At 47.0% G+C, this 57,671-nt stretch carries 34 protein-coding genes (1 of these 34 running past the window's edge); 21 read left to right on the plus strand and 13 right to left on the minus strand.

The genetic code is table 11. From position 1 onward, the window contains the following. Positions 1 to 134: 134 nt before the first annotated feature. Together RHEIN_RS09105 and RHEIN_RS09110 are read right to left on the minus strand one after the other, a co-directional pair. Complete coding sequence (locus RHEIN_RS09105; RefSeq protein WP_008898688.1) at positions 135 to 11,756, minus strand: non-ribosomal peptide synthetase; 11,622 nt, start codon at positions 11,754 to 11,756, stop codon at positions 135 to 137. A gap of 2 nt (positions 11,757 to 11,758) precedes the next feature. Then, positions 11,759 to 29,560: a non-ribosomal peptide synthetase gene (locus tag RHEIN_RS09110; protein ID WP_008898689.1), complete on the minus strand. Its 17,802-nt coding sequence runs from the start codon at positions 29,558 to 29,560 to the stop codon at positions 11,759 to 11,761. Positions 29,561 to 29,985: 425 nt separating this feature from the next. On the opposite strand from RHEIN_RS09110, the gene RHEIN_RS09115 reads away from it, so the two are divergent. From RHEIN_RS09115 to atcC, 10 genes are all read left to right on the plus strand, one after another. Next, entirely contained in the window at positions 29,986 to 30,543 is a 558-nt protein-coding gene (locus RHEIN_RS09115; protein ID WP_008898690.1) for a YcjF family protein, read from the plus strand. Between the two features lie 180 nt (positions 30,544 to 30,723). Next, on the plus strand, positions 30,724 to 31,806 hold the full coding sequence (locus RHEIN_RS09120) for a DUF481 domain-containing protein (RefSeq protein WP_008898691.1): 1,083 nt from the start codon (positions 30,724 to 30,726) through the stop codon (positions 31,804 to 31,806). A gap of 48 nt (positions 31,807 to 31,854) precedes the next feature. Further along, entirely contained in the window at positions 31,855 to 33,489 is a 1,635-nt protein-coding gene (locus RHEIN_RS09125; RefSeq protein WP_008898692.1) for a cyclic peptide export ABC transporter, read from the plus strand. Then, the gene (locus tag RHEIN_RS09130; protein ID WP_008898693.1) at positions 33,486 to 34,442 is read left to right on the plus strand and encodes a prohibitin family protein; all 957 of its coding nucleotides are present in this window, start codon (positions 33,486 to 33,488) and stop codon (positions 34,440 to 34,442) included. Before RHEIN_RS09125 ends, RHEIN_RS09130 begins: the two co-directional genes overlap by 4 nt. A gap of 112 nt (positions 34,443 to 34,554) precedes the next feature. Further along, positions 34,555 to 36,339, plus strand: coding sequence for an ABC transporter substrate-binding protein (locus RHEIN_RS09135; protein ID WP_158005477.1), 1,785 nt, complete (start codon positions 34,555 to 34,557; stop codon positions 36,337 to 36,339). A 16-nt stretch (positions 36,340 to 36,355) separates the two neighbouring features. Then, positions 36,356 to 36,520: a hypothetical protein gene (locus RHEIN_RS21105; protein ID WP_008898695.1), complete on the plus strand. Its 165-nt coding sequence runs from the start codon at positions 36,356 to 36,358 to the stop codon at positions 36,518 to 36,520. A 284-nt stretch (positions 36,521 to 36,804) separates the two neighbouring features. Then, entirely contained in the window at positions 36,805 to 37,101 is a 297-nt protein-coding gene (gene atcJ, locus RHEIN_RS09140) for a cold adaptation protein ActJcold adaptation protein ActJ (RefSeq protein ID WP_008898696.1), read from the plus strand. A 5-nt stretch (positions 37,102 to 37,106) separates the two neighbouring features. Beyond that, positions 37,107 to 37,661 (plus strand): cold adaptation protein AtcA, encoded by a 555-nt coding sequence (atcA, locus tag RHEIN_RS09145; RefSeq protein WP_008898697.1) that lies wholly within the window; start codon positions 37,107 to 37,109, stop codon positions 37,659 to 37,661. Further along, positions 37,661 to 38,422, plus strand: a complete 762-nt coding sequence (gene atcB, locus RHEIN_RS09150; protein ID WP_008898698.1) for a cold adaptation protein AtcB — start codon at positions 37,661 to 37,663, stop codon at positions 38,420 to 38,422. The genes atcA and atcB overlap by 1 nt, the downstream gene beginning before the upstream one ends. 26 nt (positions 38,423 to 38,448) lie before the next feature. Continuing rightward, the gene (gene atcC / locus RHEIN_RS09155; RefSeq protein WP_008898699.1) at positions 38,449 to 39,345 is read left to right on the plus strand and encodes a cold adaptation protein AtcC; all 897 of its coding nucleotides are present in this window, start codon (positions 38,449 to 38,451) and stop codon (positions 39,343 to 39,345) included. 394 nt (positions 39,346 to 39,739) lie between these two features. Here atcC and RHEIN_RS09160 read toward each other — a convergent pair whose 3' ends face one another. Further along, entirely contained in the window at positions 39,740 to 40,771 is a 1,032-nt protein-coding gene (locus RHEIN_RS09160; RefSeq protein WP_008898700.1) for a DUF3080 family protein, read from the minus strand. Beyond that, entirely contained in the window at positions 40,728 to 42,116 is a 1,389-nt protein-coding gene (locus tag RHEIN_RS09165) for an MATE family efflux transporter (RefSeq protein WP_008898701.1), read from the minus strand. The genes RHEIN_RS09160 and RHEIN_RS09165 overlap by 44 nt, the downstream gene beginning before the upstream one ends. Positions 42,117 to 42,173: 57 nt before the next feature. Here RHEIN_RS09165 and RHEIN_RS09170 point away from each other — a divergent pair, with 57 nt between their 5' ends. Continuing rightward, positions 42,174 to 42,809: a riboflavin synthase gene (locus RHEIN_RS09170; protein WP_008898702.1), complete on the plus strand. Its 636-nt coding sequence runs from the start codon at positions 42,174 to 42,176 to the stop codon at positions 42,807 to 42,809. 40 nt (positions 42,810 to 42,849) lie between these two features. On the opposite strand, the gene RHEIN_RS09175 is transcribed toward RHEIN_RS09170, so the two are convergent. Continuing rightward, on the minus strand, positions 42,850 to 43,050 hold the full coding sequence (locus tag RHEIN_RS09175) for a CPXCG motif-containing cysteine-rich protein (protein WP_008898703.1): 201 nt from the start codon (positions 43,048 to 43,050) through the stop codon (positions 42,850 to 42,852). Between the two features lie 336 nt (positions 43,051 to 43,386). Here RHEIN_RS09175 and thrS point away from each other — a divergent pair, with 336 nt between their 5' ends. The 5 genes from thrS (at position 43,387) to RHEIN_RS09200 (ending at position 47,173) form a co-directional block, all read left to right on the plus strand. Then, on the plus strand, positions 43,387 to 45,297 hold the full coding sequence (gene thrS, locus RHEIN_RS09180) for a threonine--tRNA ligase (RefSeq protein ID WP_008898704.1): 1,911 nt from the start codon (positions 43,387 to 43,389) through the stop codon (positions 45,295 to 45,297). A 12-nt stretch (positions 45,298 to 45,309) separates the two neighbouring features. Further along, positions 45,310 to 45,867 carry a translation initiation factor IF-3 gene (infC, locus tag RHEIN_RS09185; RefSeq protein ID WP_086003567.1) on the plus strand — a complete coding sequence of 186 codons (558 nt, stop codon included), beginning with the start codon at positions 45,310 to 45,312 and terminating at the stop codon, positions 45,865 to 45,867. A gap of 97 nt (positions 45,868 to 45,964) precedes the next feature. Beyond that, positions 45,965 to 46,162, plus strand: coding sequence for a 50S ribosomal protein L35 (rpmI, locus tag RHEIN_RS09190; RefSeq protein WP_040554869.1), 198 nt, complete (start codon positions 45,965 to 45,967; stop codon positions 46,160 to 46,162). A 16-nt stretch (positions 46,163 to 46,178) separates the two neighbouring features. Next, complete coding sequence (gene rplT / locus RHEIN_RS09195; protein WP_008898705.1) at positions 46,179 to 46,538, plus strand: 50S ribosomal protein L20; 360 nt, start codon at positions 46,179 to 46,181, stop codon at positions 46,536 to 46,538. Between the two features lie 227 nt (positions 46,539 to 46,765). Next, positions 46,766 to 47,173 carry a hypothetical protein gene (locus tag RHEIN_RS09200; RefSeq protein ID WP_008898706.1) on the plus strand — a complete coding sequence of 136 codons (408 nt, stop codon included), beginning with the start codon at positions 46,766 to 46,768 and terminating at the stop codon, positions 47,171 to 47,173. A gap of 42 nt (positions 47,174 to 47,215) precedes the next feature. Here the strand turns inward: RHEIN_RS09200 and RHEIN_RS09205 are convergent, their stop codons facing one another. Next, positions 47,216 to 47,947, minus strand: coding sequence for a transglycosylase SLT domain-containing protein (locus RHEIN_RS09205; protein ID WP_139056441.1), 732 nt, complete (start codon positions 47,945 to 47,947; stop codon positions 47,216 to 47,218). Positions 47,948 to 48,108: 161 nt separating this feature from the next. Between RHEIN_RS09205 and RHEIN_RS09210 the strand changes: the two genes are divergently transcribed. Beyond that, positions 48,109 to 49,113: a cation diffusion facilitator family transporter gene (locus RHEIN_RS09210; RefSeq protein WP_008898708.1), complete on the plus strand. Its 1,005-nt coding sequence runs from the start codon at positions 48,109 to 48,111 to the stop codon at positions 49,111 to 49,113. A gap of 75 nt (positions 49,114 to 49,188) precedes the next feature. On the opposite strand, the gene yfbR is transcribed toward RHEIN_RS09210, so the two are convergent. Together yfbR and RHEIN_RS09220 are read right to left on the minus strand one after the other, a co-directional pair. Further along, complete coding sequence (gene yfbR / locus RHEIN_RS09215) at positions 49,189 to 49,803, minus strand: 5'-deoxynucleotidase (RefSeq protein ID WP_008898709.1); 615 nt, start codon at positions 49,801 to 49,803, stop codon at positions 49,189 to 49,191. Positions 49,804 to 49,815: 12 nt separating this feature from the next. Next, complete coding sequence (locus tag RHEIN_RS09220) at positions 49,816 to 51,030, minus strand: pyridoxal phosphate-dependent aminotransferase (RefSeq protein WP_008898710.1); 1,215 nt, start codon at positions 51,028 to 51,030, stop codon at positions 49,816 to 49,818. Between the two features lie 118 nt (positions 51,031 to 51,148). Here RHEIN_RS09220 and RHEIN_RS09225 point away from each other — a divergent pair, with 118 nt between their 5' ends. Next, the gene (locus RHEIN_RS09225; protein WP_008898711.1) at positions 51,149 to 51,559 is read left to right on the plus strand and encodes a hypothetical protein; all 411 of its coding nucleotides are present in this window, start codon (positions 51,149 to 51,151) and stop codon (positions 51,557 to 51,559) included. 18 nt (positions 51,560 to 51,577) lie between these two features. On the opposite strand, the gene RHEIN_RS09230 is transcribed toward RHEIN_RS09225, so the two are convergent. Beyond that, positions 51,578 to 52,210, minus strand: coding sequence for a hypothetical protein (locus RHEIN_RS09230; protein WP_008898712.1), 633 nt, complete (start codon positions 52,208 to 52,210; stop codon positions 51,578 to 51,580). Positions 52,211 to 52,428: 218 nt separating this feature from the next. Here RHEIN_RS09230 and RHEIN_RS09235 point away from each other — a divergent pair, with 218 nt between their 5' ends. The 3 genes from RHEIN_RS09235 to RHEIN_RS09245 are packed head-to-tail and all read left to right on the plus strand — an operon-like array spanning position 52,429 to position 54,514. Further along, a complete protein-coding gene (locus tag RHEIN_RS09235; protein WP_008898713.1) occupies positions 52,429 to 53,289 on the plus strand; it encodes a glucosaminidase domain-containing protein in 861 nt (286 codons plus the stop codon). A gap of 2 nt (positions 53,290 to 53,291) precedes the next feature. Further along, positions 53,292 to 53,939 carry a DUF2987 domain-containing protein gene (locus tag RHEIN_RS09240; protein WP_008898714.1) on the plus strand — a complete coding sequence of 216 codons (648 nt, stop codon included), beginning with the start codon at positions 53,292 to 53,294 and terminating at the stop codon, positions 53,937 to 53,939. A 5-nt stretch (positions 53,940 to 53,944) separates the two neighbouring features. Next, complete coding sequence (locus RHEIN_RS09245; protein WP_040554870.1) at positions 53,945 to 54,514, plus strand: DTW domain-containing protein; 570 nt, start codon at positions 53,945 to 53,947, stop codon at positions 54,512 to 54,514. Positions 54,515 to 54,565: 51 nt separating this feature from the next. Here RHEIN_RS09245 and ttcA read toward each other — a convergent pair whose 3' ends face one another. The 4 genes from ttcA to RHEIN_RS09265 all read right to left on the minus strand — a co-directional run. Next, a complete protein-coding gene (gene ttcA, locus RHEIN_RS09250; protein WP_008898716.1) occupies positions 54,566 to 55,486 on the minus strand; it encodes a tRNA 2-thiocytidine(32) synthetase TtcA in 921 nt (306 codons plus the stop codon). A gap of 84 nt (positions 55,487 to 55,570) precedes the next feature. After that, positions 55,571 to 56,503, minus strand: coding sequence for a universal stress protein UspE (uspE, locus tag RHEIN_RS09255; protein ID WP_008898717.1), 933 nt, complete (start codon positions 56,501 to 56,503; stop codon positions 55,571 to 55,573). A gap of 97 nt (positions 56,504 to 56,600) precedes the next feature. After that, entirely contained in the window at positions 56,601 to 57,317 is a 717-nt protein-coding gene (gene fnr, locus RHEIN_RS09260; RefSeq protein WP_008898718.1) for a fumarate/nitrate reduction transcriptional regulator Fnr, read from the minus strand. A 29-nt stretch (positions 57,318 to 57,346) separates the two neighbouring features. Continuing rightward, positions 57,347 to 57,671 carry the end of a sulfite exporter TauE/SafE family protein gene (locus RHEIN_RS09265; RefSeq protein ID WP_008898719.1) on the minus strand. 362 nt of this gene lie beyond the right edge of the window, so the window shows 325 of its 687 coding nt (coding positions 363–687); the start codon falls outside the window, past its right edge; it ends in the stop codon at positions 57,347 to 57,349.

Raw genomic sequence — 57,671 nt, forward strand, 5'->3', positions numbered from 1 at the left:
GCTGCAACATCAATGACTTAGGGTATTAGTCGTTAGGGCGACCCTAAAGGTCGCCCCTACAATAAATTCATCTGTATCCTGCAAAAAAACGTAGGGGCGGGGTTAATCCCCGCCCTTTTATTGATACCGCGGTGCTATAGACGGGCAGGGGCAAGCCCGGCCCCTACATACGCCACCAAAGCCTCTGCCAATTCAACTGACAGCGGATCAAAATGTCCGGCCTGGTAAGGTACTACTTCCACTCTGGCCGCAAAGTCTTCAATAAAATTAGCCGGGGTCCTCAGATAGGCCTGTTCTAACAGCTGCAAATTCTCCGCCAATGTACCGCCTGAAGCGCAGGATGCTTTATACAACCTGACTTTGCTCTGCACTGGAGTGCAGGGCAGATGTCGGGCGTTGATATTCTGACTGCTGTCGTAACTGGCCAGCAGTCTATCCAGCTCTGGCGAAAGTAACCGGGCTTTATTCAGACTGAAATAGCTGTCGATCAGTTGCACAGAGCCTGGTGTCTGCTGTTGTTGTTCCAGCAAACGACAGACTTCAAGCGCCAGTACACCACCAAAACTCCAGCCGACAAAATGCCATGGGCCTTGTGGTTGCAGATGTTTAATCAGCGGAATAAGCTGCTGAGCAAGTTCAGTGAAACTTGTGGAAGCAGCTTGTCCGGCATGCTGATCTGCTAAATAACGGTAGAAGTTATTGAACAAAACCACACGAGTGTTGGGCAGCTTCTCAAGCAAAGGCTGATAAAAATCAACACTATCACCTTCACCCGGCGGAAATACAAACACTGTGTTGGCTTGTTCTCCCTGGTGCAACTGGTACGGAGCAAACTGCGGGTAATCACAAAGCGATGGGAGTACAGGGCCTTTGTGCTGCAAGCAATGATCAATCAGCTGCAACAGACGTTGTTCCAGACAGTGGGCGAGCTGGTCGCTAAACTGCTGGCCATACAAGGCTGTGCAGGAAAATCTGAGCTGCTGATCCTGAAACACCGCCAAAATACTCACAGGGTCCAGAGCATCCTGCTGTGATGGATAATTAGCGCCACTGGATTCAGCCAGGATCTGCCAGTCATCGGCAGCGTTACCCGCATTAATTTGTCCCAGATAGTTGAAGCTCACCGCCAGTTGTTTTGCTTTAGGTTGGCGGTAACAACCTGAGCTGATATAACTCTGGCCATAGCCCGAAGCGCGTCGCAGCGTTTCTTTGTTGTAATGAATGTTGTGTGCCAGGTCGTCCGTTGCCGCCAACAACACAGGGTAAAAACTGGTAAACCAGCCTAAAGTCCGGTTCAGGTTCAGGCTGCTGTTAGTCGTTTGGCGACCATGACTTTCCAGCAGCACAGCCTGATCGGTATTGCCCCAGATGTCCCGTAATGCCAGGGCTAAAGCCGACAACAATAACTCGTTGATTTCGGTCTGATAAGCCAGATGAGCCTGCTGCATCAGCACCTTCGATTGCGCTTTTGTCAGTTGCAGCTGCGCCTGGGTACTAGTTGTGATCGCAGGTTTTTTTATTTCAGGCAGAGCCGCACAAAAGGCCTGCCAATAAAATGCCGGATACAACTGTGGTGCTGCCTGTTGTTCTGCAACCCATTGCCGGTAACTGCTGGTTTTCTCTGGCAATTGCTGGTGTTGATAAAGAGCTTTTAAATCTTCCACCAGCAGACGCCAGCTGACTGCATCAATCAGTAAATGATGGCAGGCAAAAAACACCCGTGCACTTTGATCCGGGTAGTTGTACAGATAAGCCAGTTTAAACAGCGGGCCTTGTTCAATATCAAACTGGCTTTGCCATTCAGACAATTGCTGCTCCAGCCCTTCTTCTGTGACGGTAGATCGGTCCAGTTGTTCGATATGAAGCTGCGGCACATCGGCCAGATAAGACTGCTGGTAGCCATCAGCCGTACGGCTGAACCGGACTCTTAACATATCGTGATGCGTGACCAGTTGTCTGGCCGCTTGCAGCAACAGCTCTGGTTTTAACGGCTGAACCTGGAGTAAAAACGACTGATTCCAGTAGTTCTGATCCACCACCTGACCCGATTGCACCAAATCAAAAAACCATTGCTGAATGGGCAGTAACTCAAAGCTACCGCTGAGTTGCCCTTGCTCTGCAATCATGTCCTGTTGCTCTTGTTGTTGATCCAGCAGCAGCGCCATGGCTTTTAAACTACGGTGTTGCATCAGGTTTTTCACAGTGCAGTGCCAGCCGGATTTTTTCAATAAAGCCACAAGCTGCATCACCAGTATTGAGTCGCCTCCTGACTGGAAAAAATCATCATTGCGTCCGACTCTGACATCACCCAGCAATTGCTGCCAAAGTATCGCCAGTTGCTTTTCTGTGGCCGTCGCAGGACAGATGTAATAGTGCTGTAGTTGTGGCAAAGGCAATGCGGCTTCATCTAACTTGCCGTTGCTGGTCAAGGGCAATTGCGGCAGCCTTAACCAGTGATCGGGTTGCATAAAATCTGCCAGTCGTGGTTTGAGCTCTGCAACTATGGGCTCTATATCGGGCTTTGAGCTCACCAGATAAGCCAGCAACTGATCACGGCCATTGACCTGATGCAGCTTCAACGCCACCTGTTGCACATCGTTATGGCTGAGCAACTGCTGCTCTATTTCTGCAAGTTCAATACGATAACCACGTAATTTGAGTTGTTTATCTTTCCGGCCCTGAAAGACCAGTTGGCAGTTGTTTGTATCGTCCTGATGCCAGCGCACCAGATCACCGGTTTTATACAAGCGATCACCGGCAATAAAGGGGCTTGGAATAAAAGAGGCCTGGTTAAGCTCTGGCTGATTCAGATAACCTCTGGCAACAGCGACACCGCCAATATAAAGCTCGCCTGTCACTTCAACAGGCACAGGCTCCAGTTCAGAGTCCAGCACATAAAGGCTGGTGTGGTTCAGCGGTAAACCAATGCTGGCAGGCTGAGTCAGGTTAACTTTTGTCAGACTGGAGGTAATAGCAGCTTCAGTGACACCATATTCGGCATAAATTTCAACATGGCTAAAACGCTGTAAGGCGGCAGAGCTTGCAGCAGCACCGCCATAAATCAGGTACTTCAGCTTGGGAAAACACTCCGGCTGCAGTAGATCCAGCACAGCACCAGATAAAATCAGATGGCTGACGTTGTGCATGCTGGACTGGTTAAAGTCTATTTCTTTACTCAGCAATAACTTAGCACCAGAGAGCAGTGCATTCATAATCACAGCGACTGCAGCGTCAAAAGCATAAGACAAGCCAAGATAAAGCACTGAGCCAGGACCTGTCTGGTACCTTTGACGCTGTTGCAGCACCGTATTAAGCACAGACTGATGCTCAATAAGCACACCTTTAGGCACACCCGTAGTGCCTGAAGTGTAAATGACATAAGCTAAATCCCGCTCTGACAACAGAATGCCAGGCGCAGTGCTGGCCTGCTGCGACAGATCAAGCTGGTCCAGATAAAGCATCTGGCATTGCTCTGGTAAATCCTGCTGGCCATGCTGATAAGCATCAGAAAGGCTCAAGACCAGCTTAGCCTGGGTGTCTTTAAGTATATGCTGCAGACGTTGTGAAGGAGTTGCAGGCTCAACTGGCACCCAGGCAGAACCTGTTTTCAGTACGGCCAGAATAGCCACTATCATCCAGATAGATCGTGGCAGCAACAGAGCGATCATCTGCTGTTCTTCACCACCCAGTTGCACTAACTGATGCGCCAATTGGCTGGATAAAGCATCCAGCTCTGCATAGGTCAGCTGTTGATCGTCCAGTTGCACTGCGATCTGCTGTGGATAAGCGGCCACCTGAAGTGCAAATATCGCATTGAGTGTGGTGTTGTACTCTTTCGCTGAATTTTTATCTGAATCGGTCTGTTGCCTGTCGCCCAGTGCCAGCATAGCCAGTTTTTGCTCTCTGGTAAGCAAAGACAACTGGCTGTTTTGGCTTTGAGGTGAGGCGACCACTTGCTGCAGCAGATTAACAAAACCTTGTTGTATCAGCTGAATACGTTTTTCGCTGAATAAAGAACTGGCATAGTTCAGTACACCGCTGATCTGTTGATCGCGCAGTTCCAGCTGCAAGGACAGATCGTATTTGGCAGTGCATCCGCCAGCAGGCAAAGGGGCAGGGCTTAACCAGTCCAGTGTTGAGGCTTTCTCCGCAAAAGTCTGGACTGAAAACATCACCTGAAACAGCGGGTGGCGGCTGGCATCCCGCTCTATGGACAGTTGCTCTAACAGCTGTTCAAAAGGCAAATGCTGATAACGCTGTGCTTCGGTATTTTGTTGACTCACTTGTGCTAACAGAGCCGGAAAGTCTGCTTTTGGATTGATACTGTGGTGTAGTACCTGAGTATTGACAAAAAAACCTATCAAGGCATCAGAGCCTGGCAACTGGCGATTGGCCATAGGAGTGCCCAGCAGTATGTCCTGTTGCCCTGTCAGTTTATGCAGGGTTAAGCTCCAGACGCTCAGCAGCAAAGTATAAACAGAGACCTGCTGCTGCCTTGCTAACGCCTGCACTTGGGCGGATAAAGGCTGGCCCAGACTGAAGTGATAGTCAGCACCCTGGTAATCAAAGGTTTTTGGTCTGGGGTAACAGGGACGTAAATCCAGCGGTGGCACCTGATTTAAATTCTGCCAATAGGGGTTCTGCTCAAGCGCCACGGGCTGTTGTTGCTGCCAGCGTGCAAAGTCACGGTACTGGTAATCCAAAGGCGGCAGTTGGGCATTGTGCTGATACAACTGGTCCAATTCAGAAAACAGCAGATCCATACTCCAGCCATCAAAAGCTATATGGTGCAGCAGGATCAGTAAATAATAAGTACCGTCGTCAAGCTCAAATACAGTGGCACGAATGGGCAGTTGCGCCTCAAGCACAAAAGGCATCTGCACTGCAGCCTGGATCTGTTCCGGCAATTGATCGGCCTTCAGTTGTTGATAATCCAGATGAAAACGATCAGCAGACACCAACTGCTGCCAGGCTTTGCCATCATGCTCTTCAATCACTGAGCAAAGCACCTGCTGGTGACAAATTAAGCCAGTGAATGCCTGTTGCAAGCGAGCGAAATCCAGTGTTTTTAACTGCAGCAACATAGGAATATGATAAGCCGTGCTTTGTGGCTCAAGCTGATATAAAAACCACAGCCGGTTTTGTGAGAAAGACAACGGAGCTCTGTGGTTCTCAGGCTCTGATACAGGCAGGTTTTGCTGCTGTTTATCGCCTATGCTGTTGCCTCTGCAGTGTTTGATAAGCGCAGCAATAGTTCTGTAGTGAAACAAATCGGCCACAGCCAGCGGCCAGCCGGCCTCTTTGGCTAACTTATGACACAGCAGCAAGGCTTTCATGGAATTGCCGCCTAAACGGAAAAAGTCATCCGTCAGACCTACCACATTCAGTTCCAGCACCTGTTGCCATATCTGGTAGATCTGCTGCTCTAAGGCCGTTTTTGGCTCCTGGTACTCTGCGGCTGCCGTTTGATCCCGTCTTGGCTTTGGCAAAGCGGCTCTGTCCAGTTTGCCATTGGCCGTCAGATAAAATTGTTCAACCCGGATATAGACTTCAGGCCACATATAATCAGGTAAATACCGGGCGACGACCTCTGTCAGTTGCTCTGCACTAAGCTCACAATCGGCCTGATAATAGGCCAGCAGATAAGCGTCGCTTTGTTGCTCTTGGACGGCCAGCACCAGAACCTGCTGTATGCGGCTGTCTTTTTGCAATGTGCTTTCAATTTCTGCCAATTCAATACGGTGGCCACGAATTTTGACCTGAAAATCAGTACGGCCTTTGTATTCCAACTGACCGTCCAGTCTTTGTTTCACCAGATCACCGGTTTTATACAGTCGCTGCTGGTTCTGTGGGTGAATAATAAAACGCTCTGCCGTCAGCTCCGGCCTGTTCAGATAACCCCGGGCTAATCCCGCACCGCCGATAAACAATTCGCCGATCACACCAGAAGGCAGGAACTGTAGCTCTGAACCCAACACATAAATCTGCTCATGCGCTAAGGCATTGCCAATCAGCAGTGGATTGTTGTCTGTCTTGTTGTCTGAATAGTCGCCTGCGCCGTTGTTTTTGTCATAAAGATGGCTGGTACTCCAAATCACAGTTTCAGTAGGGCCATACACATTCACCACCTGGGCAAACTGCTGCTGCAACTGCTGTAATAGGTCTTGATCCAGCGCCTCACCACCAACCAGACAAGTGATAGCACTGAAATCAGCTCCCTGCATCGCCAGCAGGGTACGCAACACCGAAGGGGTTTGCTGAATAAGGTTGATCTGTGGATGGCGTTGTAAATCCGGCACAGCGTTTTGCAGATCGGATAAATACAAAGTGCCACCACGGAGCAGGGGGATACCATACTCCAGGCCAAAAATATCAAAAGTGACAGAGGTTAAAGAGAGCAACTGAACCTGCTGATCATCCGGTATATAAAGCGGGAAGTTCAGCAAAAAGTCAGTAAAGCTGTGCTGTTCAATCATCACGCCTTTGGGCTGGCCTGTGGTGCCTGAGGTATAAATCACATAGGCCAGATCGGTGCTGCTGGCGTAAAGCGCTAAGGCGGTTTTGGGCTGGTTGTGATGTCTGCTGCTCGCCGGGTTATACAGCTCAACTTCAGTTGCTAACTCTGTTCTGTCGGTTAACAGCAGGCGGCAATCCGTGTCCTGCAGCATAAACCGGATGCGCTCTAATGGCTGATCCGGACTCAAAGGTACATAAGCGGCGCCAGCTTTCAGGATAGCCAATATCGACAGAATAAGCTCTGGCCCCCGTGGTAGTAACAAAGCAATTAAATCGCCCCTGTCGCAGCCTTGCTGGCGTAACTGATGGGCGAGCTGATTGGACTGGTGATCCAGTTGCTGATAAGTCCAGCTTTGGTTTTGCCATACCAGGGCTTTTTTTGTCGGTGTCAGTGCTGCTTGTTGGTAAAATAATCCGGCAAAAGTGGCGCCGTTGTGTTCAGGAGCTGCTGCTTTTGTTGCGGATAACGCCAGTTGATCTGCAGTGCTAAACCACTGCAGTTGTTTGACAGGTGTTTGAGGTTGCTCTGCTATATGCTGCATTAACACCAGATAACGTTCGGTCAGGCGCTGCATGGTGTTTTTATTAAAAAGTGCAGTGGAAAAGTTCAGCGCTCCAAGTAACTCTTCGCCTTCATCTTTGATATACAAAGACAAATCGTATTTGGCGACCTGGTAATTTTCGCCTAAATCAAAGGCAGAAAAATAGTCCGACCGGGTTGTATCGACAAACTGGTCCATCGAAAACAGCAGCTGGAACACCGGATGACGGGATTGATCCGGCTGTAGCTTCAGTAGATCAACCAGATACTCAAAAGGCAGGTCCTGATTCTGTTGAGCTTCTGTGACCCTGGTCACCACATGCTCAAGCCATTGCTCAGCGCTTTGATCGGGCTCTATCTGCAGGCGAAGCGGCAGGGTGTTGACAAAAAAGCCAATCAGCTGCTCTGTGTGCTGATGATGCCGGTTCGCAAAAGGTGTGCCGACAAGGATATCCTGCTGGCCGCAGTACTTATGCAGCAGTACAGCAAAACCTGACAACATCAGGCTATACAAGGTGCAACCACGGGCAGCTGCCAGCGCTTTTAACTTTGTGGTTAAAGCACCAGGAAACTGAAACAGCAGGTTATCACCGGCATAACTGAGTTTGGCAGGGCGTGGCTTATCCAATGGCATCTGCAGCGGGCTTAACTGGTGCAACTGCTGCTGCCAGTAGTTTAACTGGGAGTCAAACTGACCTTCGGCAAAAGCCTGACGTTGCCAGTGGCCGTAGTCCTTGTACTGCAGTGGCAACTGAGCTAACTGCAGGGGCTGGCCTTTACAGAAATGATGCATGGCCTGTTCCAGCTCTGCCATAAAAAGGCCATGGCTCCAGCCGTCAAAGGCGCTGTGGTGAATGTTGATCAACAGCACTGTGTTTTGGCCTGGCGTCAGTTCAAAACACCAGGCTTTGATGGGGATGTTCTGCTCTAAGTTAAAGCAGTAGTTGACGTAGCGCTTAAAAGTTTCGGCAAATTCATTATCAGCAAGCTCTACTCTTTCAAGCCTGAAGCTGTCTGGGGCTTGAAGTAGTAAACGGGCTTGCTCATCTTTTTGCCTGATCAAAGAGCGTAATACCTGATGTCGTTCTACCAGCAGCGCCAGACTTTGCTGCAACTGTAGGGTCGAACCTGTTTGCACTTTTAACGCAATAGGAATGTTGTAGGCTGTATTGCATGCATCGTAGTGATGTAAAAACCACAGCCGTTGCTGAGCAAAAGACAAACTGGGTTCGGCCAGAAAACAGGGCTGTATAGTACGCTGCTGTTGGCTTTCTTGTTTTAAACTGAGGTTTGAATTCTGTTTTATATTCAGTAACGCGTTACGAATGTTTTTATCGGCAAACAGTCGTGCTACAGGGTAGTGGGCGTGCAAGAGTTCGGCCATCGCATGAGAGACACTGATCGCCAGTATGGAGTTACCACCGAGTCGGAAAAAGTCGTCTTCAACTCCCACTTTGTCTAATTTCAGCACCTGTTGCCATAAAGCACAGAGCTGTTTTTCCTGCTCCGTGGCTGGTGCCAGATACTGCTCTGTTTTCAGTTCTGGCTCTGGCAGGGCCTTGCGGTCCAGCTTGCCATTGACATTCACCGGAAAACGGCTCAGGCCAATAAAATGGTCAGGCACCATATAATCGGGTAATTTTTTTAATAACAAAGCACGCAGCTGATCAGCTTCTGGCATGGCTTCAGTTTGGCAATAGGCCACAAGCTGGTCTTGCCCTGAGGCTTGTTTGACCATCACTAAGGCCTGGCTTATCTGTGGCAAAGCACAAAGTGCCGCTTCAATTTCACCCAGTTCAATACGAAAGCCACGTAACTTCACCTGAAAGTCATTGCGGCCCAGATACTCTATATTGCCGTCAGCACGCATTCTTACTCTGTCACCGGTTTTATACATACGCCGGCCAGCCTGAGCATTGTCTGTGGCATGGTAAAAAGGGTTAGCTAAAAAGCGTTCAGCGGTCAGCTCCGGCAAATTCAGATAACCACGGGCTACGCCATGGCCTGCAATATAAAGCTCGCCCGCCACGCCTTTGGGTACCAGATGTTGGTTGTTATCGAGTATATACAACTGGGTATTCTGGATGGGTTTGCCAATAGGCACTGAACTCAGCTTGCCCTGACAATAAAAATAACTGGAGTCTATGGCTGTTTCTGTAGGGCCATATAAATTATGCAGTTGGGTGTTTTGGTGCTGATTCAACTGGTGAAATTGCTTTACTGTGGCGACAGGCAGTGCTTCGCCTGAACAAAAAATATAACGCAAACAAGCTGGAACCAGACGGCCCCGGCGTTGCAAATCATCCAAAAAGGCCTGAAACATGGTAGGCACAAAATGCAGCACTGTGATCTGTTGCTGTTTGATCAACTGGTACAAATAATCCGGATCTTTATGGCCTTCCGGCTCTGCCAGTACAATTTCTGCCCCATAAGCGTTGGCCCATACCAGCTCCCACACCGACACGTCAAAAATATATGGTGTTTTTTGCAGCACTTTATCCGAAGCATCCAGCGGATAAGTGTTTTGCATCCAGTCAATACGATTCAGCAGGTGTCGATGTTCCAGCATCACGCCTTTTGGATTTCCTGTGGTGCCAGAGGTATAAATAATATAAGCCAGCTGATCGCCATCAATTTTGTCTGGCAAGCTGTGCTGTTGTGCCCTGTTCTCTGGCGCCCAGTCCTCTGGCGCCTGGTGGTGCCATAGTCCTGTATCGGCCCAAAGCACCGGAGTGGAACCTGATAGCGCTGTGACTTTGTGGCGCAGCGCCTGATGGCTTATTAAAGCTGCGGCTTGAGTGTCCTTTAAAATATAATCCTGGCGCTCAAGCGGGAATTCAGCTGCTACAGGCACATAAGCGCCACCGGCCTTATGAATAGCCAGAATAGCCACAATCAGCTCCAGCGAACGTAACATCAGCAACGCCACCAGTTTGGATGGCGAAGCCTCCAGCAGGGGGAGCAGCATCAAGGCCAGTTCAGTGCTGCGTTGATCCAACTCTTGATAGCTTAAGCTGTCTGAGGCAAAACTCAGGGCTCTGTGTTGAGGTGTTAAGCGCACCTGACGGCTAAATAATGCGGTGACACTGGACACATCAGGTAAGGCCTTGGCCGTATCGTTGAGTTCCAGCAGCAGATGCTGTTGTTGCGGTTTGCTTAACAGCTGCAGCTGGTTTAATGGCAAAGTGGGCTTCGCTAACAACAGCTGTAACACCGTCTGATAATGCGCCAGCATCTGTGCCACAGTGCTTTGATCAAATAAAGCTGTGGCATAGTTCAGTTCCAGCGTTAAGCCATCTTTGGCTTCAGTGATAAAAAGCGATAAATCATATTTGGCAACCTGATACAAACCTTCGGGGGTTAGCAGGCTGAACTCTTGCTGCCGGGCCTGTTCATCGGCCTGTTGCACTGCAAAAAACACCTGAAACAAAGGATGGCAGCTTGGATCTCTGGGTAACTGCAGTTTTTCTACCAGCAAATCAAAAGGCATATCCTGATACTGCTGGGCAGAAATCAGGCTTTGATGCACAGAGTGCACCAGTTCAGCCAGACTGATGTCTGCTCTGGTTTGGCAGCGAATGGCCAGGCTGTTGACAAAAAAGCCAATCATATCGCTGGTGCCGGGGTAATGACGGTTAGCTGCGGCAGTGCCAATCAGCAGATCGTCTTGCTGGCTGTATTTGTGCAATAACACAAAATAAGCCGATAAGGTTAAAGCGTAAAAACTACAGCCTAAAGAGCGGGCAAGTTGATGCAGGCCTTCTGAAGTGCTGCTGTCGAGTTGCAACTTTACCGTGTCACCTTTTGCATCAAAAGTGGCGGGCCTGGGGCGATCCAGAGGTAATTCAAGTAGCTGCACGTCGCTGAGTTGGTGTTGCCAGAATTGCCATTGCTGTTGTTGCAGTTCACCTTGCAATAGTCGCTGCTGCCACCAGGCGAAATCCTGATACTGCAAAGTCAAAGGGGCTAACTGAACTGGAGTATCCTGACTAAAGTGCAGGTAAAACTGCTGAAACTCGTTCAATAAACAAGGCAGGCTCCAGCCGTCTACTGCTATATGGTGCAAAGTGATTAATAAAATCGCTTTGTGGCCTGGTCGCTGGTAATAACAAGCCCGCACCGGCAATTGCTGGTCCAGCACAAAAGGCCTGGACAGCTCTTGCCGCAGCAGATGGTGCACTGCATGCTGATCAAGCTCTGTGTCCAGTACCTGGTGGTTAAACTCCAGCTCTGTCGCAGGTTTTAATACACCTACAGGTTCAGCGCTTTGCCGTATCAGCACAGTACGCAATACCTGATGCCGCTCCAGCACGGCGACTAAAGCCTGCTCTGCAGCAACAGCGTTTTGTGGCGAGTTGCCGTTTTGCATTTCTAAAATAAGCGGCACATTGTAGGCGGCGCTGTCTGGTTCAAACTGCTGTAAAAACCACAGCCTTTTTTGCGCAAAAGATAAAACAAAGGGCTGCTGGCCGGTTGGGTAAATAACAGGCAACTGCAGGCTGTCCGACAGCACTCCGGCAGCTTTTAACAAGGCGATAAGCTCAGTTTTGTGGGGTTTTATTTTCGCCAGCCACTGCTCTTTATCCGCCAGAGGCTGGCGAATAGAAAATTTCAGTTTGTCCTCAACGCCTTCCTGCTGCTCTACCCATAAAAAAATGCCACGCTCATTGATCTGATATAAAAGCTCTGTTAACTGCATGGTTAAATCTCTCCGCTGTCGAAGCTGTTTTGCTGCAGCAGGTGTTGATCGATGATCTGAGCCAGAGCCGCTATGGTTTTAGCTCTGATAAAGTCGCTGACACTCAGGGGGCAAGCAAAAGCCGAAGCGATCTGCTGGCTCAGACTGATAGCCAGAATAGAGTCTCCGCCCAGCTGATAAAAATCATCCTCTATACCAGGCTCACTGACTCCAAGGCTCTGTTGCCAAAGCTGTGCTATTTTGCGCTCTGTCTCTGTACTGGCTTTGACTGAACCTGTGACAAAGGTGGCATCTGGCAGCGCATTTCTGTCAATTTTACCGCTGGCAGCCAATGGCATTTTTTCAAGCAATACCCAGGCCTGAGGTTGCATATAGTCTGGCAACAAGGTTTTCAGATGCTGTTGCAGCGCTTTGTCATCTACCTGCTGGCGCGACAGGTAATAAGCCACCAGCAGTAACTGCTCGTCCTGTTGACGCTGCATCACCAGCACCTGATCAACAGCCGGATGCTGCAGTATGGCCTGCTCAATTTCACCCAGTTCAACCCTATAGCCCCTGATTTTGAGTTGCTGATCACGACGGCCCAGATAATACAGCTGACCGTCAGTGCCAAGGCGGACCAGATCGCCGCTATGGTACAAACGTTCAAAACCTGGTTCAGAGCTGTATGGGTTGGCCCTGAATTTCCTTGCACTAAGTTCTGCAGCACCCAGATAACCTCGTGCCAGGCCTATACCACTTAAACAGAGTTCGGCTATAGCACCTGGTAAAGCAGGTAAACCCCAGTGATCCAGCAAATAAGCCCGCATATTTTGTACAGGCCGGCCTATCGCAATGTTTTTATGATCCAACACCTGACTTTGTAATACACAAACGCTGGCTTCGGTTGGGCCGTACTGATTCCATAAGGTGCAAGGAGGTAAATGCTGTAAACCTTCCAGTGACTCGCCTCCGGTATAAAGTTGTTTCACTTTAGTGCGCTCCAGCCCATACAGATGTTTGATCACTGCAGTACTGATAAAGGCCGTGATGATCTGATGAGTGCAGAGGTAGTCCACCAGTCCGGTGACGTCATTTTGTAGCTGTTGTGGCAGCAGATAGAGGCAAGCACCGCTGGTTAATACAGGGAAAATCTCAAATACTGAGGCATCAAAAACATAATTTGAGAACTGCAGCACCTTGTCGCCAGGTTTATGCGCCAATAATAACTGCTGGGACTGGCTGATATTCATCAGGCCCTGATGTTCTGTCATCACAGCTTTAGGTTGGCCTGTGGTGCCTGAGGTGTAAATCAGATAGGCGAGCTGGTGACTGTCTACTGTCCAGCTGGGTTTGTCAGCCTGCTCAGCCTCTGATTGCATTTGCCTCAGATCAAGCGCCATAGTTGGGCAGGGGCTGAATGCTGCGACAGAGGAGTGGTTATCTTCGCCTGTCAGCACCAGTAAAGCCTTGCTGTCTTTTAGCATAAACAGAGTACGTTCTATTGGCGCATCAGGTGCCAGTGGCAGGTAGGCTGCTCCAGCTTTGAGTACCGCCAGCATGGCAATAATCATCTCGGCTGATTTATGCAAACAAAGTGCTATCACTGCATCAGGCTGGCTGTGCAGTTGTGTTTGAAGCATGCATGCCAGTTGATCACTGAGTTGGTCCAGTTGGCGGTAGCTCAAATAGTTACCGTCGCAATAGATGGCGTTCTGATCCGGGTAGCGGCCAGCTGTTTGTTCAAACCAATGAATGATATCAGGCGCAGGTAAAGCGCGTTTGGGGCCTTCCAGGCACCAGGCTGCTGGGGTGGATTGCCCAATGCCAAGCTCTGAATGAGGCCGCAGTAAGGCCTGAGGCAAAGCGGCAAGCAACAAATTAAGCTGCGACAGTAATTCATTGGCTCTGTGGCCTGACAAATGGGTCGCGTCGTATTTCAGGCCAAAATGCAGACTGTCCCCTTGCTGATAGGCCACCAGCACCAGCGGATAATTCACTTTTTCAAAGGCTTCGCGATACTGATACTGAATATCTTGCTGTTCACCGGCGGACGGATAGTTTTCAAACACCAGAATGGACTGGAATAACGAGCCACGTCCACGTTGCAACTCAGCCAAATCGGCAAATGAAAAATGGTTCATTGAGTTAATGGCTTTGCTGATCTGCTGCAACTGCTGCAGTACCGTATTGCTATTATCCCAATTCACCAACAGTGGCAGGGTATTGATATAAAGCCCGACACTTTCTTCTATGCCTTCGACAGGCAAAGCACGGCCTGAGACCGTCGTGCCTGCTATGGTTTGGGTGGCAAAGGTATAGCTGGCAATCAGCTTGTGCCAGACAAACTGCAGCAGAGTGCTCAAGGTAATGCCATGTTGTTGTGTCAGTACAGCTAAAGCCGACACGCTGGTCTGACAAAACACCTGACCTGCATCAGTCACTATATGTTGCTCTGTGGCTTGCCTTTTTAATGGCTCGTCAAACAGAGGCGACAAATCATTGACTGTGGTCATATCGACCAGTTGTTGCTGCCAGTACGCCTGACAACTTTGCCGGTGATACTGGTAATAACCTTGTGCCTGTAAGTAACTTTGCTGAACTGTGATTGTGGGTTTGTTGCCACTTAACAAAGTCTGATAATAACTATGCAGAGTTTTCATCAATTGCGGGCCACTCCAGCCGTCCGAAATCGAATGGTGTTCGCTGCGTAACAGGCAATAATGATCCTCAGAAAGTTTCACCAGATAAAGCCGTAACAGGCAGGGCTTTTGTAAGTCAAAGGCGCGTTGGCGGTCCTGTTGTTGCAGCTCCTGCAGCAGCTGATCTGCATGGTCTGACTGACTATAGTTCAGCAGCACCAGTTCAGGCTGAGCTGAGCTGTGGATCAACTGCACTGGCTGCTGAGCCCAGTCAAAGCTGGTTCGAAGTACAGGGAAACGTTGCACCACCAGTTGCCAGGCCTGACGGTATAAATCCACATCCAGCTGTTGCATATAATCAATGACAAACTGCACTCTGTAGGCATCATCGTCCGGGTGCATCAGCGCATGAGACAAAAAGCCTTTTTGCAAAGAGGTGGCAGCATAAATGGCGTCCAGCTGGTGCTGTTTCATCAGTTGATCGTAATAGTCCAGCGTCAGAGGCACACCAAAATCTGCTGGTGTTTTTTGTCTGGGGCCTGCGTCAGGCAAAGCGGCACAATGTTCAGTTAAAGCCGTGAGCTGCTGTTTGAATAGCTGGCTAAACTCTTGACTTTGCTGTTCTGACAAGGCGCTTTTGACATCAAAAAACAACAGGCCTTGTTCCACTGCTCCGTTGATATCCAGCAGCCAGGATTGCTGATTGCAAGGCGCTATGCCACAAGACAGCTCATCCAGTTGCAACAGCCATTCGTCATGGTGGTCCGCACTTAATACACCCAGATAGTTAAACTGCACAGCAGGTAAATCCAGCTGAAGCTGCCCGGCAAAGGCACCAAAACCTAAGCCTTTATTCGGCACCTGGCGCAGTTGTTGTTTCACCTGACGTATCGCCAGTCCTGGTTCGTCCGCTGCCTGCAAATGCACCGGATGCTGGCTGGTAAACCAGCCAATGCTATGGCTTAAGTCCAGTTGGTTGTCCTGGGGTTGGCGGCCATGACCTTCCAGAGTGACAGAAACAGCCTGCACACTAAACAGCTGTTGTAAGGCTTTGGCAAGGGCGGTCAGCAGCAGGTCGTTTATTTCTGTGTCATAGGCTTTGTGAGCCTGTTTTAACAGCTTGTGCGTCAGCTCTGCTGAAAACTCAATACGGTGTTGGCTCTTATTCGCCTCAGGCTGCACTGTGACTAAGGCAGTGTAATCGACCTGTTGTTGGGCTAAGTGTTGCCAATAGCTGCTTTCTTCAGCAAAGACTGTGGGGTAGGAGTGCAGGTAACTGACCCATTGCTGATAGCTGCTGGTGCTTTGTGCCACAGGCTTGCCCTGATAAAGTGCGTACAAATCTTCCAGCACAATACGCCAGGAGACGACGTCTATCAGTAAATGATGGCAACAGACAAAAATCCGGCCTTGCTGTTCAGCATCGATCAGGTAAGCCACAGAATACAAAGGACCTGTTTGGATATTCAGGCTTTGTTGTAGCTTATTTAACTCTTGTGCCAGTTGGGTTTCATCTAAAGTCCTGGCATCAATCAGAGTCACTTCACTGCCTTGTTGTGCACTGTAGTTGTGTTGCCATTGACCCTGGTCAGAGACAAAAACGCAGCGCAGAATATCGTGATGCTGAATAAGTGCAGTCCAGGCCTTTTGCAGTTGCTGCGGATCAAGCCCTGGCACTTTAATAAAAAAGCTCTGATTCCAGTGATGGGGTTGTTGGATGAGCCCTTGTTCAAGCTGCCGGAAAAAGCCCTGTTGTATCGGCAATAAACCAAACTGGCCTTGCGCCAGGCCAGGCTGCACGCCGGGCCGCTCTGTGGTGGCCGATTGCAGATGTCTTGCTAAGCTTCGCACTGTGCGGTGTTCAAACAGATCTTTGACCGACAAACTCAAGCCAGCTTTACGTAAACGTGACACCAGTTGAATAGACAAAATAGAGTCGCCACCACTGCGGAAAAAGTCGTCGTTGACGCCCAGTTGCTCTACAGCAAGCAGAGGTTGCCAGATACTCAACAACTGTTGCTCTAACGGATCTTCTGCCTGCTCGAATTTCTGCTGCAGGATCACAGGATCAGGCAATTGTTTATGATCCAGCTTACCGTTATGAGTCAGAGGTAAGGCGCTCAGCCACTGATAATAAGCAGGCTGCATATAGTCTGGTAAAAAACCTGCAACCCTGTCACGCAGCAGATCCTCATCCAGCTGTTCAGCCGCCACATAATAAGCCACCAGCGCCTGCTGTTGACCCACTTGTTTCAGCACCACAACTGACTGCTGCACCTGTTCCAGTTGCTCTACTGCGGCTTCGACTTCACCACATTCAATACGGTAACCCCGCAGTTTCACCTGACTGTCATTTCGTGCAAGGTATTCCAGCTCACCCTCTGGCAACCAGCGCACTGTGTCGCCTGTGCGATACAGTTGTTGGTAGTCTTCACTTTGATCAAAAGGGTTGGCGATAAAACGTTCTGCGGTCAGTTCTGGCCTGTTCAGATAACCCAAAGCCACGCCATGGCCTGCAATATACAGCTCTCCCCATACCCCAACAGGTACAGGTTTTTGCTCTGGATTGAGCACATACAATTTGTAATTGGCATAGGCCCGACCTATGCCCTGATCCAGAGCCACATCCGCCAGACAAGCACCTACTGTGGTTTCGGTTGGGCCATATTCGTCTAAAAGCCGATCACAATGTTGCAATAACAAGGCTTTTTGCTGAGCTTTGAGTTTTTCACCTCCGACCATCAGGCAGTTGAGGTGAATACGATGCTCCTCCAAAAACACTTGTTCAGCCAGGCTGGGCACTAATTTGGCAAAGGTAATCTGCTCTGAAATCAGATGCTGGCGGTAGGCATCTAAGTCTTTGAGTGTTTCCGTAAAAATGACAATCTCGTTGCCCAGCATTAAGGGCGCCAGGGTGGTGGTGACGCTCAGATCAAAGGCCATACTGGAGGAGAAATCCACCACAGCACCCGGAGTCATACTGCTGTTAGCCACATTGGTAATGTAATTGACCACTGAACTTTGTTTGATCAACACCCCTTTGGGTAAACCTGTAGTACCTGAGGTATAAATAATATAAGCCGGATCCTGTGGCGATAGTTTAAACACAGGAGCTGCTGCCTGAACATCAGACAGCTCCAGCTGGTTCAAATCCAACACCAGCAGCTGTTGTGGGATCAGGTGGCGCAGGGTTTCGCTGCTGATCACCAAATCGGCCTGACTGTCCTCCAGCAGAAAGGCAATACGCTCTGAGGGAGTGCTGCTGTCGATGGGCAGATAGGCTGCCCCAAGTTTGATACTGGCGAGCAAGGAGATAAACAACTCAATGGATCTGTCCAGCACTAAGGCAATCACAGGCCGCTCTGATAAATACTGCTGCTGATGGATATAGCCTGCAAGCTGATCCGACAATTGGTCCAGTTGCTGATAACTCAGCTTTATGCCGTTGCAACGCAGCGCTGTGGCGGTGGGTTGTTGTGCCACTGAATGGCGCCAGTACTCTGACAAATGGCTTAATGGAAGCTGTTGCTGGTGCTGATTATTGTCATACAGCAGCCAGTGCCGTTGCGCCTGGCTTATCACTTCAAAACCAGTTAACTTTGCATCCGGCTGTTGCAGTAATTGCAGCAGAATGCTTTTGAAAGACTCTGCCATCTGCGCGATAAAATCTGCACTAAATAAGGAGCTGGCGTAGTTCAGCTCCAGCGTCAGATGATGCTGATGCTCTGTGACAAAACAGGTTAAATCATGCTTGGCCACAGGGTAGAGCTGATCAACACTTTGCAGCTGACACCAGTGCTGCTCTGTCTGGCCAAAACTCTGGACTGAAAACATCACCTGAAAAATAGGGTGACGGCTGCTGTCTCGTTCCACCTGCATTCTGTCGACTATCAGCTCAAAAGGCACATCCTGATGGCCCTGGGCTGCAACCAGCCCCTGATGCACAGCCAAAGCAAAAGCACTGAAAGGCTGCTCAGGGTCAATCTGGTTTCGTATAGCTAAGGCGTTCACAAAAAAACCGATCAAGGATTCAGTGCCCTGATAATGCCGGTTGGCGACAGGACAGCCGATGACGATGTCCTGCTGATTACAGTACTTAGACAACAACAGATTAAAGGCGGCCAATAACAGGCTGTTTAAGCTGATCTGTTGTTGTCTGGCCAGTTTTTTCAACTGCAGACTCAAGTCGTTTTCAAGCGTCAACTGTAAGTTCGAACCTTTGTAATCAAAGGCTTTTGGTCGTGGCATTGACTCTGGTAATTGCAGTGGTTCAAAGCCCTGTAATTGCTGTTGCCAGTAATCCAGTTGACGTTCCAGCTCGTCCACAGCTAAAAACTGCCGTTGCCAGATGGCAAAATCGCTGTATTGCACTGGTAATTCAGGTAAGTGCAGGGGTTGTGCCGACACCAGATGCTGTTGGTACAGACTGAGCTCGTTCAGCAGCAGATCCACACTCCAGCCATCAAAAGCTATGTGGTGGATCACCAGCAGCAGGTACTGCTCTTGTTCTGTGTGGATCAGACTGGCGCGTAGTGGCAGTTGCTCTGTTAAATCAAAAGGCAGGCTGATATGGTGTTTTAGCCATTGATCCAACGCAGGTAAAGCGCAGTGATGATGCTCTATGCAGAGGGACCCCGCGTCCCTTAGTTGTAATTCTGTCTTTTCATCGAAAGCCTGGTAAACAGAACGCAACACCTGATGGCGTTCCAGTATGGCGTGCAGCGCAACAGCTAACCAGTCGGTTTCATGGCTGCTGAGTTTAAGCAACAACGGAATATGATAAGCGCTGGAGTCTTGTTCATACTGTTGTAAAAACCACAATCGGTTTTGTGCAAAAGACAGAGGTTTTTCTGTCACAGTTGCAGGCTGGATCAGCACAGCTTGTTTGCTCAGGCCATGTTCTGTCAGTTGGGCTATGGTTTTGTGTCTGAACAAAGTGGCCAGACTGACTTCACGTTGCAGCACTGTGGATATTCTGTGGCTTAAGGAAATAGCCAAAATGGAGTTGCCACCGAGCTGGAAAAAATCGTCCTGCACACCTACCCGGGTGATGCCCAAAATATCCTGCCAAATCAGACACAAGGCCTGTTCCAGCTCATTTCGTGGCGCGACATAGTTGCGTTGGTCCTGCTCAGGCTCAGGCAAGGCTTTGCGATCGACTTTGCCATTGGGGGTCAGCGGCATAGCCTCTAACTGCACCAGCACATTAGGCAACATAAAAGCTGGCAGTCTCTGCTCCAGATAAGAGCGCAGCGCTTTGGTGTCCAGTGGCATGAAAGGTTCGCGCACTGCATAAGTGAGCGATCGTGGCCTGGCGCTCACCAGTTGTGAACTGAACAGCCTTTGATCAGATCGGCTGAATATCAGGCTGAGCAGGGCTGGATCATCAGGTTGCACACTGGCTTTGAACTGATAACCGTGGCGTGTAGCTATCTCTGCCAGGTGCTGATAGCTCAGCACCTGGTTTGCCGCCAATTTGCCAGGCAAATTATGAAACTCAATATAGCTTTGGTAAACACGGCTGTTAGGGTAGTTACGGATCACAAAACTTTGTAAATTTTGCTGGCAGCAGTGTTCAACCGCCAGGTTGGCAGAGAAGTGGAACTCAGTTTCGATTTGAGCTTGTGCCAAGGGCGGGGAAGCTTCGCCTGCAGAAAAATCCACTATCACGTCGTAACGGTAATCCAGCATTTCATTGCTGTACTGGCCTTTTTTAATCAGCAGATCCACGGGCAACTCAATAGCACCCTGTTGGTGCTTTTGAGCAAAAGTCAGGAAAAAGTCCGGACTCACCAATAGTTCTTTATCCTGCACTCTGGCTTGTTTGGTGGCCTCCACTAAAGCAGGAAAAGGCGCATTAGGGTGCAGATGTTTTTGGATATCGTAATGCAGAATATCCAGCAAGCGGGCATCCCTGACATCACCAATAAACAGCTGGCCCTGACCATTCAGCAAGCTCATGGCTTGCTGAACTACATCCAGCAGATAGTCAGCGGACGGGAAATACTGGATCACTGAGTTGATAATAATCAGATCAGGCTGATAACCTTCGACTGCCTGCAGAATGGACGCTGCATCACATAAGGCAAAGCGGGTTTTATGTTCGACCTTCAGTACTGTTGCGCCAAAGCGTAATTTGGCCACGGCCTGAGCTGAAAAGTCTGTCGCAAAGTAGTACTCGCAATGCGGCAATAAAGGATAAAACAATAAACCTGCACCGCTGCCTATTTCCAGTATACGTTTTGGCTTCAGTTGTAAAATACGTTCCAGAGTAGAGTCACGCCATTCCTGCATGGCTGGCAGAGCTATAGGTTTACCATCGAAAGAGCTGTTCCAGCCGTCAAAATCAGCGGGGTTAAAGTCTTCAGCCGATTTTTTGCCGTATTCGCTGTCGTAGATTTTATTCCAGTCCGCAACCAGAGACAGATCTGTGCTCTGACCTAAAGACATAGCCGTAAAATAAGCCGCTATATAGGCTTGTCCATCGCGCTCACGGATCACGGCCGTGGCTTGTTTTACCGCAGGGAATTCGGTCAGTACAGCTTCAATTTCTGCCAGCTCTACTCTGTTACCGCGAATTTTAACCTGATGATCCACCCGGCCCAGATAGTCCAGCTCGCCATTGAGTAATCTGCGGACACTGTCACCTGTGCGATACAGCCGCTGCTGCGAAGGGTCCAGCCCTTTGCCATAAGGATTGGCAATAAAGCGCTGATTGCTGAGTTCCGGCTGATGCAGATACCCTGCCGCCACACCAGCACCAGAGACGTACAACTCACCAGGCACACCACAAGGCACGGGTTGTAAATGGGCGTCCAGTACATAACATTTCAGGTTAGGTAAAGGCCTGCCTATGGTGCTGGCCAAATCACCCTGCTGATAATAATGCAGGCTGGTACAGACTGTGGTTTCAGTTGGGCCATACGCATTGATCAGTGAGCGGCCTTCAGACCAGCGCTGCATTGTGGCTAAAGGTGTGGCTTCACCTGCAACGATCAGCAGACGCAGTTTTGGTAAGAGCGCAGCTTCCATCAGATTCAACAGCGCAGGAGGCAAAGTGGCGATACTGATCTTTTGTTGCTCAAGCAGGCTGACTAAGGCGCCCACATTTTCTTTGTACGAATTTGGGCAAATGACCAGGGTGGCCCCTTGCAACAAGGTCGCAAAAATTTCCCAGGTGGCGGCGTCAAAGCTAAAAGATGCAAATTGCAGCACTTTATCTTCTTTGACCATCTGCAGCAGTTGGTGTTGTGCTGCGGCAAGATTCACCACTGCAGCCTGGTTAATCATCACTCCTTTGGGTTTACCTGTGGTGCCCGAAGTGTAAATGACATTGACCAGCCTGTTCAGATCGTCAGGTAAAGGCAAATCAGTTGCTGCAGCCTTCAGATGCTGCTGCTCGTCTATACAATACACAGCTAAATCCAGGCCTGATAAAGGATTAGCAGAATTCAGTACATGGCGCTGGGTTAAAACCAACCGGGCTTCACAGTCCTGCAGCATATAGCGTATACGCTGCTCCGGGTAAGCCGGATCGACTGGTACATAAGCTGCTCCGGCTTTAAGCACGGCCAGTATAGCAACCAACATCTCTGTTGAACGTTCCACCATGATCGCCACCAGTGGCGCAGGCTCTCTGGCAGAGACAGCTGGCAGCAGTTGCTGCAGATGGTGTGCCAGTTGGTTCGACTCGGTGTTGAGTTGCTGATAGCTCAGGCTGGTTTTTGGATCTGACACTGCACAATCTAAGGCGTGTTGTGTGGCTGACTGATACCACCACTGCAGCAAATCTTTTTGCTCAACAGTGCTTTCTGTCTGGTTGTGTTCCACCAGTACCTGTTGTTGATGTGCCAAAGTTAAGCGCTGATCGATATGCTGCTGTTTGGCCAATTGCTGCAGATAAAACAGATAATGTTCTGTCATGAGCTGTAAATAGGACTGATCAATAAAGGCGCTGTGACCCTGAAAAGCAATCTCAAAACTATCGTCCTGGCGGCTGACCACCAAGGCCAGCGGAATATTGGTAATGGCCAATACATCCACCAGTTCAGAGCCGGTTTTTTCTAAAGTGGCGTGTTTCTGATAAAAGTGAATGTAATTAAAAGCCGCCTGATAAATGTCTTGTTGCAAGAGCAAATCAGCTTTGATTTTGCCGTAAGGGTAAATTTTGTGGCGCAGCAGTTTCAGCCGTTGCTGATGGGTTTCTTTCAGCAAATTGGCGCTGTCTGCAAGCTTGAGCCGCAGCGGTATGGTATTGAGATGCAAACCAAATAGCTGATCGCCGCCATCCAGTTCCAGTCTGTTATTCACCACCAGACCCAGAGTTATATCGTCCTGATTAAAAAACACGCTGAGTAAATACAGATAAGCAGACAAATAGACGGTATCGACAGAGACAGACTGCTGGAATGCCAGTTGGGATAATGCCTGACTCAGCTCTGGATCTAACGCCAGAGCCGATTCCAGCAGCAAGGGGCTGTCTGACTGCTGTGCTTGCTCTGTAAACTGCACTGTGGGCATGCTGTAATCGGCTAAATAGTTTTGCCAAAAGCGGCTATGCGCCTGATCGTTAAGTGCTTCTGTTTCCTGTTTTACGTAATGGGCAAACAGCAGTTGGTGATCTTTTTGCACCAGCTGCTGATGCATATAAGCCTGAATAAATTCGCTGAGTAAAGAGGCCACACTCCAGCCATCTTCGATGGAATGATGAGAGGTAAACAACAACTGGAAGGAATCAGGCTGTGGCACTATCGCCAGACGGAATAAGCCTGGGTTGTCTATCGGCAGTGGCGTGGCCAGTTCTTGCTGATAAGCCTCTGCATACTGCGGGTAAAACACTACTTTATCTTCACAGCTGACCGCTTTATGGATCAGGGTCAGATAACCCAAACCGTCCTGTTTCAGGTAACTGGCGCGTAACAATTCGTGTTTTTGCATCAGTTGCTGCCAGATAGACACAAAAGTCTGCATCTCAAAAACGGCAGGAATATGGTTCACTTCGATATTGTGATAGACCTGCTGATTTTTATCAGATTCAACAAACATGCCTTGCTGTAACCAGGTTGCAGGGTAGGCGTCTTCTAAAGCTGAGGCGTCGACGGGCAGTTGGCTCAGCAGCGCAGGATCGACTAACTCAAAGGCCTGGTAGCTTGTTTGATGACTACTGTATTTACCGGTATGTCTGAATAAAGCGCTCAGCGTTCTGTGTTCAAAAATATCCCGCACTGAAATATCCAGCCGAAGATCTTTCAGCCGGGCCACCACACGAATGCTGGTGATGGAATCACCACCCAGACGGAAAAAGTCATCCTGCATGCCGACTTTTTCAACCCCTAACACCTGTTGCCAAATCAAACAGGCTTGTTGTTCCAGCTCATTTTGTGGTGCGCTGTAGTCTTGTGAGCTGAAATCTGGTTGCGGCAGGGCTTTTTTGTCCAGTTTGCCATTGACTGTTAACTTAAATTCTTCGACATGAATATAGTGCACAGGCACCATATGAGGCGGTAGCTGGCTGGCTAAAGCGGCAGACAACTGGTTCTGATCCAGCGCTGAATCAGCCAGATAATAAGCCACTAATACTTTGCTGTTTTGGGTTTCTTTGGCAATAACCAGAGACTGGCGTACCGTCGGATACGCAGATAAAGCCGCTTCAATTTCGCCCAATTCAATGCGATAACCCCGAATTTTCACTTGAGTGTCAATACGGCCTATATAGTCCAGTTCGCCTTGCGCTGTCAGACAGACCAAATCACCGCTTTTGTATAAAAATTCATGGCCAGGCCTTGCATAAGGATTAGGGATAAAACGCTCTTGCGTCAGTTCAGGCCGGTTCAGATAACCACGGGCTAAACCTGCACCACTGATATAAAGCTCGGCGCTGACACCCACAGGCACAGGTTGTAAATACTCATCCAGCACATAAGCCTGTAAATCGTTCAGCGGTTTGCCTATGGTGGATTGATCACTGATGTCTTGCTGCTGCAGTACTTTATAGGTCACATGCACTGTGGTTTCTGTAATGCCGTACATATTCACCAGCAAGGGCTGTTGATCGCCGTAATAGCCAAACCAGGCGGTGAGCTGATTCAGGTTCAGCGCTTCGCCACCAAAAATCACATAACGTAAAGAATGGATGCGGGGCAACAGCAAAGCCCTGTCGCTGAAATTATAAAAAGCTGATGGGGTTTGGTTCAGCACTGTCAGTTGTTGCTGCTGACATAAAGCAACAAAAGCTTCAGTGTCTTGTGCTTGCTCTTTGGTGGGCACAAAAAGCCGGCCGCCGTAAGCGAGCGCGCCCCAGATCTCCCATACACTAAAATCAAAAACGTAGGAGTGAAATAAACACCAGACATCCTGCTGGTTAAACTGATAGTCGGTTTCTGTGGCACTGAGTAAACGACAGACATTCTGGTGCTCTAACAACACCCCTTTAGGTTTACCTGTGCTGCCTGAGGTGTAAATTACATAAGCCAACTGGTGTGGATCTATGCTGACATCTGGTGCTTCAGTGTCTTGCTGTTGCCCGCTGTTTTGATCTAAAAACAGCTTCTGGCCGGAAAATTCGCCGCTTAAGTCTGAATAGTTCTGCCAGGTCAGCAGCAGAGTTGCTTTTGTATCCTCCAGAATAAAACTGACTCTGTCGGCCGGATAGCTGATGTCGATTGGCACATAAGCCGCACCTGCTTTTAACACCGCCAGTATCGCCAGCACAGTATCCAAAGAACGAGGCAGCAGTAATGCAATCAGCGTATCGGCTTTGACGTCAATTTGTTGCCTGATTAAATGGGCCAGTTGATTGGCCTTGTGATCCAGTTGCTGATAAGTCCAGGCTTCATCGCCAAAGTTCAGCGCTACATGAGTGGGGAACTGCTGCACTGAACGCTCAAACAGCTGCACCAGTGTTTGTTCCTGCTGCATGCTTTGCTCAGGGAGGGGCGGATGCAATAACTGTTGGATTTGTTGGGCTGGCATGACCTTCAACTGGTGGATCTTTGTTTCAGGATGCTGCAGGCATTGCTCTGCCAGTAATTGCAATGCTGTGGTCAACTGCTGTGCTTGTGTTTTGCTGTACATAGCGCTGCGATATTCCAGTCGCACTAACAGCTGTTTTTGATGATCAAATTCAAAATACAGCGGATATTTAACGCTGTGTGGCAAGGTATCATTTTGTGTAACTTGCCACAGCAATTGCACTTTGGCTTTAGGCTCCAGCGTCATATAAATGCCTGGCAGCTTTTCGTCTAAACCGGACTGCTGGCGCAATAGCTCCAGCAAGTGCTGATAAGGGATAATTTGGTCCAGGCTTTGCTGTATATCGGCAAAACGTTGTTTCACCAGCTCAATAAAAGGCTCTGTGGCGTTGACCTGGCAATTGCTGATGTCATTGGCAAGGAAATTGCCATACACAGCTTCTGCATCGGGTCCTCGTAAGGATTTAACACCACCAATACTCATCTGCTGCTGGCCTGAAAATTTCCAGATAAGCACAGCGAGCAGACTCTGCAATACTGCATACAGACTCACATTGTGCTGGCGGGCCAGACTTTCTAATTGTCTGGTTTGAGCTTCACTAAAACTGCTGCAGAGATAGTCGCCCTGACAATCCACTGCAGGGCGGCTGTTAAACAAATCCACTCTGTGCATGCCCTGGATCAGTTCAGACAGATCCGTCATAGGCAAAGGCCGTGCAACCTGCGCCGGATAGGGCGCTAAACTGGTATTGCCATCTTTAAGCAAAGCATACAACTGAGGCACAAAGAGGTTATACATAGCATCACCGTCACTGATCAGGTGATGGTGAATAAAGGCCAGCTTCACCGGTTTTTCATCACGATAAAACAGCACAAATCGGTATAAAGGCCCTTGTAGTAAAGAAAAAGGTAAATTGACCCAGTGCTTTAAACTGGCTTTGTATTTGTGTTCAAATTCAGTGGCTGAAAAATGTTCTGTGTGAAGCTGTGGGCCTTGTTCCAGTGCAGCCGCTACGACAAAATGCTGATAATCCTCCAGAACTTTCATTCGTAGCAGAGCATGATGCTTGATAAAACGTGCTAAAGCCTGGCTCAATTGCTGCTCAGTCAATGCCATGCCCTGAAAATCAATAGTGATATTTTCGTTGTAAAGCACAGGGCTTGTGATCAACTGGTGATTGAGGATCAGACGCTGCATTTCATTAAGTTCTGTGCTGTCTGACGCAATCAACTGCTGGCTTTGGCGCTGTAAGGATCGAAGTTGAGGCGCCAGTTTACGCACTGTGTTGTGCTGGTACAGCAATTTGGTGCTGCAATCCAGTTGCTGCTGTTGTAACAACAATACGACTTTCATGGCTGTCAGCGAATCGCCGCCGATCAGGAAAAAATCATCTGTAACCCCAAACTGATCTGACCCCAGTACTTGTTGCCAAATAGCTAAAACCAGCTGTTCAGTTGGATCTTTGGGTACAGCACCCACATGCTGTTGCCATTCAGGCTCAGGCAAACGTTGTCTGTCTATTTTACCGTTGGTGTTTAAAGGGAAAGACTGCAAGCCGACAAAATAATGCGGCAGCATGTAACCCGGTAAAAGTTCAGCCAGCCGGGCTTTCAGACTCTTATCATCAATAGGGGCCAGCGCCTGATAATAAGCCACCAAACGCTTCAACTGGTTTCGTTCTTTCACCAAAACCAGAGACTGACCAATTTCTTCTATAGTGGATAAAGCCGCTTCGATTTCACCCAGCTCTACCCTGAAGCCCTGAATTTTGACCTGAAAATCATTGCGCCCTAAATACTTCAGACTGCCTTGTGTTGTCAGCTTGACCAGATCGCCGGTTTTATAAAGCCGGCCAAAACCTTGTTGTTTTTCAGCGTCAGTGACAAAAGGGTTGGCTAAAAAGCTGCCCGCTGTTTGCTCAGGCTTGTTCAGATAACCCCGGGCCAGGCCGACACCTGACACATACAATTCTCCGGTCTCGCCGTCCGAAACCTGTTGCATGGCTTCATCCAGCACATAGGAGCGCATATTGGGCAAGGCATAACCAATGTCGTTGATATCCTCTGTGTCTGCTCTTTTGCCTGTCACATAAATACTGGCCTCAGTAGGGCCATAGTAGTTGTACAAGGCAAAACGTTCTGCAAAATAACGACCGACCGTTTGATCACAAGGTTCGCCGGCAAAAATAATGCAATTTAACGCCGGGTAATTGACTCTGGGCACTATGGCCAGTACAGCAGGGGGCAGATAGACCAGATTGATCTGCTGTTGATTCAGGTAAAGCGACAAGCCGTGTGCATCTTGTCTGATGTCGTTTTGCAGCAGATGTAATTCGTTGCCATAAAGCAAAGTGGCAAAAATTTCTGAGACTGAAACATCAAACACAAAATTGGTAAAAGCAGCGATACGATAACCCGGCACGCCATAGAGCTCTTTGAGCGCATAGATAGTGTTGAGCGCACTACGATGCTCCACCATTACGCCTTTAGGAGCGCCTGTAGTGCCGGATGTATAAAGAATATAAGCCAGACTTTCTGCTGATTGTGGCAAAGGCAGTGCTGTACTTTGACCTTCTGGTCGTTGTTGTAATAAATCTTCGATACATAACAAGCTGGCGCTACTGGCCGGGCATTTATGTCGCACACTGTACTGACTGATCAGCAAAGGTGCCTGGCAATCTTTCAGTATGTAATCAATGCGCTGCTCTGGAAAATCCGGGTCCACCGGCACATAACAGCCGCCACTTTTCAGTACAGCAAGCATAGCAACAACGCCATACCAGCTGCGCTCCAGCATAATGACCACAGGAGTTTCCAGTGGCATAACGCTTTGTTCTGTATCAAAATAATGCTGGCGGATCAGCGTTGCCAGTTGATCGGTTAATTGGTCCAGCTGCTGATAGCTGAGTTTTTTATCACCTGCCACTAAAGCCGTTGTGGTCGGATACAAAGCTGCTGTGTGCTGAAATACCTGATGGATACAGGCTGTCGCTGTTGCACTGCTCTCTTGCAACTGAAGTTGTAATGCATCCAGATAACGGGCCATGTTTTGTTGTAACCACAGCGCTTCTTCATCCGATAAATGCAGGTTGTTGTAGGTAAATCTGAATAACCAGTGGTGGTTGTCACTGCGATCAAATTGCAGTGACAGATCATAGTCATCCGCTGTATTCCAGGGCATAGGTAAGGGAGTGATCGCCAGATCATCAGCGTCCAAAGCCACTTCGGTCAAAGACGCTTCAGCAAAGTCGAGATTCAGGCAACGGGTTGTGCCTGTTAACTGCTGCTGATCATAAATAATGTCGTAAAAACTTAAAGCACTGTGCTGCTGTGCAAGGAGATATTGCTTGCTTAATGACTGCAGCAACTGCTGCATAGAACCACCGCGTAAATCGCAGCACAAGGGCAGGGCAGTTAAACGGGATGGACTATCACAAAGGTTCAGTTTACGGGCGGACAACACCAGCCTGGATTGGCCAATGAGCAAGGCCAGACTGGTGGAATAAGCCGCTGCCAGCAACTGATAACTGTCCAGCTCAAGCTGTTGAGCTATGTTATTTGCCAAAGTCACACGTTCAGAATTCCAGGAAAACTGCTGTGACTGGTAACGAGCTGCGTCGACTTGTTTCACTGGCAGTGGTGTAAACAGTGGCATGTTTTTGAGCTGCTCACGCCAGTAACTGCGTGAGGACTCAAGCTCTTGGTCGTTCGTCTGGACTTGGACTGGCTCGGCCAGCTCTTGCTGATCTGCATTGATCAGAAAACCCCTGTCTTTGCTGTAGCTCCATATCTGTTGCATCAGCTGTTCGGCCAGGCCGTTATTCATTTCCAGATGGAAGGTGTTGATCACAAAGTAGTAGCAGGAATCGGAATACTGGATCAGGAACAAGTGAGGTTGGGCTGGTGAAGATAAGTCGTAAGGGCGGTTCACCAATTGCTTGATAAAATCATAAATACAGGAGTTTTGATCATCGAATTTAAGCAGTTCTACGTAGTTTTCTGCGGTGATTTCACTTTGGTCTGTGCGATAGGCATAGTCAATACCAAGACGGTCGCTCATATTTTGCTGTAAATAACAATAACAAGCCTGCAGAAACTGATCTACATCAAGCAGACCCGAAATTTCAAAAACGAGCGTGGCGTTATTACGTTGTTCAATCGGACTAACAAACCATTGAAAAAACAATTCCTCAGTACTACTGTTTAAAGCCATGTGATGTCTTCCCGTTAATTGAAATGGTTCATAAAGGCTGTACCATAAATGGTTGAGACAAGGAAAAAGCCTTTTTAATTAGTTTCTGTTTTGGTACATGTTAACTTCTGTTTTGATGATAATCTATTGCATGAATGTTTCACATAGGTGAACATTCTCTGTTTCTGGCACAAAGTGTTATACGGATATGGGTGATTATCCGACCCTTTTAGTACCAGGTTGGGCTAGCTGTTTGTGACATTGACACAAGGTTGTCACTATTTCACTCCATCTTAGTACAGCCTGATGGCTTGATGTCACAGGGTGAAAAAAAAATCACAAAAAGTTCATAAATTAATCGCTAGAGAGTGTATATTAGTTAAGCAGTCAGTAGAACTCTTTGTTTCATTTAAGTTTTTAAGCTTACTACTACGAGGGAGATCAAGATGACAAACGCAAAAACAGCTACACCTGATACAGCCGAGACGCCGCTGAAAACCGGAGCTGAAGCTGAACAAAAGGTGCAGACTGAACAGGCAGTAGTTGAAGATAAATCAGCTGAAGCCGAAGAGTTAATCCGCAAACATAGTTATGCAGCGGCGGGCGTAGGTTTAATTCCTATTCCATGGGTAGATTTTATTGGTTTAACCGCCATTCAAATCAAAATGCTGCACCAGCTATCTGAGACTTATAAAATTGAGTTCTCTGAAGATCGTGGTAAGGCAATCATAGGTTCTTTAATCAGCGGTTTCCTGCCCGTTGCTATAGCACAACCTGTAGCTAGTTTTATTAAAGCAATCCCTTTAATTGGCCAGACCACAGGTGCCATTACTATGTCTATTTTAGGTGGTTCAACAACCTATGCTATTGGCCGGGTGTTTAACCAACATTTTGCATCTGGTGGTACTTTTCTGGATTTGGACCCATCCAAGGTAAAGGCTTACTTTAAGGAACAGTTTGAAGTAGGCAGAAAAGTCACTCAGGCAGCAAAAAAAGAGACCTAATAGCTTTTTTACGTCTTTAATTAAACCCGGACAAAGCTTAGTCGCTACCTCAGGCTCTTCGCTTTGTCTTGTTTATTTCTGATGAAGCAATAAAAACAGCTGCTGTTCTATTTTTAGGCCTGTCCGTTGTTTCTCTGTATTCATCATTGATTTAGTCAATCGGGCTTGTGGACAAACAAGATGGCAAAACTAAACTTTTTCTACGCAGCAACAGTGGGGGCCAGCGCCTTTTTAAGCTTACCCTTAACAGCTCAGACTATAGATATCGATTATCTGAAAACAACAAATCCAGAGTTATACCAGCAGTTAATGGCAGTAGAGTTATGTCGTAAAGAACCAAAAAACAGCTCCTGTCAGGCTAGCGTGCCGGAAAAAACTGCAGCCGTGGTTACCGAACCTCCACCGAAAGCAGCACCAGAAGCTGCCAGACCTGCGGGCAAATGGTGGTATGACAGCGCTTATGATCAGGATGGTCCTGATGATCAGTGGCAACATGCAGTTCAAGTGACAGTTGATCTGGAAGAGATGAGCGGAAATCTTGATGGCGAGCAATTCCATGTCGAAGTAGATTACTTTTCCCGCATCAACACCTGGACTAACTACCTGACGCTGATTTACGAAAAAGATGACGTCAAACAGTCAGGTGTTGTGGCGCTGGACAAAAAACATTACGCCTTTAACTACGGTGGCCGCTACGATTTTAACCAGACCTGGTTTGGACAAGGCGGCTACATCATCGAACAAGATACCAGCCAGTCATTGGACAGTCAGCAAGTGGTCTATGCAGGTGGCGGTATCCATATCCTCGATACGGACAAAGTGAATCTGAGCACCATGCTGGCTTTGGGTAAACAGCATGACAAATTTATCAACGCAGAAGCTGTGGGCATTGATTCACTGGATTATTCAGTCGCTTATTTTGTCGAGCAGCTGTCATGGCATATCAGCCAATCCATCAGCATTAATCAGAGCGTCAGCTGGCTGCATAGCTTAGAGTCGCTACCTGATTTAGGGCCGTCAATGACCAGTGGCGGCACAGCGAATCCTTCGTGCATCAGCCCTATAGTTGCAGGTTCAGATTATTGTGTTGTTGGAAGCGGCAGTAAATCTAAGCTTGAATTCACTCTTGGGCTTGAGTACCAAATTAATGCTTATATTTCACTGCTTTATAATTTCAGTTACGAAAAAGACAACATGCCTTGGGCAGGTGTGGAGGGGACAGATAAAAGCAATAGTCTGAGTGTCAGAGCGCGCTTCCAGTAACTGAAGTATCGACAGTGGATAAGAGAGACGTCATGGATATAATAAAAAATGAAGTTTAATCTGGTTAGTTTTATTCTGAGTAAGCTGGGCAGCAAAAGAAATAAAATTGTGGCCTCCGTCATTTTCGCCGGTATTACCAATGGCATGGTGATGCTGGTGATTAATGATGTTGCAAAAGACTTTAATGAAATCAATGTCAGAAACTTGTTGTTTTTTGCCTTATGCATTTTTGGTTTTATGTATGCAAGACGCTACTCTGAATACAATACTCAGGCCTGTGTACAGTCTGCGATTTCCGAGCGCCATTTAACCATCATAGATAAGTTGCGAAAAAGCTCTCTGAGCCAGTATGAAAAAATTGGCAAAATGAGCGTGATCAGTAACCTGCTCGACAACTCCCAGATTATTTATGAATCCACCCGTATTTTAGTCCACGTCAGTACTGCTGGTGTGATGCTGATTTTCTGTTTTGGCTATATAGCCTGGCTGTCGACTATCGCATTTTGGATGTGTGCCCTGATCCTGACGATAGGCATTTTCACCTATAAAAGAGCACAACGTCAGGTGGTAGAGCTTTATCATCAGTTTCAGGCGAAAGATGCTGAGTTTTTTAACGCTTTGAATCATTTTCTCGACGGCTTTAAAGAGCTGAAAATTTCCAGAGAAAAAAGCAACGATATTTATCTTAATGAATTCAGTGCCAACCTTCATCAATCGGTAGAGTTAAAGCTGAAATCTGAGAAAAAAGTAGTGACCAACACTACTTTTATCCAAAGCCTGTTTTACGTCTTAATGGCCAGCATCGTATTTTTATTACCTCAGTTGGATGAAGCAGAGCCCAGCGTGCTGATGTCTATCACTGCAGTGGTGCTTTTTATGTCTGGCGCTATAGGGCTGTTAGTTGAGGCGATGCCGCTGGTGATGAAGGCAGATATTGCTCTGAGTAATCTGGATAAAATGGAGAGCAGGATCAATCAGGCTCTGGAATGCGAACAGCAGAACAGACCCGGTTACTTTAATGACTTCTCCAGCATCAGGTTAAGTGATTTAAGCTACAACTATCTGGATGAAACTAAAAATAAAATGTTCAGCATAGGGCCTGTTGATCTGACGCTGAATCGCGGTGAAATTATTTTCCTGGTCGGGGGTAATGGAAGTGGAAAAACCACCTTGCTGAAAAACCTCTGTGGTTTATACAGCCCTTCATCCGGCTCCATTCATATTGACGATCGTACCTTGCAGCACGATAGCTATGACGATTTCCGTAATTTGTTTTCTATCGTATTAACTGATTTCCACTTGTTTGAAAAGTTGTATGGTCTGGACAAATACGAAGAGAAAGATGTCAACGATTTACTGGCACGGATGCAGATTGAAAACAAAACCCAGTTTAAAAATGGACGTTTCAGCAGCCTGGATTTATCCACAGGTCAGCGTAAACGTATCGCTTTAATAGTCTCCTTGCTCGAAGACAAACCTATTATGGTGTTTGATGAAGTGGCGGCGGATCAGGACCCTGAATTCAGGGAAGAGTATTACCGGGTCATACTGCCTGAACTGAAAAAACAAAACAAAACCATTATTCTGGTCAGTCATGACGACAGATATTTTGATATGGCCGACACATTAATCAAGCTTGAATATGGAAAAATTGCCAGCATAACCAGGCAGGAGCACGAATGAGACTCAAGATAAAAGCTTTTTTTAACAGTGTCAGCGCCAAAATAGAAGAGTATTTACCTAATATTATTATCACCTGTTTTGTATTGCTGTTTTTATTGGTCTTATTCTGGAACCGTATTTTTATTACCGTTCAGGCCGGTGAAGGTGGGGTGCTGTATAAGCGATTTTCAGGTGGTACTGTAGTGGATGAACTCTATGGTGAGGGGCTGCATTTAATTTACCCCTGGAACATCATGGCCATTTACAACTTACGGGTACAAAATGAGTTGCACGATTTAGATGTACTCACTAAAGAAGGTCTGAAAATCACCATCAAAATGGCCATCCGTTATCATCCGGACCGTAATATGGTGGGCGTGCTGCACAAATATGTAGGTCAGGATTATTTTAAAATTGTGGTCTTGCCGGAAATAGAAGCGACAGTGCGTTCTTATGTGGTAGATGATGATTTAACCAATATTTATGCCACGCTGGCGACAAAATCGACCTTCCAGGAAGCAGTCAACGAAGCCATAGGGCGGGTTGCCAGAAAGTTCGTTACTGTGGATGAGGTGATGATCACAGATATTGTGTTGCCAGAGCAAGTCGATATGGCTATCCAGGAAAAACTAACGCAGCAGCAATTAGCTTTTGCCTATGATTTCCGGATCATCAGAGAAGAAAAAGAAGCAGAGCGTAAACGTGTGGAAGCCGAGGGTGTCAGCAGGTATAACACTATAGTCAATTCAAGCCTTAGTGGTAACGTATTGTTATGGAAGGGGATTGAAGCAACAAAAGATATTGCCAAGTCTGAAAACTCCAAAGTTATTCTTATAGGCCCAGACAGAAACTCTTTGCCTATTATCCTCAACGCTGAAAATGAAAATTTCCGCAAACAATCCCCGCAAGCCTCTGCAGAGTCGGCTGAAGGAACTCAGGACAATACGCCTGCTGCAAAGGCGAATCAGCCATGAAAAAGCAGTTGAGTATGTCTTTTGCTCCTGTTGCCGGAGGGGCGCAATGATGTGGCGATTGTTCTATACGCTGCTGTTTGGCTACCTGCTTTTCGTCGCCTACAGATTTTATATGCATTCTCAACCTGTCACCGCTATTGATCTCAGACAAAACCATCTGGTGCAAAGTGAGGCGCTTGATTTAGCTGTGGTCTGGCCTGAGGGTGAAGATAAAGCCGGTTATGTCAAAGCGGTAAAATTGGTTGTTGAAGCAATGAATGCAGAAGGATTGGGGCGTTGCCAGGTACTGAGCCAGGATACATTGACGCTGGAGGGCAATCAGGAGTGTAAAACTAAAACTCTGGAGCTGAACATCTATGCCGAGCCAGCGGATAGAAATGCTGCTGTGAAACAAGCCAAGACGATAGCTGGCAATCTGAATACATTGGCGGTATTGGGTTACTACCGTTCAGATGCAGCACTTCCTGCCGCTGCCGTTTATGAATACGAAGGGGTGCTGATGCTTTCATCGGGCTCCACTAACGTTAAATTGACTCAGTACGACTTCAAACACATCTTTCGTAATGCTGCAAATGACGATAGCAATGCGGAAATACTGGCAAAATATATTCACGACCAAGGTTATATCAATGTTTATGTGATCTATGAGCGGGATTTATATGGCACAGATTTTTCAAATTATTTTATAGAACATGCTACTGCTATCGGTTTGAGAGTGCCGGCGCATCCCTTTTTTGAAGAAAATACCACCGATTTTTTACCTGTGTTGTCGTCCTTACGCAGTAAAATCAGGCCCATTAATCTGACCGATGAGATTGCCTTACTGCAGGCCAAGTTGCAAAGAGCAAAACGTATTCTGCAGATTGCCCGATTGTCTACGACGGGGGACGACGCCAGCATCATTCAGTTTCTTACCTTTGAGCAAAAACAGAAAAATGGTAACAATAAGTTTTTTGATTCCATGCCCAGAGTGAAACTGCTGCAGTATTTGCAACAGGAGCTGGAGCAAAGTTCTTCAACTGCTTATCTGGAAGCTTTGTTTCACAGTCATCAGAAAGAGCTGAGTTCACTCGCCAGAGAGGAGCAGTATGTAAAACTTGAACAGGTGAATGCTGAATTACAGATGTGGATTGATAGGGTGAAGTCAGTACAAGCCCAGAGTATTTCTCCAGCATCAGCATCACCTCTCCTGGCGAATGAACGCCTGACCATCAGAAAAGTGATCGACTTAGATGCCGATGAGGTGCTGCTTAAATTAGAACAAATGCAGAAACGGGTCAGCAAAATTAAATCAGGCAAGGTAGACGCCATATTTATTGCCGGCTTTACACCTGAAGTCGCTCTGGCTATTTCACAAGCCAGAGGTCTGAACATTGATCTGCCGATTTTTGGTGGTCATCCGCTGATCGATCTAAAAAATCACTGTAAAACACAGAATAACTGTGCCAGCTATGGTGAAGTCTATGCTCTGGAGACTCATGATGCGGACGAATACAGACTGGCGTACAACGCCACTTTGCAAGGAGCAAAACCCACAGAAGTCTGTGCTGAGGGCGAAGAAAACTGCTTGCCTGAGCGTTATGCCTGCCCACATTTTAAAACGGCTTATACAAGATATCAGGGGTTTGCTACGACTTACCAACAAAGGTATGGCATTGAGCCTGACAATTGGGCCATTCAGGGCTATCTTGCTGCCAGTATGATTCAGGAAACACTCAGGGCCTCCCATACATTCGAGCCTGAAGTGATAGCAGATACATTGCTGTACAAGGGTAATAGAGAATTTGCCGATAAAGGGCTAATGTTTAGTTGTAGCAGCCATGGCATCACAGAAGGCGATATTCTGGTTGAGGAAATGAAAATCCACAGACTGGGAGATCTTCTGAAAGGTAGTTAACTAAAAGGAGAGAACTATGTACGTATTAGTTTATTTGTTGTTGTGTGCCGCAGTTGCCTATATGGGCAGAGAGCGTAAATTAGGTTTTTGGGGTTATTTATTCGCCTCCATGTTATTTACTCCGCTTATCGGTGTAGTCTTGTTGCTGGCGTCAGATAAGAAAGTGGCTGTTGCTGGTTAAGACAACATCTTCAACGAAGAAAACAATGTAAGGCGTGGCTCAGGGCATGAGGTTGCAGGACACTAGTTTTTTGTGCTGCACCCGATTAGCCCCTAAGCTGCGCCTTTTTTATTTTCCTTTTGTCTCCTGCCAGGCTTTAACACCAGATCCAGTTCAGTATAAAAGAGGTTCTGGTGCATAGCTTGTTGATGCAGTGATCGGATTTTCTGTTAGAATCGCCTCACTTTAGCGCTCTGTTTAATTGAGACCTCCAGCGCTTATGTTTTTAACTCAATGGACTTTGAATGATTAATTATTTTCGCATTTTGGGCGTGAAATCCAGCGCCAATGAAGACGAGATTAAAAAAGCCTATAAACGTTTATCCAATAAATATCATCCGGATAAACTGCTGAATTTAAGCGATGACGAAAAAGAACAGGCTGGCGCACAATTACAACGGGTAAAAGAAGCCTATGATGTATTGTCTGACGCCAAAAAACGCGCGGCTTTTATTAAAGATTTTAATAATGTGATAGTGCCGGACCCGACCGCAGCGATGAAAGAGCTGTGGGATAGTTATTACCCGTCCGTAAAAGGTTAAAACTCATGAGCAAAACATTCGACAAAAACCGTTTAGAAGCGTTAAAAACAGACGCTTACGAAAACATTGAATCTTATAACGACCCTGATACGCCAAAAGCGCTGGAAAAATTTACCAGCCAAATCAAAAGCATTTTACAGGCCGATCCAAAGATGTTGCATTCAGTGCCTGAATACTTGCCTGTGGCTTTATTCGGCCGGGTGAAATTCACCCCTGAAGCCAATCTGAAATGGTCGGGCTGGCTTGCCAAAAATACCATGCCAGTATGGGATGAGTTTAAAACTTCTGTGGCTTTTAATAATGCCGATTTACCCCTGGTCAAAACCATTCGTGAATTTAACGAAGATTTACTGATCGAAAGCTGTGCTGTACTTTTTATGTTGAATAATCATATTGCTGCAGCGCCAGGCCCACGTAACACAGATGATGACGAAGACGAAGATTCAGACGAGTCTTCTTTCCGTAACGATGCTGATGAAGATTACGAAGGCAATGAAGATGAAGAAGAAGGGTACGATAACCAATACGATGAAATCACTTTTAACCGGGAAGGGCGTTGATGAATAATCTGATTGAAATTGCCGTTGCGGAAATTAAAGAACTCGCCATTGTTGAGCCCAAACAGGCCAGCAAAAAGTTTGAGCTGATGGCCAACACCATGTCGGACGCGCAACTGGTTGAAGTGATTGAAAACATTGATATTGTAACTCTGACCCAAATTAACAGTCAGCACGATATTTCTTTTCCATCCATTATTTCTGAGCTGATGACACCGGAAAAAATCCGCGACATCGTTTGCCAGCAGCCTTTGTACTGGGAAGAGAAAATCAAAAATAATGCGGAAGATTTAAAGCAGCATACCTTTGATTTTTTGACCTACCTGATTCGTACTCAGGACAACGAAACCAAACAGGCTGAAATTCTCGAGGCCATAGCGGAAGATCCGGCGGGTTTGTTTTATTTGTCTATTCCTTTTATCGAGCTGTATCGCGGCGAAGAAGTAGAAGATGAAGACGAAGTGCATGATTTATTGCACGAGGAAGAAGAAGATTTAGAAGAAGCGGTCAGTTACACAGAACGTCATCTGAACGAAGAAGTGCATGGTTTAGGCTATGACGACCCACGCAGTTTATTGGCACTCATTCGCCAGTTGACACCACAGGTTGAACAAGCGATTAAAAATCTGGTGCGTAACGAAAATTCGGGTTGGGAACATATTATCAATAAGTTTGCTGCTGAGCTGGTGATGCAAGCCAAAGAGAAAAACCAATCCACAGACGAATACGCTGAAGTGGACGATATGTTCAGCTTCCTCGATTAAGGCGAAGGGTGAGTAAAGGATCAGTTATGCAGTTAATGGTGCGGGATGCCAATCAGGGGCCGTTTTTAACCAGAGTGTTAAACTATGCCAAAACAGAGCAAAAACTGTCAGAGGCACAGCTGGAGCAGGTCAAAAGCAAAGCTGTACTTATGAGTCTGAAGTTTGCCGATAAGTTTTACAATAAATACAAAATGCACCTGTTAGAACAAGCAGCGCACGACATTATTGGTGTGGCGAGTTTAGGTTTGGCAGAGCTGTCTGATCAGGATTTAGATAAAGCCCTGGCTTTGCTGGTCAGCCCTGAAGGCATAGTCAAACCTTTTCAAAAAGGCTGGAGTATGCTGTCGCAGGTGAGCCAACTTACGCCTAACCGCAAATCCTTGTATGGCGAAGTGGAAGAGCAGTTGCTGCAGGATATCGCCAGTCCTCCGGACATTGAAGAGTGGCAGGGTGTGGCTGTGTATCAGCAGGCACTGCGCGAATCACGTCGCCGTCAGGCCATCAGTGTGGTGAAACAAACCTATTTTTACCATACCCAGCTGGACCCGTTCGAACACTTTAACCTGGAAGATATGCTGGCTGAAGTGGTGCTGTATCGTCTTTGCACTAACGGCGGAAAGGTAAAACAGGACTTGAAGCAGCGGTTACGCGATATCGATTTGGCCGATGAATGGTTTGACATAACCTTTATCAAAGCTCATACCAATCAAGTGCTTAGCTTATTACCAGCTGGTTTTTCTGAAGCTGTATCAGTAGAGCTGGGGGAAAACTTCCACGCTGCTTTAATTCGTACTTTGCAGTTTGCTAAAGGCTATAAAAAGCTATTGGCAGAAAATGCATCGCCAGAGCGCCGTGATGCCTACGAGCATAAACAGGGCATGTTGAATCCACTATTAGGCTGGCCTCAATACATCGAAATGTAATCCCCGTCGTACTTGAAGCCGCAGCTTTGTTGGCTACGAGCTCTCGCCCCAGTCGCATAGGCAACTATGCTCCCGGGGTCTCAATCCCTTGCCGCCGCGCCGCAACATCAATTACTTAGGGGCAAGCCCGTCGTACTTGAAGCCGCAGCTTTGTTGGCTACGAGCTCTCGCCCCAGTCGCATAGGCAACTATGCTCCCGGGGTCTCAATCCCTTGCCGCCGCGCCGCAACATCAATTACTTAGGGGCAAGCCCGTCGTACTTGAAGCTGAAGTAACGGGCTGCATGCTCTGTGTATCAGTTTTGCATCGGGACGGGCGCGGATAAACCGCACCCCTACACGCCGCCTCGCTGCAACATCAATTACTTAGGGGATATGGTGTCTTATAAGGCATTTTAAGTTTTTGGGCACTGCTGCTGTACTGCTTTCCACCAACTGACATGAAGTTTTAATTCTGCTTTTAATTCGGTATTCGATGCTTCGAAGCGCTGCTGAATGCTGTGTGACAAGGCTGTGCCTTGATACAGCTGCTGCAATAGCGGATACAATTGCTGATAAGCACCATCCACCTGAGCGAAATAAAGCTGCACTTTAGCAATAAAATACTGCAGCAAAATGGTATGTAAAATATCTGCTTTGTCTGAGTGTTTAGCTGCCGGGCATATCAAATTCAAATCAACCTGCTCTAACTGCTGATTCAGGCTTTGAAGCCAGTTCTGGCTGAAGCGTAAGCTTTGTTGCACTTGACTCAGCGTATTGGCCTTGTATAAAGCTTCTAACGCCAGTTCAGGGTTAATCTGACTGGCCTTTTGCCAGTTTTGCTCAAGAATATGCTGTTTGAGCCCAAGCAACAAATGCAAAGCCTGCATAGTCTCAACCACACCAGCCACTGAATTGGGTGCTGATAAGGTGCGGGAAGGATGCAGTTGCTGGCGTAAGGTTTCGTCCTGCTGCAGGAAATTCTGCCAGTGTTTATCGATTTGTGCGGTTTTCTCTAAGGCAAGCCCTGAGAGTTTTTTTTGTAGATCAGGTGTTATAGCCGGATTGGTTAAACAAGGCTGCACTTGTTTTAAGAACTCTAATTCATACTTCAGACGCTGGCTTGGGCTCATCACTTTCCCCAGACTGCTATTACGTTCACCCAGCAATAAATCCAGGCCACAAGTTCGTGTAGCTACTAACTCAACCAGAGTAATGCTGGTTTCTGCTATATCTGCTCTGGTCGTTGTGATGGATGGAAGTGGCTGTAAATCCAGAGGCGCTGGGTCCTGGAATTCAAGCTCTAAAGTACGGGCAAGACGAGCCGCATAATCGTCCATTAGGGATAGGGCAGGATCGCTACAGCCGCTTAACACAAAAACCACAGCAACCAGGCTTAGAGCTTTAGTTAGAGGCTGCCGCTTGTTGCTGCTGTAAAATTTTGCCATCTTCAAGTCGCCTGATTTGGTTTTTTAAGATAAGCGCCAGCAGTACAGCAGCGCAGGACAAGCCCACTATAATACCAATCCAAAAGCCATGAGCGCCCATTTTGGGAGTGATCCAGTCGGTTAAACCTAATACAGTGCCCAAACCAAAACCGATCGGCCAATAGGCGATAAAAGTGATAAAAAAGATAGGTTTGGTGTGTTTTAAGCCACGTAAGGCGCAGGCTGACACCACCTGAATTGCGTCTGAGATCTGATAAAAGCAGGCCAGAACCAGAATAGAAGTCGCCACAGCTAATACCGCAGGATCAGTAGAGTAAAGTGACGCCACTAAAAAACGGCCAAAATAAGTCACCAGCGCTATGCCCACCGCCATGATCATCGCCAGTTGCACTGCGGTTGAGACGGCTTTTTTCAGCTCCTGCACATCGTTACTGCCCACCAGATGGCCGACCCGTATTGTGGTTGCCATACCCATACTCATTGGCAACATAAAGACCAAAGCGCTGTAGTTATTGGCAATTTGATGACCGGCCACCACTATGGGGCCTAAATGCACAATCATCAGCGGAATAGAAGAAAACAGCGTCACTTCAAAAAACAACGAAAAGGCAATGGGAGTGCCTATGGCAATGATCTGCCATAAGTCTTTGCGGTTGGGTTTCATAGTGTCAGGCTTTTTCATATAAAGCATGGTACTGCGGCTTCTGAAGGCGTAAATGGTGATAGCGATGAACATCGCCAGAAATACCAGAGAGGTTGCGACACCACAACCCGCGCCACCTAAAGCCGGCATTCCCAGCTTGCCGTAAATAAACACATAGTTGGCCGGAATATTCACCAGAATACCGACAAAGGCTATCCACATGGTGGCTTTGGTATTGCCTATGCCTTCAAACAGGTTACGGAAGATCATATAACCGGCCGCCGGATAAACGCCGAAGCTGACATAGACAAGATAATCTATGGCTTTGTCGCGTAAATTTTCTTCCATCGACAAATACTGCAGCGGAAGATGCACAAACTGCATAGCGATGACAATGACAGTAGCCAGCACCATCGCCAGATAAAAGCCCTGCAGCGCGTTATGCGGAATGGCCTTATGGTTTTTTGCGCCATAGAGCTGCGAAATAATAGGGGTTAAAGCCAGTAATAAACCCTGCAAAGTCAGAATAATAGGCAGCCAAATGGCGGAAGCTACAGCAATGGCCGCCATATCCAGTGCACTGACACGACCTGCCATTATGGTATCTATCACAAACATCATGGTTTGCGTCAGCTGGGCCAGCATGATAGGGCCGGATAACTTCAGAATGGTTTTGGCTTCAAAGCGGGAAAAAGGTAACATAACAACTCTTGTCAGACAGGCGAAAAAACGCCGTAAAGATAACACAGCAGAGGCTTTATGTTTACCGGAATAGTACAGGCAAAAGTTAAAGTCAGTGAAATCAGCGACCAGCAGCAGTTCCGTCGCTTAACTCTTGAAGTCCCTTCGCAGTTACTGCAAAACCTGGAGCGGGGCGCCAGTATCTCAGTCAATGGCACTTGTTTAACGGCCACTGAGTTCAGTCAGGAACAGCCTCCTGCTTCTGGAATAGGCCAGGTCAGCTTTGATGTGATTGATGAAACCTTATCCAAAACCAATTTGGGTGCTTTAACCACAGACTCTGTCGTCAATTTCGAACGATCTTTAACTTTTGGCCGTGAAATTGGCGGGCATTTAGTGTCAGGTCATGTGCATGGCTCTGCTTTGATTCTAGCGGTAGAACAAAGTGGTGCGAACTGGCGGGTTGATATTGAGCTCAAGCCAGAGTTTAAAAACTACGTGTTGAGTAAAGGCTTTATCAGTATTGATGGCATCAGCTTGACAGTGGGTGAAGTGACAGCCACCCGTTTTAGTCTGCATTTAATACCTGAAACCCTCGAAGTGACCACTTTAGGCCAACGCAAAGCGGGCGACAGGGTGAATATCGAACTGGATCAGCAAACCGTGACCATAGTGGATACAGTTGAGCGAGTTCTCGCAGCAAAGTCCTTATAAGGGATTGGTTTATCCCATCCCGCTGATGATGAGGTAAATCTTAATAATACTGCTCATCTTCAGCGTCGATAAACACCTGCACTTTATTATGCAGTTCATCTTTATGGGTTTGCACATGAATAGGGTTGCAGCAGTTGCTGCAATCTTCAATGTCGTCCTGATCTTCGCCGCTGATATCCAACGTAATATGAGTGGGATGGCCACAGAAAGGGCAAAGAATAGTTTTATGCAGTAAGTCCATAGATCCTCCGTTTGCTGGCTTCTGTTGCAGCAGAAGACAGGCGATTGAATTATCTGCAGATCCTTCTGAATAACGCTCCTCTACTTGTATTGAGTGTAGGCGTAAAAAAACCTTCCCGTGAAAAATTGCAGTTTTGTGGCTGAGGTTTAGCCTCTTGTTGCCGATAAAGCGCCGTATCGGTTATGATGCAGCCGCTTTTTGTTAAAAACAGTCACAACTACGTGTTGTACTGCTTTGTTCTACCGCTCGTAAGGTTGAACCGCAAAAAGCATTCCCTGAAATTTAATTGAATCAACACGTGACCCTTGGTATGGGCCACCACTGTGAGGACTTATCATGCCAGTTATTACTTTACCTGACGGTAGTCAGCGCTCATTTGACGCCCCTTTATCTGTATTAGACGTTGCCAAAGACATAGGCCCAGGTCTGGCGAAAGCCACCATAGCCGGCAAAATCAATGGCCAATTGGTAGACGCTTGTGAGCTCATCACTGAAGATGCTTCATTAAGCATTGTCACTGCCAAAGATCAGGAAGGCCTGGAAATTATCCGCCACTCCTGCGCTCATTTATTAGGTCATGCGATTAAGCAGTTATGGCCTAATACCAAAATGGCAATTGGTCCTGTCATCGACAACGGCTTTTATTATGACGTTGATTTAGACCGTCCAATCAGCACTGAAGATTTAGCTCAACTTGAAGAGCGCATGCTGCAACTGGCCAAAACAGAATATGACGTAGTGAAGAAAAAAGTAAGCTGGCAACAGGCTTATGACACCTTCGCTCTGCGTGGCGAAAGCTACAAGATGGAAATCCTCGATCAGAACGTCGCTAAAGACGACCAGCCGGGTTTATACCATCACGAAGAATACATTGACATGTGCCGTGGCCCACACGTGCCAAATATGCGGTTCTGTCAGCACTTTAAAGTGATGAAAGTGGCAGGCGCCTACTGGCGTGGTGATGCGAAAAACAAAATGCTGCAACGTGTATACGGCACAGCATGGGCTGATAAAAAGCAATTAGCGGCTTATTTGCTGCAACTGGAAGAAGCGGAAAAGCGTGACCACCGTAAAATTGGTAAAGCTTTAGGCTTATTCCACTGGCAGGAAGAAGCACCAGGCATGGTGTTCTGGCACAACGACGGCTGGACTATTTTCCGCGAGCTGGAAACTTTTGTCCGTGAAAAGCTGGGCGAATACGATTATCAGGAAGTCAAAGGTCCATTTATGATGGACAAAGTGCTGTGGGAAAAATCCGGTCACTGGGAAAAGTACTCAGACAATATGTTTGTCACCAGTTCTGAAAACCGTGATTACGCCATCAAGCCAATGAACTGTCCTGGCCATGTGCAAATTTTTAACCAGGGCTTAAAGTCGTACCGCGATTTACCATTGCGTATGGCTGAGTTTGGTTGCTGTCACCGTAACGAGCCATCAGGTGGTTTACATGGCCTGATGCGGGTGCGTGGTTTTACTCAGGATGACGCCCATATCTTCTGTACTGAAGATCAGGTGCAGGCTGAAGTATCGGCCTGTATCAAAATGGTATTTGACGTGTACAGCACTTTTGGTTTTAAAGACGTACAGGTGAAATTATCCACCAGGCCGGAAAAACGCATTGGTACCGACGAAATGTGGCACCGTGCTGAGCAGGGGTTAGCAGAAGCTTTAGAAGCCAATGGCATAGCTTTTGACCTGCAACCTGGTGAAGGTGCCTTCTATGGCCCTAAAATTGAATTTACTTTACACGATTGCTTAGGCCGCGCCTGGCAATGTGGTACAGTGCAGCTCGATTTCGCTTTACCGGGTCGTTTAGGTGCAAGTTTTGTTGCTGAAGGCAACGACAGACAAGTGCCAGTGATGATCCACCGTGCGATTTTGGGCTCGCTGGAGCGTTTTATCGGAATTCTGATTGAAGAATATGCAGGCTTTTTTCCAGCCTGGTTGGCCCCAACTCAGGTTGTGGTAATGAATATTACCGATAATCAGGCCGAATATGTGCAGGATTTAGTAAAAACTTTCAAATCTCATGGTATTAGAGCAATTTCTGACTTGAGAAATGAGAAGATAGGCTTTAAAATCCGCGAGCACACGCTACAGCGTGTTCCTTATTTAGTGGTAGTCGGTGACAAAGAAGTTGAAGCCGGTGATATCGCGTTAAGAACACGGAAGGGCGAAGACCTGGGTAAAATGAGTGTAAGCGACTTTGTAACTAAGTTGACCACTGAAATTAAAAACCGGGTCTAATTATTTTCACTCTTGGAGGAACATACTATTAAAGTAGGAAAGAAAACTTTACCGGCGAACAGACCAAACCGTATTAACGAAGAAATCAACGTTAAAGAAGTACGCTTGTTAGGTCTGGAAGGTGAGCAATTAGGTGTAGTAATCACTTCAGAAGCTATTCGTTTAGCAGAAGAAGCAGGCGCTGACTTGGTAGAGATCAGCCCAACCGCTGAACCACCTGTTTGTAAGTTGATGGACTATGGTAAGTTCCTGTTTGAGAAAGGCAAAGCTGCTAAAGAGCAGAAGAAAAAGCAAAAACAGATCCAGATTAAGGAAATAAAATTCCGGCCTGGAACTGATGAAGGCGATTACCAGGTAAAACTACGCAACCTGCGTCGCTTCATTGAAGAGGGTGACAAAGCTAAAGTAACGCTCCGCTACCGTGGTCGTGAAATGGCGCATTTGGACATCGGCATTGAGATGCTTAACCGGATTAAAGAAGATATGACAGATATCGCTATCTGTGAATCTTTCCCAAGCCGTGTTGAGGGTCGCCAGATGGTCATGATGCTGGCCCCAAATAAGAAGTAATAAGAGCTTTCAAGCATAAGATACGCCGCTTGAATAAAGCGGCGTTTTTTATCGCCTTATTATTCGTTGTAATTTAAACAATGCGAGTTATTTAACTATGCCAAAGATGAAAACCAACAAAGGTGCTGCAAAGCGCTTTAAAAAAACCGGCTCAGGCGGTTTTAAACGTAAGCAATCACATCTTCGCCACATTTTGACGAAGAAGTCTTCTAAGCGTAAGCGTCAGTTAGGTCCAAAAACGTTAGTTGCAAAAGTTGACGTGGCTGGTATCGCTCGTTGTCTGCCATACGCATAATATTAGGAGATTTTAAATGCCAAGAGTAAAACGTGGTGTGACAGCTCGCGCTCGTCACAAGAAGGTCTTAAACCAGGCTAAAGGTTACTACGGTGCCCGCAGTCGTGTTTATCGTGTCGCTTTCCAGGCAGTTATTAAAGCTGGCCAATACGCTTACCGCGACCGTCGTCAACGTAAACGTCAATTCCGTCAACTGTGGATCGCGCGTATCAACGCTGCATCTCGTCAGAACGGTTTATCTTACAGCCGCTTCATCGATGGTCTGAAAAGAGCATCTGTTGAAATCGACCGTAAGATCCTGGCTGATATCGCTGTATACGACAAAGGCGCATTTGCTGCTTTAGTCGCTAAGGCAAAAGAAGCTTTAACTGCTTAATTCTTTGAGCAGAGTAAAAGGCCACCTCCGGGTGGCTTTTTTATTTATACCATCCTTGGCGAACACCATGGATGATGTGAGTGAAAAATTGCTCCTCCGTTTTAACTTCATATCTACTTGCAGACTACCTACCTACCTACCTACTTACTTTCGCTGAAAAGTGTCTATAGAATGGCTCTTATAGATTTAAGTTAAGAACAAAAGCTATTGAAAACATGGTGGGTTGAATGAAAAAAATAATTCTCAGTTTAGTAAGTTTCGGATTAGCAGCCTGCGGCATGACGACTCTGCAGCATTATCCAGGCCCTGCGAAGACTAATAATGAGGTAGCTATTCTTAGTATGTGGCTAGATAACCCTGACTATAAAGGGGATTTTTATCCTGCTGATTTGAAAGTAAGTTCGCACAGCATTAATGGAGAGTTATTGCAAAGCAATGAGCAAATAGCAGTTCTACCTGGTGAGTATAGTTTTAAAGTGAAATGTGATTACAAAGGAGCCGTGAAATATCACACCTACCAAATTCGGGCAGAAGCCGGAAAGAACTATGCGGTACTGGTATACGCCAAAGAAAATGAATGCCAATTCCAAAAACTAAATTTATTGATTAACAATGAGCGCTTTGAAGAATTATAAGATCTGAGTAACTCAGTAGCGATTTAGAAAGCGAAGAGTTGATTAAATCGCTGTCCTTACCTTCTGTTTATCCCGTTGATTGGCATAAGGATCACAAAAGGGTAGTTGGCGGGTGAAGTTGGCGATTTGTTGTACTTTGCCGCGTTGTGGCCGCAAGGTGGACCAATAACGGGCGCCGCCTTTGGGGTCTTTGCTCCAGCGTGATTGGCTAATCACGCCGTCGGTTTGAACCCATTTGCTCATGATTTTTACGCCACAGCTTAAATTCACTTTTGGGTCGTGCAGTTGGTGCGGCTGTTTTATATCGCAGGCATAACGGGGCTGATTAGCGCTTTCGTGGGAGATTTGCAATAAACCCCGACTGATCACGCGGCGGCCTTTGCCATCTTTAAATTTTTCCTGATAAAAGGACTGTGGCTTAAAGTTGCTTTCAGGTTTGGCCATAGCGGAAAATAAAGCCACCCAGAATTGATTTCTCTGTTGGTGCGGTAAGCTGGCATACAAGGGGCAAAAATTTTGGATATCGGCTGGAACCAGCTTCACCAGAGGCGATTGGGCTACAGCTTGTTCTGTGATCCGGGTCCAGCTGCCATCGCGGTTTTTTTCCGACCAGGCGGCGTAATCTGAGCTTTTTTGATGGCTGATACTGCCCGCCATGGCAGATGTTGCCGATAAAGCACAAATAGCGGTGAACATAAGTAGGGGGATATTCAATGGCATCTGTTGTTTTTGTTCTTCCGGGTGAATAGGTTTGTATCGGCCTAATTCAGCCAAACTTCAGTTTCAGACTAGTGTTTTGTGGGCTTTGGCTCAAGCTTTTTTTAACTGAAGCAGTGAATAGTTTAAATTCTCTCTGACAAGCAGCTTTGTGCTCTGGCAGAGTGGGGTAAAACCAGATATGGTACTCATATTACGGCATTTTTTTCAGGTGTAGCATGCCACACGATCATTCAAAACCAGAGCATAAAACTCATCAGCATGGCGCTGGCTGTAATCATGACCATGCTGCAGAGCATGACCACAAAGATGAGAACGAGCATTCGCATTCCCATGGCCTTTTTGGTCATCATCACCATCATCACGGTTCTGAGTCAGGCAATATAGCCACCGCTTTTTGGCTGAACTTCTGTTTTACCATTATTGAATTTATCGGCGGCTGGCTGACCAATAGCGTGGCTATTATGGCAGATGCCATGCATGATTTGGGCGATACACTGGCAATAGCTTTTGCCTGGTTTGCCGCTAAAATTGCAGGTAAAGAAGCCAATCCTCGTTACAGTTATGGCTACCGACGCTGGTCCTTGCTGAGTGCTTTGGTGAACAGCGTGATTTTAGTGTTGGGCTCCTGCTGGATTTTATATGAAGCCATACCCCGTTTATGGGAGCCGCAATTACCCCATGCGTTAGGCATGATGGGGCTGGCGGTATTAGGTGTACTGGTCAACGGCGCTGCAGTTTTTAAACTACGAGGCGGTAAAACCCAAAACGAAAAAATTCTGACTTGGCATTTATTGGAAGATGTTTTAGGCTGGTTTGCTGTGTTAGTCGGCTCTATTCTGATTTATTTTACCGACTGGGCCTGGTTAGATCCTGTGTTAAGTATAGGTTTTACCTGTTTTATTCTGATCAATGTCTGGCGTAATTTACGTCGTACTCTGGCTTTATTTTTACAAGTTAGCCCGGATCCAAAACTGGCGGCCAAAATTGAACACCAGCTACAAGACCTTAGTTTTGTGCAGGATGTGCATCATCTGCATTTATGGTCGCTGGACGGCGAAAAGCATGTGTTAACAGCGCATCTGGTATTAAAGGCGGAGACAGCTGCAGAGCAGTTAAAGGCGCATAAAGAACAAATACGGCAGTTGCTCCAGCCTTATCAACTGGAACATACCACCATAGAGTTTGAATTCGATCATGAAGTTTGTCGGGACCAGCACTGAAGGCGGGCTAATCGTAGGGGCCGTGGCTTGTCCCGGCCCGCGTATCGTCACGACGGGTGGGGATAAACCCCACCCCTACAGTTCACCGTCCTGCAGGCTTATTTCATCCAGCGACAGCGAAAAGCTTGGAATAAAGACCTCAAGGAAGTAGTTCACTTCTGGTAAAGCATAGCCCTCTAGTACGTTTTCCAGACGCTTTTTCGCCAGCACAAACTCATGATTACCTGCGGACAGTTCTTCCAGAGTTTTGACATAAGCACAAAGCGTATCAGCCGCTTTGACCAGCAGCTTTTCATCTGCAGAATACTGCTCTGACAGCAGCAAAGACTGATAAAAAGGCTGTAATTTTTCCGGCAACATCGACAGTAGCTTCTGCTCTGCAATACGTTCTATCTTTTTGTATTCTTGCGCAATTTGGGCGTTAAAGTACTTCACAGGTGTAGGTAAGTCCCCGGTCAGGACTTCACTGGCGTCGTGAAACAACGCCAGTGTCGCTACCCGTTCGGGTTGCACTTCACCTGCAAATACTTCGCGGCGGATCAATGCCAGCATATGAGCCACCACAGCCACCTGATGGCTGTGTTCGGCTACATTTTCGGTGTTGACGTTACGCATCAAAGGCCATCTGTTAATCAGCTTCATCCGAAACAGATGAGCGAAAAAATGGCTGGTGTTTTTATCGGTAATCATTGTTGCCTTTTACTACTGTTGATAGCCCGGTAAAAACTGCGCTAAGCGGCCAATGGCCATTTCCAGCTGTTCTTTGTGGGGTAAAAACACAATGCGGAAATGATCCGGTTCTGGCCAGTTAAAAGCACGGCCATGCACCAGCAATACTTTATGCTGACGTAAAAAATCCAGCACCAGTAACTCATCGTCTTTAATTTTAAACTTTTTACGATCCAGTTTAGGAAACAAGTACATAGCGCCTTTAGGTCGTACACAGCTTAAGCCATCAATACTGGTCACCAGTTTGTGAGCTAAATCCATTTGGTCGTACAAACGCCCGCCAGGTATGATCAGCTCATTGATGCTCTGATAACCACCTAAGGCCGTTTGCACTGCATGCTGACAAGGCACGTTGGCACAGAGACGCATAGAGGCCAGAATATTTAAACCTTCAACGTACTGTTTGGCTAAATGTTTAGCACCGGATAATAAAATCCAGCCAACTCTAAAACCGGCGATACGGTAGTTTTTCGATAAGCCGCCAAAAGTCAGCATAAATAAATCGTCGGCTAATGACGCCGTAGTGACATGCTCTGCGCCGTCGTACAAAATTTTGTCATAAATTTCATCACTCAATACCACCAGCTTATGCTCACGGGCAATGGCTAGCAAATCGAGCAAAAAGGCTTTGGAGTACACGGCACCAGTGGGGTTATTTGGGTTGATCAGCACCAGAGCTTTGGTTTTTTTAGTGATTTTTGCACGTATGTCGGCTAAATCAGGAAACCAGTCTGATTGTTCGTCACAGCGGTAATGCACGGCATGACCGCCAGCCAGATTCACTGCCGCTGTCCAGAGTGGGTAATCAGGGGAGGGGATCAACACCTCATCGCCGTTATTCAAAAGTGCCTGCAAGGACATCAGAATAAGCTCTGATACGCCATTACCAATGTACACGTCATCTGCATCTGCACCTAAAATGCCACGTTGCTGATAATACTGTGCCACTGCAACCCGGGCTGGATAGATGCCCTGTGAATCGCTGTAGCCCTGCGCTGTGGGCAGGTTGTGGATCACGTGCTTTAAAATTTCATCCGGCGCTTCAAAACCAAAAGGCGCGGGATTACCAATATTGAGCTTTAAAATACGCTGACCTTCTTCTTCCATCCGCTTGGCTTCACCTGCCACCGGACCCCGAATGTCATAACAAACCCCATCTAATTTTGTCGAGCGCTCTATTGGTTTCATACCGCTACCCTTGTGTCTCCGTCAATTAGTTATGAATATCTTTGCTTACACCTTTTTACACGCCCAGACGTCTTTTGCAAGTATGATTGCAAAAAAAAGCGGCAAAATCAGGAGCTTTATGACAAGTCTGCGAACTATCCCCGTTGGCGCTGTGGTTGGCTGCGAAATTTTTCAGTTTTTTGAGCACACAGGGATTTATATAGGGGAAGGACAAATTGTTGAACTGGCAGGGTCTGGTTTGGTGCGTTCCTTATCCTTTCAGCGATTTTTAGCCGACCGCTCTGGCGCCGAACTGATTTTCGCCACCACTCCTGCAGGTGAGATTATAGGTTGTGAGATTGCGGCCAACAGGGCTATTGAACAGATTTACAGTTATCAGCAGTACGACTTATTGAGGAACAACTGTCACCGCTTTACTTATGCTTGTATCAGCGGTGACTCTTTGCCTTTAACCAGTTTTTTTGATCTAAAAGAAGCTTTGGCAAGGTACTGGCGCTTTACTCCAAACTGGATCCATAAAGCGCCTTAAACCTTGTGTTACTGAGAGCTACTGGTTGTCACGTACTTCAATATCACCCACACCTACATTGGCTTCCAGTTCAGCTTTGCCTGAACCATCCAGCTCGCTTGAACTGGTGATTAATACGCGTTCCTGCTGATAGCGGCCTTTACCACCTTTAATAGAGGTGTCACCTACACCGGCATCGAGTTTGATGGACGCATATAAGCTGGTATCGACTTTGATGTCTATATCACCTACACCGACATCCACTTTGATATCCGAAGTCAGATCAGTCACGTCCACTGCACCTACACCTAAATTGAATGCTGCCGCCATTTCAGCTGGCATTTTCACTGTCCAGCTTTGTTTGACATTGTCGTCATCTTCCAGCTCGACCTTCAGTCGCAGAGTTGAACCTTTTTCACGCAGCTTGATGCTGGCGTCTGATATATCGCTGCTACGGCCTAACCAGTTTTTGTCAGCTTCCAGCTCTACCACTAAGCTGATTTCAGTTCCTTCCACTACTTTGACATCAATTTCGCCTACTGGAACGTCCAGTACCAGCCTGGTAAAGCTTTTTGCATCTATAGTTTTTTCCAGTACTTTGACATCATCAGCTACTGCTGTTGTTGCAGATAAAGCCATAACCAGAGCAGAAATTAAAGTAAGTTGACGCATGGTATTCTCCTTTTTTCATAGTTATAGCGGATTATGCAGTTTCCTTGCCAACTAATTTTTCATTTAAAAACAATTGATTACGTTTTTCTTCTGTGGGTTGTCTAATTATTCAGGCCATTTTGTGGTCGAAACTACCAACAGATCTGGTTAGAATACGCAGCATTATGGTTTTGCTCACTAAGTGACAGGATCGGATAAAGGCGAAATCAGGGTATCGCATGAAAAAAACAGAATTGAGTTTTTGGTTAGTGTTATGGGCTGTTGTGCTGTATGCCGCCGCTTACCCATGGCTAAAACCAGCTCCTGTTGAAGACATAGCTGCTTTAGCCGACTGGCAAATGCCGTCAAAGTTAGAGGCTCTGGATGCAGCTGATCAACGTAAGCTGTTAAAACGATTGGCTTATCCTGTGGCTATGCCTGAATTATTGCCAGTACCAGACTTTGAACAGTACAAAGATGTGGTCAAAAAGAAAAAAGCGTTTTTTGACTATTTATTGCCTTTTATTGAGCGCGAAAACGCCCGTTTGCTGCATATTCGCCAGCATATTCTGGATGTACAACAAAAACATCAGCAGCAAGAACTTAGTGTTGAAGAATATGCTTTTATTTACAGCCTGTATGACGAATTTAAGCTGGATTACCCTGAGGTTGATGCAGAAGGCTTTCGTTTATTGTTAAGCCGGGTGGATGCTATACCGGCAGATTTAGTGCTTATTCAGGCGGCAAAAGAATCAGGGTGGGGCACAAGTCGCTTTGCTCTGGAAGCTTATAACTTTTTCGGTCAGTGGTGTTTCAGAGCGGGCTGTGGTGTGGTGCCGCAAAAACGCAGTGCAGGTAAATACCATGAGGTGGCGGTATTTCCTCATGTAGCCGCAGCTATTAACAGTTACTTTTACAACCTGAACACCTTTTATGTGTATGAAGATTTACGTCAAATCAGGGCAAAACGCCGCGCTGAAGGCGAAGTAGCCGGGCATCATCTGGTGACAGGGTTGATCCGGTATTCAGAGCGTGGTCAGGATTATGTCAACGAAATCCATATCATGCTCAAAGCCAATACTAAACATATCGATAGCTAATAATGAAATCTTATGTTCTGGCCAGCGTGCTGGTTATTTTTAGTGGTTCAGCGTTAGCTGATACCGTATTTAATTACGATGGCTTTTATGCCCGGATGAAAAAAAGCGAAAAGGTGGAGTTCAGTGATATTACACTGGCTTTTATGCTGCAAAAAGCAGGAACCAATGAAGCTTGTGTGGTAGATAAAGCGCTGATTACTACAGATATTTCAGAAGCACCTTTAACTATCGCCAACAATGGTGAGCTGATTTTACCTTACGATGATTTACTGAATCGCCGTAAAGCTTTAATTATATTGAAGCAACCAGAAGGTGCCGAGTCCTGCGATCTGAACTTTAAGCTGCGAAGCAAAATGCCGGTGCCACAACAGGTGACAGTTGCGCAACTGCGTAAGTTACAACGCCAGTTCGACGAGCTTTTGGATTCATTGGCTGGTCTTGGTAAATACTGGTTACCAGATGTCACCGGTTTAACCCTGCATTTTGCGACCGAAGTCATGGCGCAAAGTACAGATGCAACGGTTCAGCAGCAACTGCTGTGTGAACAAAGTCGTTGTCGCATTCAATTACCAGCCAGTTTGGCTGACAATGCAAGAGTAGAGTTTTCTAAAGTGCCGGATCACGCCACGCCTTTATTACAGCAACCTTAAATCAGATGCCGGAGCTGGTACTTTATCTGCTGACCCACAGCAGGGAGATGCATAAAACGACCAATACCGGTGCTTTGGTGATCCAGGCTTTAACTGCTTCTGCGAAGGTAAGGGTTGAATTAATCGAGTGGCAGCGCAAAGGGCCCAATGCGCTGCTGCTGGACTTATCAGCGCAGCAACAACTTGGCTTAGTTTATCCATTATCGCCGGATCTGATGCAGCCTGAAGCGCCTGTGGCCTGTTATGTGCTGCAACAAGGTCAGTATCATGCCGTAAATACAGCAGGGCTTGAACGTCTTACCTTGCGTCGCTCTGAAGCTGTAAAACATTGGCTGTTGCTGGACGCAACCTGGCAGGAAGCTGCCAAAATGCTCAGGCAAAGCCCTTATCTGCACTCTTGTTATCGCCTTGGTATCAGGCCGGATACGCCTTCTGCCTACAGACTCAGACGCAATCAAAAAGAAGGGGCTTTATGCACTGCTGAAGTGGTGATGGAGTTGTTGCTACAAAGCGGTTACCCGACTGAAAAAGAGCAGCTGATGCTGCTCTTTGATGAATTTAATAAGCGCTGTTGAATTGTGGCTTGATCGGATTGGAATTTTAGACGGGCGGGGCAAGCCCAGCCCCTACGTCAGCTCTACAAATTGCACTGCAGCAGCTGGTTCGTCTTCATCCTGGATTAAACCTACAGGTACTTTGGGTACATCAGGTTTATCAAAGGCCATATCACCTTCTGCAGGCAAAGGGCTGTCCTTGCTGATGCCGGCAAAATCAAACAGATTTTTGTCTATCATATGAGAAGGCACAATGTTCTGCATGGCCTGGAACATGGTTTCGATACGGCCAGGGAAACGTTTGTCCCAGTCCTGCAGCATTTCTTTAACCACCTGACGCTGTAAACCATCCTGCGAGCCACATAAGTTACAAGGAATGATCGGAAACTGACGGGCAATGGAGTATTTTTCGATGTCTTTTTCGCGGCAATAGGCCAAAGGACGAATGACGATATGCTCGTCGTTGTCACTGATAAGCTTAGCTGGCATCGACTTCATTTTTCCGCCGTAGAACATATTCAGAAACATAGTTTCAATCATGTCGTCGCGGTGATGGCCTAATGCAATTTTAGTAGCGCCTAGCTCTTTGGCTGTACGGTATAAAATGCCACGACGTAGGCGGGAACATAAAGAACAGGTGGTTTTTCCTTCCGGAATTTTGTCTTTCACTATGGAGTAGGTGTCTTCAGTTACTATCTGAAAATCAACGCCAATACGGCTTAAATAATTGGGTAATACATCAGCAGGAAAGCCAGGTTGTTTCTGATCCAGATTCACTGCCACTATAGAAAAATGGATAGGGGCAGATTGTTGCAGATTCAGCAGTATGTCCAGCAGAGTGTAGCTGTCTTTGCCGCCGGACAAACACACCATCACTTTGTCGCCTTCTTCAATCATATTAAAGTCGGCAATAGCCTGACCTACGCCACGGCGCAGGCGTTTGTGTAATTTGTTCAGGTTATATTGTGCTTTGGCTTCGGCTGCATGTGACATAAAACAACGACCCTAAATAAAAATGGCGCGTAGTATAACGAACTAAGCGCCAGCTTTATAGCCTTGGGTATGACTCTGATGAACTTAATGTTTGGCCAGTGGGCAAACAAAACCAGCAGGTTTGACTGCCAGTACATCGCAATCGAGCCTGTCTATCACATGTTCAGCTGTATTGCCGATAATGGCTGCAGATAATCCGGTGCGGCCTATAGTACCAATCACCACCATTTCAGCATCCAATTGCTGCGCCATTTTTGGGATCACATCTTCTGGCATACCTTCAAGCACATGAGTTTGAATGGTGGGCAGTTCAAATTCCAGTGCTAGTTTTTGCACTGACTCCAGATGATGGGTTTTCATGGTCTGATTGTATTCCTGTGGATTAAATTCAGGAATTTCAATGGCGATGTTCACCGGAGTGCCAGGGAAGGCGTTTACCAACTGAACTTTGCTATTGAGCAAAGCGGCCAGTTGTTTTGATTGATGAATAATACGTTGATTCAGTGAGCTGTGATGGCTTTGCTCACTGCCGGCATTCACTGCTGCCACTATATTGCCATGCTCTGGCCAGTCATGATCTTTCACCAGTAATACAGGGCAAGGGCATTTACGCAAAATATGCCAGTCGGTTGGGGTAAATATCATAGATTTCAGCACATCGTGATCATGAGTGCCTTTAATCACCAGGTCGTACTCTTTTTCTAAAACCGCCTGCACTATGGCTTCAAAAGGCCTGTTGTGCCACACCACCTGAATATCAATCTTTAGGCCTTGTTCCTGATACTCGGCTACCAGTTCACTGATCCAGAGTTCGCGGTCATTGATCACGGCCTGACGCATGGACTCGCGTTCTTCACCGGACAACATGGTGGTCATTTCGTAAGAAAAATCGTAAATGGATAAAAAGGCCGTCAGTTGGCAGTCTTGCAGTTTGGCCAGTTCAACGGCCCGATTCAGCGCTTTTTGTTCCAGCACTGAAGGGTCCAGCACTACCAATACTTTTGGATATAAGGTCATATCTTGCTCCTGCTAAGCTAAGGCTTACCCTGTAAGTGTAGCCAAGGTAGCGAAGGTAGGCTGATAATTCCTTGTGCCAGATCAATGATTTGTATGATCAGCGTGCGATAGCGGAGCCACCAGCCAGTTTGCTTAAAGCATCCGGATCCCTGATGCTAATCAGTTTTCCATCCACCTGTATTAAATCGTCCTTATGGAATCGACCTAATAAACGACTAATAGTTTCAACAGTCAGACCTAAATAATTGCCTATTTCGCCACGGGTCATACTTAAACGAAACTCTTTTTTCGAAAAACCTCTGTTGGCAAAACGTTGAGCCAGATTGGTTAGAAATGCGGCCAGCTTTTCTTCGGCGTTTTTCCGGTTCAGCAATAACAACATTTGTTGATCACCGCTGATATCCTGACTCATCAGCCGCATCATTTGCTGACGCAGCTTCGGCAACTGGCCCATCAGATGGTCCATCTGACTATAAGGGATTTCACAGACCATAGCGGTTTCGAGCGCCTGAGCAAAGCTGGGATGTTGCTGTTCGCCTATGGCATCAAAACCAATCACATCGCCAGGCAAGTGAAAGCCGGTAATTTGTTCTTCGCCTGATTCGGTCAAAGTAAAAGTTTTAAAAGAGCCGCTGCGTACTGCATACAGAGAATGCAAAGCAGTGCCTGCTTCAATCAAAAAGTCGCCTTTGTGTAAAGGCTTTTTTCGTTCGATAATATCATCCAGAGTGTCCAGTTCAGCATTATTCAGGCTGAAGGGCAGACATAACTGACTAAAACCGCAATGTTGGCAACTTAAATTTGAACCGGACATACATATTCCTTTATAGCAACTTTCCCAGCTTAGAAAAGTCGTGGAGCTAATGCAATAGCTATAGTGTACAACGCATAAAACGCCAGTAGACAAGCGGCACTGGCTCTGATCAGTGTATTGTTTTTAAACTGGCTCAACTGACGGGCGAAACTACCCACCGCCAGCATAGCGGGTAAAGTTCCCAGACCAAAAGCCAGCATCAGCAAAGCCCCCTGAACAGCGCTGCCACTGGCCAGACTCCAGCCTAAACTGCTGTAAACCAGACCACAAGGTAAAAAACCCCAACATAGACCATAAGCTAAGGCTTTGGAACTGCTATCTAGCGGCAACAGGGTTTTAGCCACAGGCTGAACT

The sequence above is a fragment of the Rheinheimera sp. A13L genome, assembly GCF_000217935.1.
Lineage (GTDB): Bacteria > Pseudomonadota > Gammaproteobacteria > Enterobacterales > Alteromonadaceae > Pararheinheimera.

Bases quoted from the DNA above. Each gene is read 5' to 3' on its own strand.
- RHEIN_RS09230 (WP_008898712.1), bottom strand. From the start codon at position 52,210: ATGCGTCAACTTACTTTAATTTCTGCTCTGGTTATGGCTTTATCTGCA.
- RHEIN_RS09235 (WP_008898713.1), top strand. From the start codon at position 52,429: ATGAAAAAAACAGAATTGAGTTTTTGGTTAGTGTTATGGGCTGTTGTG.
- atcC (WP_008898699.1), top strand. From the start codon at position 38,449: ATGCAGTTAATGGTGCGGGATGCCAATCAGGGGCCGTTTTTAACCAGA.
- RHEIN_RS09245 (WP_040554870.1), top strand. From the start codon at position 53,945: ATGCCGGAGCTGGTACTTTATCTGCTGACCCACAGCAGGGAGATGCAT.
- RHEIN_RS09160 (WP_008898700.1), bottom strand. From the start codon at position 40,771: ATGGCAAAATTTTACAGCAGCAACAAGCGGCAGCCTCTAACTAAAGCT.
- rplT (WP_008898705.1), top strand. From the start codon at position 46,179: ATGCCAAGAGTAAAACGTGGTGTGACAGCTCGCGCTCGTCACAAGAAG.
- rpmI (WP_040554869.1), top strand. From the start codon at position 45,965: ATGCCAAAGATGAAAACCAACAAAGGTGCTGCAAAGCGCTTTAAAAAA.
- RHEIN_RS09200 (WP_008898706.1), top strand. From the start codon at position 46,766: ATGAAAAAAATAATTCTCAGTTTAGTAAGTTTCGGATTAGCAGCCTGC.
- atcA (WP_008898697.1), top strand. From the start codon at position 37,107: ATGAGCAAAACATTCGACAAAAACCGTTTAGAAGCGTTAAAAACAGAC.
- RHEIN_RS09165 (WP_008898701.1), bottom strand. From the start codon at position 42,116: ATGTTACCTTTTTCCCGCTTTGAAGCCAAAACCATTCTGAAGTTATCC.
- thrS (WP_008898704.1), top strand. From the start codon at position 43,387: ATGCCAGTTATTACTTTACCTGACGGTAGTCAGCGCTCATTTGACGCC.
- RHEIN_RS09125 (WP_008898692.1), top strand. From the start codon at position 31,855: ATGAAGTTTAATCTGGTTAGTTTTATTCTGAGTAAGCTGGGCAGCAAA.
- RHEIN_RS09130 (WP_008898693.1), top strand. From the start codon at position 33,486: ATGAGACTCAAGATAAAAGCTTTTTTTAACAGTGTCAGCGCCAAAATA.
- RHEIN_RS09220 (WP_008898710.1), bottom strand. From the start codon at position 51,030: ATGAAACCAATAGAGCGCTCGACAAAATTAGATGGGGTTTGTTATGAC.
- RHEIN_RS09135 (WP_158005477.1), top strand. From the start codon at position 34,555: ATGCATTCTCAACCTGTCACCGCTATTGATCTCAGACAAAACCATCTG.
- atcJ (WP_008898696.1), top strand. From the start codon at position 36,805: ATGATTAATTATTTTCGCATTTTGGGCGTGAAATCCAGCGCCAATGAA.
- RHEIN_RS09240 (WP_008898714.1), top strand. From the start codon at position 53,292: ATGAAATCTTATGTTCTGGCCAGCGTGCTGGTTATTTTTAGTGGTTCA.
- RHEIN_RS09210 (WP_008898708.1), top strand. From the start codon at position 48,109: ATGCCACACGATCATTCAAAACCAGAGCATAAAACTCATCAGCATGGC.
- uspE (WP_008898717.1), bottom strand. From the start codon at position 56,503: ATGACCTTATATCCAAAAGTATTGGTAGTGCTGGACCCTTCAGTGCTG.
- RHEIN_RS09175 (WP_008898703.1), bottom strand. From the start codon at position 43,050: ATGGACTTACTGCATAAAACTATTCTTTGCCCTTTCTGTGGCCATCCC.
- RHEIN_RS09110 (WP_008898689.1), bottom strand. From the start codon at position 29,560: ATGGCTTTAAACAGTAGTACTGAGGAATTGTTTTTTCAATGGTTTGTT.
- RHEIN_RS09170 (WP_008898702.1), top strand. From the start codon at position 42,174: ATGTTTACCGGAATAGTACAGGCAAAAGTTAAAGTCAGTGAAATCAGC.
- RHEIN_RS09120 (WP_008898691.1), top strand. From the start codon at position 30,724: ATGGCAAAACTAAACTTTTTCTACGCAGCAACAGTGGGGGCCAGCGCC.
- RHEIN_RS21105 (WP_008898695.1), top strand. From the start codon at position 36,356: ATGTACGTATTAGTTTATTTGTTGTTGTGTGCCGCAGTTGCCTATATG.
- RHEIN_RS09225 (WP_008898711.1), top strand. From the start codon at position 51,149: ATGACAAGTCTGCGAACTATCCCCGTTGGCGCTGTGGTTGGCTGCGAA.
- fnr (WP_008898718.1), bottom strand. From the start codon at position 57,317: ATGTCCGGTTCAAATTTAAGTTGCCAACATTGCGGTTTTAGTCAGTTA.
- atcB (WP_008898698.1), top strand. From the start codon at position 37,661: ATGAATAATCTGATTGAAATTGCCGTTGCGGAAATTAAAGAACTCGCC.
- RHEIN_RS09105 (WP_008898688.1), bottom strand. From the start codon at position 11,756: ATGCAGTTAACAGAGCTTTTATATCAGATCAATGAGCGTGGCATTTTT.
- RHEIN_RS09115 (WP_008898690.1), top strand. From the start codon at position 29,986: ATGACAAACGCAAAAACAGCTACACCTGATACAGCCGAGACGCCGCTG.
- ttcA (WP_008898716.1), bottom strand. From the start codon at position 55,486: ATGTCACATGCAGCCGAAGCCAAAGCACAATATAACCTGAACAAATTA.
- yfbR (WP_008898709.1), bottom strand. From the start codon at position 49,803: ATGATTACCGATAAAAACACCAGCCATTTTTTCGCTCATCTGTTTCGG.